The 51,551-nt window shown below is 45.1% G+C and carries 50 protein-coding genes, 1 tRNA gene and 2 pseudogenes; 30 read left to right on the top strand and 23 right to left on the bottom strand.

What is annotated here, in order from left to right; genetic code table 11:
* Positions 1-74: 74 nt before the first annotated feature.
* Positions 75-206 (top strand): annotated as a pseudogene (locus tag QT994_RS19520) (transposase); the annotation flags it as partial.
* Between the two features lie 29 nt (positions 207-235).
* Here the strand turns inward: QT994_RS19520 and QT994_RS19515 are convergent.
* Positions 236-397: pseudogene (locus tag QT994_RS19515) on the bottom strand (IS1 family transposase); the annotation flags it as partial.
* 321 nt (positions 398-718) lie between these two features.
* Between QT994_RS19515 and QT994_RS19510 the strand changes: the two are divergent.
* On the top strand, positions 719-904 hold the full coding sequence (locus QT994_RS19510) for a hypothetical protein (RefSeq protein ID WP_333177267.1): 186 nt from the start codon (positions 719-721) through the stop codon (positions 902-904).
* Here QT994_RS19510 and QT994_RS19505 read toward each other — a convergent pair.
* The 3 genes from QT994_RS19505 to QT994_RS19495 all read right to left on the bottom strand — a co-directional run bounded on the left by QT994_RS19505 (position 897) and on the right by QT994_RS19495 (position 4,166).
* The gene (locus tag QT994_RS19505; RefSeq protein ID WP_333050624.1) at positions 897-2,063 is read right to left on the bottom strand and encodes a hypothetical protein; all 1,167 of its coding nucleotides are present in this window, start codon (positions 2,061-2,063) and stop codon (positions 897-899) included. The two genes, QT994_RS19510 and QT994_RS19505, sit on opposite strands and share 8 nt — an antisense overlap.
* Positions 2,029-3,684 (bottom strand): MBOAT family O-acyltransferase, encoded by a 1,656-nt coding sequence (locus QT994_RS19500; RefSeq protein ID WP_333177266.1) that lies wholly within the window; start codon positions 3,682-3,684, stop codon positions 2,029-2,031. Before QT994_RS19500 ends, QT994_RS19505 begins: the two co-directional genes overlap by 35 nt.
* A gap of 350 nt (positions 3,685-4,034) precedes the next feature.
* A complete protein-coding gene (locus QT994_RS19495; RefSeq protein ID WP_333177265.1) occupies positions 4,035-4,166 on the bottom strand; it encodes a MerR family transcriptional regulator in 132 nt (43 codons plus the stop codon).
* 848 nt (positions 4,167-5,014) lie between these two features.
* On the opposite strand from QT994_RS19495, the gene QT994_RS19490 reads away from it, so the two are divergent.
* From QT994_RS19490 to mutT, 3 genes are all read left to right on the top strand, one after another.
* Positions 5,015-5,974, top strand: a complete 960-nt coding sequence (locus QT994_RS19490; RefSeq protein ID WP_190661889.1) for an RNA polymerase sigma factor, RpoD/SigA family — start codon at positions 5,015-5,017, stop codon at positions 5,972-5,974.
* A 223-nt stretch (positions 5,975-6,197) separates the two neighbouring features.
* Positions 6,198-6,539, top strand: coding sequence for a DUF760 domain-containing protein (locus tag QT994_RS19485; RefSeq protein WP_172187001.1), 342 nt, complete (start codon positions 6,198-6,200; stop codon positions 6,537-6,539).
* 186 nt (positions 6,540-6,725) lie between these two features.
* A complete protein-coding gene (gene mutT / locus QT994_RS19480; RefSeq protein WP_333177262.1) occupies positions 6,726-7,130 on the top strand; it encodes an 8-oxo-dGTP diphosphatase MutT in 405 nt (134 codons plus the stop codon).
* Positions 7,131-7,190: 60 nt separating this feature from the next.
* Here mutT and QT994_RS19475 read toward each other — a convergent pair whose 3' ends face one another.
* Positions 7,191-8,429 carry a histidine kinase gene (locus tag QT994_RS19475; RefSeq protein WP_333177260.1) on the bottom strand — a complete coding sequence of 413 codons (1,239 nt, stop codon included), beginning with the start codon at positions 8,427-8,429 and terminating at the stop codon, positions 7,191-7,193.
* A gap of 88 nt (positions 8,430-8,517) precedes the next feature.
* Between QT994_RS19475 and QT994_RS19470 the strand changes: the two genes are divergently transcribed.
* From QT994_RS19470 to QT994_RS19460, 3 genes are all read left to right on the top strand, one after another.
* Entirely contained in the window at positions 8,518-10,206 is a 1,689-nt protein-coding gene (locus QT994_RS19470; protein ID WP_333177258.1) for a DUF2079 domain-containing protein, read from the top strand.
* Positions 10,207-10,456: 250 nt separating this feature from the next.
* The gene (locus QT994_RS19465; protein WP_333048710.1) at positions 10,457-11,644 is read left to right on the top strand and encodes a glycosyltransferase family 4 protein; all 1,188 of its coding nucleotides are present in this window, start codon (positions 10,457-10,459) and stop codon (positions 11,642-11,644) included.
* Between the two features lie 158 nt (positions 11,645-11,802).
* Positions 11,803-13,047 carry an MFS transporter gene (locus QT994_RS19460; RefSeq protein WP_333177257.1) on the top strand — a complete coding sequence of 415 codons (1,245 nt, stop codon included), beginning with the start codon at positions 11,803-11,805 and terminating at the stop codon, positions 13,045-13,047.
* A 149-nt stretch (positions 13,048-13,196) separates the two neighbouring features.
* Here QT994_RS19460 and QT994_RS19455 read toward each other — a convergent pair.
* Positions 13,197-13,270, bottom strand: a tRNA-Arg gene (locus QT994_RS19455).
* A 78-nt stretch (positions 13,271-13,348) separates the two neighbouring features.
* On the opposite strand from QT994_RS19455, the gene moaC reads away from it, so the two are divergent.
* The 3 genes from moaC to QT994_RS19440 all read left to right on the top strand — a co-directional run bounded on the left by moaC (position 13,349) and on the right by QT994_RS19440 (position 14,583).
* On the top strand, positions 13,349-13,870 hold the full coding sequence (moaC, locus tag QT994_RS19450; protein ID WP_333048708.1) for a cyclic pyranopterin monophosphate synthase MoaC: 522 nt from the start codon (positions 13,349-13,351) through the stop codon (positions 13,868-13,870).
* Positions 13,871-13,958: 88 nt separating this feature from the next.
* Entirely contained in the window at positions 13,959-14,216 is a 258-nt protein-coding gene (locus QT994_RS19445; protein WP_006633890.1) for a 2TM domain-containing protein, read from the top strand.
* A 64-nt stretch (positions 14,217-14,280) separates the two neighbouring features.
* Positions 14,281-14,583 (top strand): DUF3181 family protein, encoded by a 303-nt coding sequence (locus QT994_RS19440; protein ID WP_333177254.1) that lies wholly within the window; start codon positions 14,281-14,283, stop codon positions 14,581-14,583.
* A gap of 74 nt (positions 14,584-14,657) precedes the next feature.
* Here the strand turns inward: QT994_RS19440 and murJ are convergent, their stop codons facing one another.
* A complete protein-coding gene (gene murJ, locus QT994_RS19435; RefSeq protein WP_333177251.1) occupies positions 14,658-16,271 on the bottom strand; it encodes a murein biosynthesis integral membrane protein MurJ in 1,614 nt (537 codons plus the stop codon).
* Positions 16,272-16,338: 67 nt separating this feature from the next.
* Between murJ and QT994_RS19430 the strand changes: the two genes are divergently transcribed.
* Positions 16,339-17,511, top strand: a complete 1,173-nt coding sequence (locus QT994_RS19430; RefSeq protein WP_333177249.1) for a DUF3095 domain-containing protein — start codon at positions 16,339-16,341, stop codon at positions 17,509-17,511.
* A gap of 81 nt (positions 17,512-17,592) precedes the next feature.
* Positions 17,593-18,315 (top strand): DNA/RNA nuclease SfsA, encoded by a 723-nt coding sequence (sfsA, locus tag QT994_RS19425; RefSeq protein WP_333177244.1) that lies wholly within the window; start codon positions 17,593-17,595, stop codon positions 18,313-18,315.
* Positions 18,316-18,438: 123 nt separating this feature from the next.
* Here sfsA and QT994_RS19420 read toward each other — a convergent pair whose 3' ends face one another.
* The 4 genes from QT994_RS19420 to QT994_RS19405 all read right to left on the bottom strand — a co-directional run bounded on the left by QT994_RS19420 (position 18,439) and on the right by QT994_RS19405 (position 21,452).
* The gene (locus QT994_RS19420) at positions 18,439-18,765 is read right to left on the bottom strand and encodes a protease inhibitor I42 family protein (RefSeq protein WP_333177242.1); all 327 of its coding nucleotides are present in this window, start codon (positions 18,763-18,765) and stop codon (positions 18,439-18,441) included.
* Positions 18,766-19,105: 340 nt separating this feature from the next.
* Positions 19,106-19,543, bottom strand: coding sequence for a hypothetical protein (locus QT994_RS19415; RefSeq protein ID WP_333066353.1), 438 nt, complete (start codon positions 19,541-19,543; stop codon positions 19,106-19,108).
* A gap of 80 nt (positions 19,544-19,623) precedes the next feature.
* Complete coding sequence (locus tag QT994_RS19410) at positions 19,624-20,712, bottom strand: C1 family peptidase (protein ID WP_333177239.1); 1,089 nt, start codon at positions 20,710-20,712, stop codon at positions 19,624-19,626.
* 167 nt (positions 20,713-20,879) lie between these two features.
* Positions 20,880-21,452, bottom strand: a complete 573-nt coding sequence (locus QT994_RS19405) for a helix-turn-helix transcriptional regulator (RefSeq protein ID WP_333177236.1) — start codon at positions 21,450-21,452, stop codon at positions 20,880-20,882.
* Positions 21,453-21,821: 369 nt separating this feature from the next.
* Here QT994_RS19405 and QT994_RS19400 point away from each other — a divergent pair, with 369 nt between their 5' ends.
* Positions 21,822-23,144 carry a 3-isopropylmalate dehydratase large subunit gene (locus QT994_RS19400; RefSeq protein WP_333177233.1) on the top strand — a complete coding sequence of 441 codons (1,323 nt, stop codon included), beginning with the start codon at positions 21,822-21,824 and terminating at the stop codon, positions 23,142-23,144.
* 72 nt (positions 23,145-23,216) lie between these two features.
* On the opposite strand, the gene QT994_RS19395 is transcribed toward QT994_RS19400, so the two are convergent.
* Both QT994_RS19395 and aqpZ read right to left on the bottom strand, forming a co-directional pair.
* Entirely contained in the window at positions 23,217-23,381 is a 165-nt protein-coding gene (locus QT994_RS19395) for a hypothetical protein (RefSeq protein ID WP_333177230.1), read from the bottom strand.
* A gap of 227 nt (positions 23,382-23,608) precedes the next feature.
* Positions 23,609-24,361, bottom strand: a complete 753-nt coding sequence (aqpZ, locus tag QT994_RS19390) for an aquaporin Z (RefSeq protein ID WP_333177229.1) — start codon at positions 24,359-24,361, stop codon at positions 23,609-23,611.
* A gap of 173 nt (positions 24,362-24,534) precedes the next feature.
* Here aqpZ and QT994_RS19385 point away from each other — a divergent pair.
* Together QT994_RS19385 and QT994_RS19380 are read left to right on the top strand one after the other, a co-directional pair.
* A protein-coding gene (locus QT994_RS19385) for an IS5 family transposase (RefSeq protein ID WP_333177226.1) occupies positions 24,535-25,295 on the top strand; the annotation gives its coding sequence in 2 pieces (ribosomal slippage) (positions 24,535-24,952 and positions 24,952-25,295; 762 coding nt in all).
* A 91-nt stretch (positions 25,296-25,386) separates the two neighbouring features.
* The gene (locus QT994_RS19380; protein WP_333177224.1) at positions 25,387-25,899 is read left to right on the top strand and encodes a gluconokinase; all 513 of its coding nucleotides are present in this window, start codon (positions 25,387-25,389) and stop codon (positions 25,897-25,899) included.
* A gap of 323 nt (positions 25,900-26,222) precedes the next feature.
* Here the strand turns inward: QT994_RS19380 and QT994_RS19375 are convergent, their stop codons facing one another.
* The gene (locus QT994_RS19375) at positions 26,223-27,200 is read right to left on the bottom strand and encodes a carbohydrate kinase (protein WP_333177221.1); all 978 of its coding nucleotides are present in this window, start codon (positions 27,198-27,200) and stop codon (positions 26,223-26,225) included.
* Between the two features lie 444 nt (positions 27,201-27,644).
* Here QT994_RS19375 and QT994_RS19370 point away from each other — a divergent pair, with 444 nt between their 5' ends.
* The 4 genes from QT994_RS19370 (at position 27,645) to QT994_RS19355 (ending at position 30,754) form a co-directional block, all read left to right on the top strand.
* Entirely contained in the window at positions 27,645-27,920 is a 276-nt protein-coding gene (locus tag QT994_RS19370) for a photosynthetic electron transport-dependent transcriptional regulator PedR (RefSeq protein WP_006633901.1), read from the top strand.
* 34 nt (positions 27,921-27,954) lie between these two features.
* Positions 27,955-28,236: a hypothetical protein gene (locus tag QT994_RS19365; protein WP_333048714.1), complete on the top strand. Its 282-nt coding sequence runs from the start codon at positions 27,955-27,957 to the stop codon at positions 28,234-28,236.
* Between the two features lie 137 nt (positions 28,237-28,373).
* Positions 28,374-29,648 (top strand): histidine--tRNA ligase, encoded by a 1,275-nt coding sequence (gene hisS / locus QT994_RS19360; RefSeq protein ID WP_333048697.1) that lies wholly within the window; start codon positions 28,374-28,376, stop codon positions 29,646-29,648.
* Between the two features lie 956 nt (positions 29,649-30,604).
* A complete protein-coding gene (locus QT994_RS19355; RefSeq protein WP_333048696.1) occupies positions 30,605-30,754 on the top strand; it encodes a hypothetical protein in 150 nt (49 codons plus the stop codon).
* 23 nt (positions 30,755-30,777) lie between these two features.
* Here QT994_RS19355 and ald read toward each other — a convergent pair whose 3' ends face one another.
* Together ald and QT994_RS19345 are read right to left on the bottom strand one after the other, a co-directional pair.
* A complete protein-coding gene (gene ald / locus QT994_RS19350) occupies positions 30,778-31,866 on the bottom strand; it encodes an alanine dehydrogenase (protein ID WP_333048695.1) in 1,089 nt (362 codons plus the stop codon).
* 103 nt (positions 31,867-31,969) lie between these two features.
* Positions 31,970-32,815 carry a class I SAM-dependent methyltransferase gene (locus tag QT994_RS19345; RefSeq protein ID WP_333048694.1) on the bottom strand — a complete coding sequence of 282 codons (846 nt, stop codon included), beginning with the start codon at positions 32,813-32,815 and terminating at the stop codon, positions 31,970-31,972.
* A 437-nt stretch (positions 32,816-33,252) separates the two neighbouring features.
* On the opposite strand from QT994_RS19345, the gene QT994_RS19340 reads away from it, so the two are divergent.
* The 3 genes from QT994_RS19340 to QT994_RS19330 all read left to right on the top strand — a co-directional run bounded on the left by QT994_RS19340 (position 33,253) and on the right by QT994_RS19330 (position 36,991).
* Positions 33,253-34,791, top strand: a complete 1,539-nt coding sequence (locus QT994_RS19340) for a DEAD/DEAH box helicase family protein (RefSeq protein WP_333177218.1) — start codon at positions 33,253-33,255, stop codon at positions 34,789-34,791.
* A gap of 89 nt (positions 34,792-34,880) precedes the next feature.
* Positions 34,881-36,098: a DUF790 family protein gene (locus QT994_RS19335; protein WP_333177216.1), complete on the top strand. Its 1,218-nt coding sequence runs from the start codon at positions 34,881-34,883 to the stop codon at positions 36,096-36,098.
* Positions 36,099-36,271: 173 nt separating this feature from the next.
* Positions 36,272-36,991 carry a DUF2786 domain-containing protein gene (locus QT994_RS19330; RefSeq protein ID WP_333177213.1) on the top strand — a complete coding sequence of 240 codons (720 nt, stop codon included), beginning with the start codon at positions 36,272-36,274 and terminating at the stop codon, positions 36,989-36,991.
* A gap of 91 nt (positions 36,992-37,082) precedes the next feature.
* On the opposite strand, the gene QT994_RS19325 is transcribed toward QT994_RS19330, so the two are convergent.
* A complete protein-coding gene (locus QT994_RS19325; protein WP_333177210.1) occupies positions 37,083-38,963 on the bottom strand; it encodes a tetratricopeptide repeat protein in 1,881 nt (626 codons plus the stop codon).
* Positions 38,964-38,971: 8 nt separating this feature from the next.
* The gene (locus tag QT994_RS19320) at positions 38,972-40,366 is read right to left on the bottom strand and encodes an ATP-binding protein (protein WP_333177208.1); all 1,395 of its coding nucleotides are present in this window, start codon (positions 40,364-40,366) and stop codon (positions 38,972-38,974) included.
* A 216-nt stretch (positions 40,367-40,582) separates the two neighbouring features.
* Here QT994_RS19320 and QT994_RS19315 point away from each other — a divergent pair, with 216 nt between their 5' ends.
* Entirely contained in the window at positions 40,583-40,900 is a 318-nt protein-coding gene (locus tag QT994_RS19315) for a hypothetical protein (RefSeq protein WP_333177205.1), read from the top strand.
* Between the two features lie 149 nt (positions 40,901-41,049).
* On the opposite strand, the gene QT994_RS19310 is transcribed toward QT994_RS19315, so the two are convergent.
* The 5 genes from QT994_RS19310 to QT994_RS19290 all read right to left on the bottom strand — a co-directional run bounded on the left by QT994_RS19310 (position 41,050) and on the right by QT994_RS19290 (position 43,846).
* Positions 41,050-41,610, bottom strand: a complete 561-nt coding sequence (locus tag QT994_RS19310) for a Uma2 family endonuclease (RefSeq protein ID WP_333177202.1) — start codon at positions 41,608-41,610, stop codon at positions 41,050-41,052.
* Between the two features lie 229 nt (positions 41,611-41,839).
* Entirely contained in the window at positions 41,840-42,556 is a 717-nt protein-coding gene (locus QT994_RS19305; RefSeq protein ID WP_333177200.1) for a GUN4 N-terminal ARM-like repeat domain-containing protein, read from the bottom strand.
* A gap of 23 nt (positions 42,557-42,579) precedes the next feature.
* A complete protein-coding gene (locus QT994_RS19300) occupies positions 42,580-42,744 on the bottom strand; it encodes a hypothetical protein (protein WP_333177198.1) in 165 nt (54 codons plus the stop codon).
* A 44-nt stretch (positions 42,745-42,788) separates the two neighbouring features.
* Entirely contained in the window at positions 42,789-43,361 is a 573-nt protein-coding gene (locus tag QT994_RS19295; RefSeq protein WP_190733211.1) for a hypothetical protein, read from the bottom strand.
* A gap of 275 nt (positions 43,362-43,636) precedes the next feature.
* Entirely contained in the window at positions 43,637-43,846 is a 210-nt protein-coding gene (locus tag QT994_RS19290; protein WP_333037644.1) for a hypothetical protein, read from the bottom strand.
* 1,076 nt (positions 43,847-44,922) lie between these two features.
* Here QT994_RS19290 and QT994_RS19285 point away from each other — a divergent pair.
* From QT994_RS19285 to aroF, 6 genes are all read left to right on the top strand, one after another.
* Positions 44,923-47,559 (top strand): AAA-like domain-containing protein, encoded by a 2,637-nt coding sequence (locus QT994_RS19285; protein ID WP_333177196.1) that lies wholly within the window; start codon positions 44,923-44,925, stop codon positions 47,557-47,559.
* 66 nt (positions 47,560-47,625) lie between these two features.
* Positions 47,626-47,883: a type II toxin-antitoxin system RelN family antitoxin gene (locus QT994_RS19280; RefSeq protein ID WP_333177192.1), complete on the top strand. Its 258-nt coding sequence runs from the start codon at positions 47,626-47,628 to the stop codon at positions 47,881-47,883.
* A gap of 189 nt (positions 47,884-48,072) precedes the next feature.
* Positions 48,073-48,696, top strand: coding sequence for a Holliday junction branch migration protein RuvA (gene ruvA, locus QT994_RS19275; protein WP_333048677.1), 624 nt, complete (start codon positions 48,073-48,075; stop codon positions 48,694-48,696).
* A gap of 149 nt (positions 48,697-48,845) precedes the next feature.
* Complete coding sequence (gene rpsO, locus QT994_RS19270) at positions 48,846-49,115, top strand: 30S ribosomal protein S15 (RefSeq protein WP_190742031.1); 270 nt, start codon at positions 48,846-48,848, stop codon at positions 49,113-49,115.
* Between the two features lie 95 nt (positions 49,116-49,210).
* Positions 49,211-49,684, top strand: a complete 474-nt coding sequence (locus QT994_RS19265; RefSeq protein WP_333048676.1) for a PAM68 family protein — start codon at positions 49,211-49,213, stop codon at positions 49,682-49,684.
* Between the two features lie 205 nt (positions 49,685-49,889).
* On the top strand, positions 49,890-50,951 hold the full coding sequence (gene aroF, locus QT994_RS19260) for a 3-deoxy-7-phosphoheptulonate synthase (protein WP_333177190.1): 1,062 nt from the start codon (positions 49,890-49,892) through the stop codon (positions 50,949-50,951).
* The last annotated feature ends 600 nt before the right edge of the window (positions 50,952-51,551 follow it).

The raw sequence follows: 51,551 nt of genomic DNA, 5'->3' as shown, positions 1-51,551 counted from the left end.
CGGTTGCAAGGGTTTGTCAACCATTTTGGTAAGTGTTTGGGAGTAAGGTGTACTCTATTTCCCTGGAATCTGCTGTATTTTTACCAAAATACTCTCCTGACTTAAATGATATTGAGCATGATTTTAGTGCATTAAAGAGAGCTAAAATGTATGCGTCTCCTGGCACATCTCTTGATGAAATTATTCGTGCTTCTTGTGCAGTCTAGTGTCTCATACTTATTTGAAATGACTATATAGCTCTACCAGCCAAAGAAATTTTCTCCAACAGAAGGCGATCAATTAAATCTTTTGTTTGTGAACCCATTACTTTGTTTGTAGGATTCTCTACAAATTGGCGACCGCAACTAGGACAATTGTCTGAGGTTTTTTTATTATGAATTCTACCATTCTTAACTATGTGATTTGAACAGAATCAGGGCAATTTGGTCGTAAGGATAGCATATTATATGACTAAATTAATGTTGGTCAATATCAACGGTTCCAGCAAGAATTACTTATGATACCATAACTGTAACTCCATCTACATTCGAGCGAGTAAAAAAATATTAAAATCACAAAATTTGATAGTGTGAGTTATAAAATTAACCTAGGGATTCAATTACGGTAATTAAATTTCACTACATATTTATTACTACCCAATTTCCCAATGGATATCATGAATTGTGATCAATTCACTTCTTGTTATCTCGTGATTTTTTTCCTCTGCTGGAAGATACAATTGGCTCAGTTTGAAATGAAAATTGTCCTTGCTAAAATTATGACAACCGTTGATTTACCACTCGCAGATAATCGTCCCGTCAAACCTATACAGCGGGGATTAACTTCAGGAGTTTCTCCGGTAAGTATCGTTAAAAATGGTGAGCATTTTGTCAGTAATTCTAATGTTCAGTTAACTTCTAGTTAAGTTGAACTCGATTAAAATGCTCATTTAACAACTTTAGCACTTCTTGAGCGATTAATTTGTTGGCTTTTGGGGTAAAGTGTCCATCACCAATAAAGTTACTGAGATCAGTAGCAGGAACAATATTATGGGTACTGATATAGGGAATTGAAGCATTTTCTAAGGTTGGTTTGAGTGCTTGGAACAAATGATCTTCATATCCACGATCATTAAGAATAAGCACAATTGGCATTTTACCATCAGCTTTAGCTGTGGCTCCGAAATCGTTAACTATTGCCCTTAAAACAGGAATTTCTGATTCGGCATTAAACCCTGTTGTACTATGAATTTGATTTGTAAGTGTGAGCTGATGACGTTGTGCTAAAGCTCTGCGAATCAATCGGATAATTACCGAATTATCCAGCCATTTTTTCTGGAATATAAATCCATTAAAAAATTGATCGTGTTCTTTAAGTTGATTAACAAATGCGTTCCACTGTTGCTTATTTTGGAGGGCAGCCCGAAGTTGAGCTAAAGACATCACATTGGGCGAGATTGCCTTCAGCTTTCCATCTTCCAAAAAGTATCGTGGGTAGGTGTAAGGTGCTGGTCCTTCAAACTGCCAAGTCATGCCGTTAAGAGTTCTGAGTCCTTTAACGCTAGAAGCTAACAGTCCCAAAATTACTATATCGGCTTGATGCTTACCTCGATCTAAATTGTACGCAGCGAAGGAGTAATTAGGCGGAGCAGCAGGTCCGGCGATCGCTCTAATCATCAGCCTCGAATCCATTTCCTCCATGGCGGTGCCGACATTATTGGAAAATGACATACCGTAGATAGCAATTAGCAAATCTTTATCGGAAGTTCGGCTAACGGGTATATTTAACTTCTTCCATAGTTCTGGATCTAACCAGCCAGCAATTGCTATAGGTGAACTTAATTCATCCGTAGAACCGACCATCCGTGAAAGCTTGCCCTCAATAGATCGCCCATATTCAAAATATGTATTGAGTTGCCCTGGAGAACTTGCTAAAGGATCGGACGGATATGGAAACATAAAATTGATCGAAAAATCGAACATCAATAGGAAGAAAATGATCCACAGTCCGGTGACGAATTTTTTACGCATGGCATTGCTGATAGCTGGTTTAAAATTGAGAATAGATGAACTGTGCAGGGGCATTGCTTTCTCCCATCAATAAAATAATAATGAGTGCTGTATAAAAAGCTGCACGGGCTGGGGTTGGATAACGACGGTAAAAATCGGGATTATCAGTTTGGTAAGCCAAAAATTCATAGCTGATCAGTAGTGGAATGCCCAAGATAGCAGGTAATGGGGGTGTAGGCAGACTGAGCGCCAAGTTTCCGAAATCTCCAAACAGAATTTTTGTAAAGGAGATAATCTGAGTCAGGGAAGTGGCTTTAAACAACAGCCATCCATAGCAAGTCAGCATAAAAAAGAATAGAGTTGCGACTACTCCTTCTAGAAGTTTGAACTTATTTTTGCTCGGTAGTTGTTTGTTAGTAGTCTTAGGGGTAAAAGCTCGATACACAGACAAAAGCATCCCCTGATAAAATCCCCACAGGATAAAGTTCCATGCTGCCCCATGCCAAAGTCCGCCCAGTACCATTGTTGTCATCAGATTTTGATAAGTTTGGCGATCGCCTTGACGGTTTCCCCCAAGTGGTATATATAGGTAATCCCGTAGCCAAGTAGAGAGGCTAATGTGCCAGCGACGCCAAAACTCGCTGGGATCTTTAGAAAAATAAGGCAGATTGAAATTGAGTATTAGTTCTATACCCAACAATTTGGATACACCTCTACCGATGTCTGAATAACCACAAAAATCGCAATAGATTTGAATGGCGTAGAGGAAAGTTGCTAAAATGATATCAATCCAAGAAACATTTCCCTTAGTCCCATAAATTGCATTGACTGAACCAGCTAATCCATCGGCGATCGCTACTTTCTTCACCAATCCAAATAATATCAGAAACAAACCTTGAACAGATTGTTCAAAACTGATTTTTCGCGGATTTGACAATTGAGGAAGTAACTCTGAAGCTCTATCTATAGGGCCAGCAAACAATGGGGGAAAATAAGCCCAGAAGAGAGCAAAGTCTAAAAAGTGGTGTGATGCTTTCAGTTTGCCTCGATAAATGTCGCAAGCGTAGCTGATGGCTTTAAAAGTGTAAAACGAGATGCCTACAGGCAGAATGATGTTTAAATGCAATAAGTTGCTATGAATCCCCAGGGTATGAATTGCTCTCTCAGCACTGCTAATAAAGAAATTGAAGTATTTAAAGAAGCCTAAAAGTGCCAAGTTACTCCCTACACTGAGCCACAGGAACAAATGGCGGCGCTGTTTTTCCTCAAGAGCGGTGAATTGGGGATACAGCAGGTTAGCAATTGCTACAACTACCAGGGCCGCCATTAATATCAACCAGCCGGAAAAAGAAGCCGGTAATAGTTGTGTCCACTGTACTGACACCGCTATTGGTGCTATACTTACCTGAATGGCATTCCATTGAACTGTATCAAATAACAACGCCCCTACTACAACTGACAAAGAAACAATCCTGCGGTTAGAAAATTCTAATCGACCAGTATCAATCATTGCCCCGCAGTAGAAGTCAATTGCGGTGGAAAGAAGCACTAAAAACAGGAAATGAACATCCCACCAGCCGTAGAATACATAGCTACCAATCAGCAACACCAAGTTTTGACCACGGAAAGGAAGGATGCGGTACAAGATATAGGTAACTAGAAAAAAGACTAGGAATTCAATTGAGTTAAATGTCACTTATTCTCCACCTGAGTAGTTGCAAAAAGTAGCTACTTTTATCTATTATGTATGTTAGTCGAGATGAGCGATAAATTATCCTATAAACCGGGGCAATACGAGAAGGAAGAAATCACTCGCTAAACCTAAGAGGGTGTTTAAAAAGTCGGACAGGGTGTTTAAAAAAACTAACCGGGCTTGGGAAGAAGCGGCGATCGCCTATAACCTAGATAGTGGCTGATCGGGACGGGGCTAATCAGCGGGGAGGGCGATCGCTCCCGCATACAAACACAAAAAAAAACCGCAATAAATTCTAGTCCCGAATGTGAAATCTTTCTAGGGTATTAGGCTTGCGATTACAGGAATAGATGTCAAATGCGTTCTATTGTACCGATCGCCCGCAACCGATCTAAGCGTGCTGGTAATTTACCGGAGTTGTCCCACCGCTGAATTGTTTTGACCCAAACACCTACTTTTGCAGCAAACTCACTAATTTTGTACATGAACAATAAGTATTTTTATTCTTATTGTCTACAAATGTCTAGGCTTCTTGATACTCCCTAGCCTGAAAGGGGAGGGGATTCTTGAGGAATCCAGATTCGGATTTTCACTCGTGGCTATCTTGTCGCCGCTACTCACTGAGCTTGAATTTCTTCAAATATTGCGTATACTTTGGTTTTTTGCGCGATCGCGAGTCCATCACTAGGCAAAATATCTGGTAAGCTCTACCTCCTGCTATTATTTGCCCTTTAACTATTCCGAATCTTGCGTCGGATCAGTCAGTTGCCGGAATTACTGGGCAACGCCGGACGTTTCAACACGTAGATGGTTATTCTTACTTGATCTTTTGGATCATAACATCAGCTTTTGACTAACTATGTAAAGTATCTGTAAAGAAATATTCAAGGTGGTTGAAACGCTACCGACTTTTCCCCTAGTCGATCGCCCCGGGCGCAGGTCTCGTTCTTCAGTCAACCTCCCTATCTCCCCATCTCCCCATCTCCCCCTCTGAGATTTACCCGATTTTGTTTAACCCGATGCAACTGCAAAGCCAGGAAAGCGGTTACTCTCGTACCAACAGTCCAGGCTGGCATGAAATAAATATGAAGAAGTGTAGGCAAGTGCTCTCACAAATGTTAAGATTCTTAACATAACGTAGTATTGTGCACGCCCCAACCAAAACCTAACCTGAGATGGTGCTGACTGGGAGTAGTAGCTAGCTACCATAAAATTAAGCCTCTTTAAATGGAAGGAAAGCGCAAGTCCCCGCCCGCTTTCCTTCCCAGCTAAAGCTAGGGGTTTGCGACTACCGCAAACCTTTAGAGGCACAGATCCTCAGCGGGAAAAGCTCATGAAAACTCTTAAGTCCTCAGATACAGATTCTGTTCGCGCTTACTTGCGGGAAATCGGCCGCGTTCCCTTGTTGACCCATGAGCAAGAAATACTCTACGGGAAACAGGTACAGCGCTCAACCGCACTGCATCAGGAGAAAAATATTTTAGCCGAAGAGTTAGGCCGCGACCCGACGGCGGCTGAATGGGCACAGGCAGTTGGGCTGTCTGAGGCACAGTTGCAGCGGACGATCGAACACGGGGAAAGGGCAAAGCGCCAAATGGTGGAAGCGAATCTCCGCCTGGTAGTGTCTGTTGCCAAGAAATATATCAAGCGAAACGTAGATTTACTGGATCTAATTCAGGAAGGCACGATCGGGATGCAGCGGGGAGTAGAAAAATTTGACCCGACTAAGGGCTACAGATTTTCTACTTATGCTTATTGGTGGATTCGTCAGGCAATTACCCGAGCGATCGCCGAAAAAGGCCGCACCATCCGCTTACCGATCCACATTACCGAAAAGCTCAACAAAATTAAAAAGGCTCAGCGCCAACTTGCTCAACAGCTTGGTCGCGCGGCCACGGCTGCGGAATTGGCATCAGAGCTAGAATTGACTCCCAAACAGATTCGCGAATATCTCGATCGCGCGCGCCTGCCACTTTCCCTGGACTTGCGCGTGGGAGACAATCAAGATACAGAGTTGGGCGATTTGTTGGAAGATACGGGTACTACCCCAGAAGATTTTGCCCTGCAATCTTCCCTGCGGACTGACTTAGATCACCTGATGGCGGAACTGACTCAGCAACAGCGAGAAGTGCTCGCCTTGCGGTTTGGTTTAGAAGACGGGCAAACCTTAACTTTGGCCAAAATAGGCGATCGTCTCAACATCAGTCGGGAACGAGTGCGGCAAATAGAACGGGAAGCTTTGACCAAACTCCGCAAGCGCAAGCAAGATATCAACGATTATCTAGCCAGCTAGCTAGATTGGGGATTGGCGATCGGACATTTCGCCCACTCGCAATCCCCAATCTAAAATCGTAAAAACCGCCGCTTTTAATTCGGTTGTGCCCACTTGGTTGTTACGACTGTCCTGCTACATTAGTAATTACTTAGTAATAAAGATCAGCAGCCATCAGATAAGGGTTATTTAATTTAACCGCCCGCGTCTAACATAACAAGCTGTCTCTGAAACGGAGGTACTCGTGAGCAACTCATCTAATAAATCCCCAGAATTCTTTGAAGAAGACGGAGAAAATGCCAACTTATTATGGCAATACGTGCAGTCAATGGCTCCCGACACAGTTTCTCAGTTGTCTAAGCCGACTTCTCACGAAGTGTTTCAGGTAATGGAGCGAAATATTGTTGGACTTTTAGGGAATTTGCCTTCGGAACACTTCGGGGTGACAGTGACTACCAGTCGCGAACATTTGGGTAGATTGCTCGCCTCGGCTATGATTAGCGGTTATTTTCTGAAAAATGCCGAACAGCGAATGACTTTTGAAAAGTCCATACAAGCTAGTGAGAGACACGGCTCGGACGATTAGTAGGTTCTTAACATTTAAGTGGTACAAATGTCAATCCCCCCTCGCAAGATGGGGGCTTAATATTTTAGATTTTAGATTTTAGATTTTAGATTTTAGATTTTAGATTTTAGATTTTAGATTTTAGATTAAATAATTATTGATATTATTCTTAAATTCCCAATTCCCAATACCCAATTCCCAATTAATATGTCTTTTTCTCCTTTGGCCCACAAAGTTATCGGCGTTGCTGCAATCTGGAACGATCGCCAACAAATTTTGATTGACAAGCGCCGACAACATGGACTGCACGGGGGTTTCTGGGAGTTTCCGGGCGGAAAAATAGAGCCTGGGGAAACAATCGAAGCTTGCATAAAACGGGAAATTATGGAGGAGTTGGGGATTGTCGTAGAAGTTGGCGATCGCTTGATTACAATTGACCACGATTACACTAAATTTACAGTTAGACTATACGTGCACCACTGCCGCTACGTCAGTGGGGAACCGCAAACGATCGAATGCGATGAAATTCGCTGGGTGACACTCGACGAAATTGACCAATTTACTTTTCCCAAGGCAAACGCACAGATTATTGCTGCACTGCGGCAAAGTTGAACTGTAATGTCAAATTCGGTTGCAACTGTCAACTATCAACTGTCAACTGTCAACTGTCAACTATTTTTGGACGGGCAGAGTAAAGTGAAAACAACTGCCTCTATCGGGTACAGAGTCTACCCAAATTTGACCGTAGTGGGCGCGGATGATGCCTTGACACAGAGACAATCCAATGCCGTAACCGTCTGTTGATTTATCTCGCTGCAACCGAAAGCTGTCTTCAAAAATGCTCGCGCAATCTTCTTCAGGAATTCCCGGGCCGCTGTTGCAAATGCTGACTTGAACTTTGTAAGCGGTGCGGTGGAGAATTGAAAGATTAACAGTTCCTCGGTCTGGGGTGTACTTGCTGGCGTTGTCAAGCAGGTTGACTATGACTTGTTTGATGCGATCGGGATCGGCATAAACCAAGGGCAAATCTGCGGGAATGTCTGTTTCTAAGTTCAGACTTTTCGCCTGAAATTTGTCTTGAAACTGGAGGATTACATCTTGACAAATCGCCCCCAGTTCGATTCTTTTTGGTTCAATGTGGAGTTGAGCGTTTGTACCCCGGGCTGCTTGCAGGATATCTGTAATCATACGATCGACAATTCGTATTTGGCGGCGGGCTTGTTTCATCAAATGAGCCGCCAGACTCGGTGTCAAACGCGACTTTTCCCCCTCTTTCACCTTCTGACTTGACTCCAAAGTCTCCAAAGCCAAAGATGCTGCCGTCAAGGGATTACGCAAGTCGTGAGCTAGCATCGCAATAATCCGGTCTTTCAACTGCAACTGCTCTTGCAGGTGTTCTTTTTCCTGTTTGAGGCGAAAAACTTCATCGGAAAGCTGCACAAGTTCGGCGGCGCAAGCAACGGAATAGATTGGTTTTGGGTTAGTCAGGGTTTCCGCAAGTGCTGGGGCTGACTGCTGCTGAGCTGCGTATTCTTCTACAGAACGCTTCCAGCGGGGCCACCAGTGTTCTAGTTGGGCGATTAAATTGCTGCCGGCGAGAGTTTGTCGCGGCTCAGGATGAATTTTGAGCAGCGAGGGAGTGGCTACAAGTTTAAAGTGTTCGGCTAAATCGGGCTGTTCTCCTACGTCGATGATTTGAAGCTCAAAGTCGCACTCTGCCTTCAAATCCTTTAGGGACTTGCGGATGTGTCTGGTCTGTTCCCGGGAAGAGGAACGCTTGTCTACAAACAGCAAAAGCTGTAAAAGCGGTGCGGAATTGACCTGCTGTTCGGGAGAACAGTCAGTGCCGCTGGTGCCGAGTGTGGGATGGACGCTGTTGAGCTTTTCGATCGGGTGAAAATAATTGAGCATTGCCGAGCCGAGTTATTTCACTTCTACTTTAATTTAATACTTACTTTAGATTTATGCTATTGTCCGATAATTTCATTACGGCGGGCCGATGATATTTTTGAGATGGAAGAAAAATGAGTCGCTGCGGGTGGTGGTTCAAGTGGCGGCCGCCTTTTTTGTGCTGTGCCTGTTGCTGACGCTGCACCGCTACTACAGCTTTTATGCTACTTACGACCAAGGCATTTTCAATCAACTTTTTTGGAATGGCACTCGGGGTCACTTGTTTGAGAGTTCCCTCTCTTCGGCTTTGTCCACTAATGTGGTTCACCAAAATCAGCTTCCGTCCGTATCTTACTATCGGTTGGGGCAGCATTTCACCCCGGCGCTGATGCTGTGGCTGCCAATTTATTCGCTGTTTCCCTCGCCCGTCACTTTGACTGTGTTGCAGGTGACTTTAATTACGGCGGCTGGAGGAGTGCTCTATGCTCTCGCCAGACACTATCTGGAACCGAGGCTGTCGGCGACAATTGTTGTGAGCTATTACTGCGCTAACGCGGTTATCGGCCCGACTTTGGGCAATTTTCACGATATTTGTCAAATGCCGCTGTATGTCTTCGGCTTGCTGCTGGCGATGGAGAAGCGCTGGTGGTGGCTGTTTGGGATTCTGGCAACTTTAATTTTGGCCGTGCGAGAAGATGGGGGAGTTGTTTTATTTGGCGTTGGAGTTTACCTGATTTTGAGCCGGCGCTACCCTTGGACTGGTTTAGCTGTCTGCATACTCAGTTTTGGTTATATGATCGTCCTGACTAATCTGATTATGCCTTTGTTTTCTGCTGACATATCGCAGCGGTTTATGATGGAGCGCTTCGGTCAATATGCCGATGGAGATGAAGCTTCGACTCTTGAAATTATTTGGGGAATGGTGAGCAATCCCGGACGGTTGGTGGCTCAGTTATTTACGCCGTTTTTTGCTAAGATTAGATACCTGGTTGGCCAGTGGTTGCCATTAGCTTTGGTTCCTGCTTTCGCGCCTGCGTCTTGGATGATAGCTGGATTTCCGCTGCTGAAGCTATTTTTAGCGAAAGGAGAGTCGGTGCTGGCGATTAATATTCGCTATGCGATGACTGTGGTTCCAGGGCTTTTTTATGGGGCTATTCTGTGGTGGGCCGATCGCCAAAAGGAAGAAGATCAAATTAGAAGCGGACAAAAAACAATCTTGCGCTTTCCTTCTGCAATGTTTCCTTTCCCTTCTTCTTCAAAGTTTCGCCGCTTTTGGGCGTTTTGCATCTGTTTGTCGCTATTTTTTACCTTCACTTCTAACCCAAATCGGACTTTTTCTTTGATTTTGCCCGATGCGATCGATCCTTGGGTGCAGGTTCCTCTCGTCAGACAATGGCAGCACGTTTTGCAAGTGCGGCCGCTGTTGGCTCAAATTCCTGCTGATGCTAGCGTGGCAGCGACGAATACTATTGTGCCGATTTTGTCAAGCAGGCGGGAAATTCTCAGGTTTCCGATGTTTGAACTCCGCAATGATGCGGGGAAGGCAGTGAAGATGCAATATGTAATTGCCGATCTCTGGCAGTTACAGCAATATCAGGCTGCGTTTCGCGGGGAACGGGGACAGTTGCAGGAGATTGTACCGGCGATCGATCGAATGTCCAAATCTGGAGAGTACGGAATTGTTGGCTTTGAAGACGGTGCGATTTTGATGCGTCAGGGTGCTGTTTCTAATTCTGCATCTGCTGCTGCTTGGACCCGTTTTCGCGGCGAATTAGAGCCGATTTTGAAGAAACCGTAAGCGGGTAGGCGCGATCGCCATTGCTTCCCTCAGTGGCTCAAATCTTGAGGAAACCTGTTTTTTTCAGGTAATGGCGATCAAGCAATTTCCTGCAAAAACGAGGTTTAGGCATGATTTTCCGTCTTTGTTGCTGTCAACAGTCAGGCATTGGGCCTAAACTTGCGAACCACTCAAATTAGAGGCTGGTTATTATACAATAAATCTGTTAATCCTAAACATTAAGATATATAAATTATTTGGAGGGAGAAAGATGAAAATTTTGGTATTGGCATGGGAGTTTCCTCCCAGAATCGTAGGCGGTATCGCCCGCCACGTATCGGAACTGTATCCTGAATTGGTAAAGCTGCGCCACGAAATACACTTAATTACAGTAGAGTTCGGCCACGCGCCGATGTACGAAGTGGTGGAAGGAATACGGGTGCATCGGGTGGTAGTGGGGCACGCCAGGGACTTTTTTCACTGGGTGGCGAACCTCAACCAAAGCATGGGCCACCAAGGCGGCAAACTGATGCTTGAGGAAGGCCCATTTGATATCATCCACGCTCATGATTGGTTGGTGGGAGATGCGGCGATCGCCCTCAAGCATACCTTTAAAATACCGCTAATTGCCACCATCCACGCCACCGAATACGGGCGCTTCAACGGCATCCACAATGAAGGGCAGCGCTATATTAACGCCAAGGAAAACGACCTCGCTTACAACGCTTGGCGAGTAATTGTTTGCAGTGATTATATGCGGCGGGAAGCCGAACGGGTACTATCGACTCCGTGGAACAAAATAGATGTAATTTACAACGGAATTAGACCAGATAAAAAGCCCCGGTGGCACGAATTTGACGCGATGGATTTCCGCCGCAGGTTTGCTGCTGATGATGAGAAAATAGTCTATTATGTAGGAAGAATTAGCTATGAAAAAGGCATTGGTGTATTTCTAAATGCTGCACCTAAAGTAATTTGGGAAATGGGGGGTAAAGCGAAAATTGTAATTGTTGGCGGCGGCAATACAGACCATCTAAAACATTTAGCTTGGCATTTAGGAATTTGGAATAAGTGTTATTTTACTGGGTTCATGTTTGAGGAACATCTTGACAAATTCCAGACGGTGGCGGACTGCGCGGTTTTTCCCAGTCTTTACGAACCTTTTGGGATTGTAGCGTTAGAAAGCTTTGCTGCAAGAGTGCCTGTGGTCGTTTCGGATGCGGGCGGACTTCCAGAAGTGGTGCTGCACACTAAAACTGGCGTTGTTACTGAGGCAAACAATCGAGATTCTTTGGCCTGGGGAATTTTGGAGGTTTTGAAAAATCCAGGTTACGCGCAGTGGTTGCTTGACAATGCTTATCAGGATTTGGAACGCCGATTTAGTTGGCCGAAGTTGGCGATAGAAACCGAGTGGGTTTATGAACGGGTACTGAAGGAAAGGGCTGAGGTTGATTGGTAAGAATGTTGACGGTTGACGGTTGACAGTTGACGGTTGACAGTTGACAGTGAGTCGAATATCAACTTTTTTGGTCCAAAGCTTAAGAATTTGTAACACAATGATAGAGACACTCGAACTTACTTTGAGTGCACTCGGAAGATTTAAAGGGAATTGGCATCTTGAATATTTTTAGGGACATCGATCCCCAACCCAGACGCAGCTTGCTGACTTTATTCACCGCAGGTCTGCTATTCTGGTCGAGTTTGGCTTCGCTGCTGCCAACTTTGCCGTTGTACGTTCAATCTGTGGGCGGCACAAAACAGCAAATTGGCTTTGTGATGGGTGCATTTGCGATCGGACTTTTGCTATCGAGGCCGCAGTTGGGTAAAATAGCCGACAGCAGGGGGCGAAAACAAGTTTTGCTTCTAGGCGCGTCAGTCGCTGCGATCGCCCCTTTGGGCTACCTGTTAGCTCAATCTATCCCCTTACTGTTACTTATCCGGGCTTTTCACGGCATTAGCATAGCCGCTTTTACCACAGCTTATAGCGCTTTGGTAACAGATTTTTCGCCACCAGGAAAGCGGGGCGAATTAATCGGTTACATGAGCTTGGTGAGCCCTATTGGTCTAGCAGTTGGGCCGGCTATGGGCGGATTTGTGCAAGCTTGGGTAGGTTACACTCCTTTGTTTGCGATGTCGGCGGCTTTCGCTGTAAGTGCTGTATTTTTCACCTCCAAAATTGCGGAACCTAATTTTGCAGATTTAACAAAATCGGACTCGCTATCGGAGGACAAAAATAGCCAAAAATACTGGAAAATGCTGTGGAATCCTAGAGTGAGGATTCCGGCTTTAGTGTTATTGGTTGTTGGTTTAGTATTTGGAACTTTGAGCACTTTTATGCCTTTGTTTATCCAAGAAACCAAGGCTAATTTGAATCCTGGATTATTTTATTCTACGGCGGCTATCGCCAGTTTCGGTATGCGGTTAGTTACGGGACGGGCTTCGGACAAATACGGCCGTGGCTTGTTTATTTCTGGCGGCTTAATCTGTTATGCCGTATCTATGTTATTGTTGTATTTTGCTAACAACAGCAATGCTTTTTTAATAGCAGCTTTGTTTGAAGGTTGCGCCGGCGGTACTGTTTTGCCGATGATGGTAACGCTGATGTCGGACAGGTGCGAACCTCATGAAAGGGGTCGCTTGTTTTCCCTTTGTATTGGCGGATTTGATTTGGGGATTGCGATTGCTGGGCCGACTTTAGGCTTTGTTGCTGAACAAGTTGGCTATAGAAATATGTTTGGTTTTGCGGCTGGCCTCGCTGGCTTGGCTTTGCTGATTTTTATTACTCAGTCTAGCAAGGGCTTATCTAATTCGATGAAATTTGCGATCGGTCGAGGCAAAGATATTTATGCTTTGAATCGATGAGTTAGCAGAAAAACAGGCTTTCGGGCCTGTTGCACACACAGTGAGGTTGGTTGTAAAATACAAATTAAAAAAGTTATGAGTCTTGAATCGCGAGTTGAATTAATTTCTTAATTCAAAACTCCTAACTCAAAATTCATAACTTTTAGTAGTGGGCTTGGAGGGATTCGAACCCCCGACCTCATGGTTCGTAGCCATGCACTCTATCCAACTAAGCTACAAGCCCCTGTTGAGTTCAGATTTAATCTAAAATTGATTAAGTTCTTTTCTCACAGAATCTAACAGTAACACCATTACAAAAATAATGCAAGACCTTTCACAAACTTTTTCTAAATTGCCCGATGTGGCACAGCTAACTCACCTCGACAACAGCGGTGAAGCCCAAATGGTGGACGTTTCAGCGAAGGTGCCGACTGTGCGGCAAGCTGTAGCGGCTGGCAGGGTGCGGATGTTACCGGAGACGTTTGCGGCGATTGAAGCGGGGAATGCGCCGAAAGGTGATGTGTTGGGCACTGCAAGGCTGGCTGGAATTATGGCAGCGAAACAGACTGCACATTTGATTCCTCTGTGTCACCCTCTGCCGCTGAGTAGCGTGGAGGTGCAGGTGATAGCGGATGCTGGGTTGCCGGGGTATCAAATTCGGGCGACGGTGAAAATTAAGGCGGAAACAGGGGTGGAAATGGAGGCGCTGACGGCGGTTTCGGTGGCGGCGCTGACTTTGTATGATATGGCGAAAGGATTGGAAAAGTCGATCGCCATTGAGTCAATTCGGTTGGTGAGTAAAAGTGGTGGCAAGTCTGGAGACTATGAAAATGTAGAGGCATAAGTTTCATGCCGAAAGAGGGATGCAGCATTCAAAAAGCTGCACTTATGATTAAAATAGGCACAGAACTACTAATATCAAGTGAAAAACTATGCCTCCTCGTTGGCCCCGCAAACCCGATCGCAATGATCCAGAGTACCGCCGCTTAGATGACCGGATGAATTTTGCTATCCACGTCGGTCTTTTTTCTGCTACGAATTCAGGTTTGTGGTTTGTTCACAATTTGCAAAAGGCTGATTGGCCTTGGGCAATTTCGGTAACGGGTGGATGGGCTCTAGTAGTTTTGGCCCACGCGATTTACCATTTTGCGATCGCCGATTATTCGCCCCTCACCAAAGATTCTGGCTGAAGGCAGTTGGCGGCGATTTGTTAAGTCTTTTGATTCATAACAAATAACTTTCGGCTTTTTTGATATGGCTAATACTACACAGGCGATCGAATCCTTAGCAGCCGAAATCGGCGAAAATGTCTACATTGACATTGCCAAGTGGCATTTGTATCTGAGAGATGCCCACCTGCATACCGTTGTTGCCCAACAACTTTATTCCATGCTGGAAGATGGCAATTTAGATGCTGACAAAGTTGGACAAGTTTTGCAAGGAATTCCAGTCAAGTTGGGCGGCGGCAAGCGGGAAGTGCCACTGGCAGATTTGATTCCGATGCAGTGTCAAGTTCAATTGATGGATGTTCTTGAGGAATTTCAGAAGAAAATGTAAAGTAAAGGGCGGGTTTTGTACGCAGATTGTGGGCGTTGTGCCTGGTATTTCGCCTTTAACCCGCCCCGACAATTTTATTTACGAAAACGCCCTCGAATGCGATCGACAAACATATCAACTTCCGGCAACTTCATCTGGCTGACAAACACGGCAAAAACTCCTAACCCTACAAAACTTGCCACACTCAACTGCACTAATTGAATTACCAAACCTTCAGTACCCAAAACTCTTTGACAGGCTTGCAGAGTAGCCAAGGTAACGAAAGCAGTTAGACAACTGCCTGAAGTTAACCCCAGAAAAGGTAAACTCCACTCCCCCCAAGGCAGGCCACCCAGCTTTTTATCTAATAAGTACAAAAGCATAACCATCGAAAGACAATTCACTCCCACCGTCGCCAAGACTAATCCGGGCGCGCCAAAAGCTCCTACTAACAAATAATCCAGCAGTCCGTTCAAAAAGATATTGATAATACTGACACGAAAAGGAGTTTCTCCGTCTCCCAAAGCGTAAAATACCCGTACCACAACGTCGCGTCCCAAATACACAAACATTCCAATACTGTAAGCCATCAATATCGGCGTGACAAACTGCGATGCTGACCGATCAAAAGCATAGCGTTCGTAAACCACGCGGACAATCGGCCCAGCCAGCGTTACCATTAAAGCGCTCAGCGGCAGCATCGTAATCCCGGTCAAAACTAAAGATTGACGAATTTTATCTTTTAATTCCGGCCAGTCTTTGGGTTCGGTGAGGCGAGAAAATATCGGCAAAAATGGCACTAAAATTACATTAGAAATGATGCCTAAAGGCGTCATAACTAACAAGCCACTGTAACCCAATGCAGAGGCAGCTTGAGGGATGTAGGATGCGAAAAATAGGTCAGTATAAACATTAATTTGCAGCATTCCTGATGATAAGGTAGCAGGAACCATCACCTTAATTACTTCTTGCACTCCCGGCCGTTTAAAATTAAACCGCAAACGCAATGTTCCCAAGCCGGCGCGCCACTGCGCTACCAGTTGCACCAACCACTGCAAAACAGCACCCGCTAAAGTTCCCCAAGCTAAAACTAAGCCGCCAATTAGTGCGGATTCTGGCTGAATAATTTTGTCTCCGAGTTGCAGTGCGAGAATCCCCAAACCGCCGACAAGTGCAACGCTGGAAAATAAAGGACTAATTGATGGCAACCAGTACATATCGGCCGCGTTGAGAGTGCCGAAACCAATGCCGATTAAGCCTGAAAGTAATGCCATCGGTGCCATAATCCGGAATTGCTGGACGGCAATTGCTTTTATTTGTAAACCTTCTGCTGTTCTATTTAATCCCGGTGCTACCAAATCGATCAGGGGATCGGCAAAAATAATTAAAGCTACTGTTACCAACAGCAACAAGCCGCCGACTAAGGTGGTGATAGTCTCGACTAAGGGTGCTGCTTCTTTTTTATCCCGGCGGGCTAAAACGCTGACTATGGCGCTGTGAAATGGCCCGTTAATCCCTCCGAGCAAAATAAATAAGAAACCGGGGATGACGTAGGCGTAGTTGTAGGCATCGACGGCGATACCGACTCCAAAGGCTGCGGCGATCGCAATTTGGCGCACCAATCCAAAGACTTTGCTAATGAGAGTGGCAACTGCGACAATGCCGGCAATGCCTGCTAGGGAACGAGAGGGCTTCTGTAATTCTGCCACAAATGGTTACAAACGCTAATGCTAAAAGGATTCACTTATTTTAATAGCGAATCGGGAGAATCATATCATGAATTCAGAAAACTTCTATTCCGAATTGCGTTTAGTGAACAATTTTATCGATATTACTGACTTGGGGAATTTTGTTGATGTACCCGATGACTGGTACATTATTGTCACAGATATTCGCGGTTCTACCAAAGCGATTGAAGCTGGACGCTACAAAGAAGTTAACTTATTGGGAGCTAGTTCGATCGTTGCTGTTTTGAATGTAGCAGGCAAAACGGAGATTCCCTTTGTCTTTGGTGGCGACGGCGCTACTCTTTTAATGGGGCCATCGCTTCTACCCGCTGCTAAGATTGCTTTGCTCGCCACTCAACAAATGGCTAAAACTCAATTTGACATGGATTTGCGAGTTGGAGCTGTGTCGGTTAAGGTTGTGGTTGCAGCTAATTATCCGGTTAAAATAGCTAAGTTTAAAGTTTCCGAAAATTACAGTCAAGCTGTTTTTATTGGTGGCGGATTAACCCGTGCTACTGAACTTATTAAAGACCCTGCGGCGGGTAATATTTACAGTATTAAAAATAATGGCAGTTCTGAAACTGCCGATTTTTCGGGGTTGGAATGCCGATGGCAGGATATTCCCAGCAAGTATGGGGAAATAGTAACGCTGCTGGTAATGGTTAATTCAGATTGGACTCAGCAAAACCATCAACCTTATAGAAAAATTTTAGAAAAAATCGAATCAATTTACGGCAAAGAAGATTGTTTGAATCCTATTAATGGTAAAAATCTTAATTTGACATTGAATAGCAAAAAACTGATTAAAGAAATCCAAGTGAAAGCCTACAATGCTAGTTGGTTTGACCGCCAGATAGATTTATCAAAAATACAGTTAGAGACGGCACTTGGCTCGCTTCTAATGAATTTAAAAGTTAAGACAGAAGAGTTAGATTGGGGGGTTTATAAAGATATTGCGATCGCCGCTACGGATTACCGCAAATTTGATGATATGTTGAGAATGGTAATTTCGGGGAATGGGTGGCAGCGAAAAAAATTGACGGCGTACTTGGAAAATAATTACCGAGAAGGCAAGCTGGTGTACGGTTTGCACGTTGCTGACAGAGCGTTGATGACTTGTTTGGTGTTTGAACGCAACGGTCGCCAAGTACATTTTGTAGATGGCGCTGATGGAGGTTATACTTTAGCTGCAAAGGATATGAAACAAAGAATGAAGGAATAAGTAAGCCTAGCTAAACTACAAACCGTCCTTTCATGCTATGATGCCTCAATCTAAAATCTAAAATCTAAAATCTAAAATCTAATGACTGACTTAATTTACAAATATCCCCCTCTTTTACCCGGCCTTTTAATCAAGCGGTACAAGCGATTTTTTGCCGAAATAGAACTAGATTCGGGAGAAATAATCACCGCGCACTGTCCGAATACTGGCCCGATGACTGGTGTTTACATTCCCGGCAATCCAGTGCTGGTATCTCCCAGCGACAATCCTAAACGCAAGTTAGCTTATACTTGGGAATTAATTAAAGTTTGCGACACTGTGCCAACTTGGGTGGGAGTTAATACTGGGCTGCCAAATCGAGTAGTTAAATTAGCTTTGGAATTGAACTTGTTTCCAGAGTTGGGCAATTACAGTTTAATTCAACCGGAGGTTGTTTATGGCGCTGATAAAAAAAGTAGAGTGGATTTTTGGCTGACTGGTGAGGAAAAACCGATTTTTCTGGAAGTGAAAAATACAACTTGGGTAAAAGAGGAGTTGGCTTTATTTCCCGATACAGTGACGGAGAGAGGACAGAAACATTTGAGAGAATTGATAGAAGTGGTGCGGCAGGGATCGAGGGCTGTAATGCTGTATTTTATTAATCGCGGGGATTGTACTGATTTTGCTCCGGGGGATAGTGCCGATCGCCTTTATGGAGAATTGTTCAGACAGGCAATTAGTGAAGGTGTCGAAGTTTTGCCTTGCCGCTTTGACGTGACACCAGAAGGCATTCGCTATTTGGGGTTAGCAAAACTGGATATTTGAGAGTTGGTGCGGTTCATGGGGCAAACTCAGTCAAACTGCTCAAGCCGACTAAATGCTAGTCACCCCCCAATAAGCTGCAGCTTAGCCCCGGATGCGTAAGCCATGAAACTGTCGGAACTGTTGCTATTCGGAGACTTGAACACTGACTTCAAATTCCTCAATGGTTGATTCATCACCAACCCACTCACGCAAGTTTTTTAGTTGTAATTTTACATTACCGGGATTGTTTGCTTGAAAGGTGAACACGCGCTGCCTGCCACCACCTATCCCAAGATTACTAGGCACATTAATGTCGTCACTTTTTAATTGTAAAACTTCTGTATCTAACGCGGGCAGGAACCAGCGGTAGCCTGTTGTTGAATTTTCGTCTAAACGAAGTATGAGTGTCTGTCCGCGCTTGAGGGTTAAAACTGTACCACTATCGGCTTGAGATAAAGTTACTTCAGACATAGATTGTGAGGTATGGGGTGATGAAGGTGGCTGTATAGATTGCTGTTTTGGCTGTGCGGTCGGCACTGGAGGCGATGTTATGCAAGTATGTGAAGCAATGTTAGGAAACAGGGGCGTAAAGGATACTAGATAGGTCGAAAGGATTAAGGCTAAAAACATATTTATGTACACAAGAAACAGCGATCGCCAAGCTTAGTCGCACTAGAATCGGAATTGGCTGGGTGGCGGTTGACGGTTGCATGGTGAACCTTGAAGTTGAACCATCAACCGTCAACATACTAGATGCAAAATCTTTGATTCCAGCGCGGCATAAACTGGGAGAGTCGGCGACAATCAAGCTTTACCAAACGTAAAGGGTGGATACTTTGTTGTCGGCTTCTTCATAGTATTGGACGGGTTTAGCTAACACTTTAGCATGGGCTGCTATGACGTTGAAGGCAACGATCGCAGAGTCAGAATTATCGGCAAATTTCCGCCAACCAATCTGATCCACATACATATAAGCGTTACGAGTTGAGCTGTTTGTCCACAGTCCCAGTACCTTTTTATCAGTTTGCCAAGCTGTGTTGCCTTGACTAACAGCATTTTGAGCGGGGGGATCGAAGGTGGGACGCTCTTCTTGACTTGCGGTTTGCTTCGCAGCTTGAACGGGAGGTTCTTGGGTGGGGTAGGCTTCCATTTTTATCTCCTTAGTATTGGGGTTGAAGGGTTGTGCGATCGCCTGACAAGGCAGACAAACCTCATCAGGTGAACCGGCTGGATTGCTGGAATAAGTCATGGTCGTTCCTTAATCTCTAGAAGCGTATCGTTAATTGTTGGACTTGGGATTTTTAACGATCGTCTCAAGTCCGCTGTTTTTTACCAGGCGTAAATTTCTTTGATGATCCCGTTCTCTTGATAGAGGCTGACTGCACGATCGCCGGCTTTAGACGCAGCAAGCTGAATCAACATATCCAGGTTTGTTTGATCGCTAGCATCAGAGAGTTTTCTCCAGCCGATGCCTTCGCTGACATAGACATAAGCATTGCGATCGGCATTGTTTGTCCAGAGTCCGAGAATTTTCACATTTGACAACCAGCCGGTTTCAACGATGCCATCCACCGCGAACATACTGGAGTCAATTCCGCACTGCCCGTAAGCGATGCAGAAAAAGCCATTCTCACCAAAGTTCTGTCCCCAGCTATTTTTGGCAATCCAATAGCCTTCGGTGTCGTTGTAACCGACGATCGAGACACAGTGACCACCCTCAACCTTGCCGCTAACCTGGCGATAAATGCCGCTTTTGTAAGCAAAGAAATCTGTGTAGACAGTAAAGCAAGCTGCCAAGGCGCCGCGAGTGGCAAGCCATTCCTTCATATCTGCGATCGATTTAATCTCATGCCAGCCGCTAATTTTAACGGCGCTACTTTGCCAGTTACTCGCGAGGTTGCTGCAATTTTGATCGGCTGCGGTGTAAGGGTAAGAAGCTTCGATGGCGAGTCCTGTTTTCGCAGAATCCATTGAGGGTGGCACCCACCAACCGTTCCCGCAATTACGTCCTAAAGCGCGGGCATAGCAGTAGAACAAGTGAGCTTCGGATAAATCGATCGCCAGCGCCGGATTGTTGCGAAGGCGGCGAATGGTGGTTTCGATCGTTGCCACAGTGCCAAACGCAACACAAGAACCGCAAGAACCTTGGTCTTTGACTGGTGTAACAAATCCACCTGTCCGCATATCGAAGCTGGCGGGATAGCCTGCTGTCTCGCCTTTAATCTGTGCCGATTTAAAGACTTCCTGATTGATCTTGGCGATCTGCTCTTGTTCTTCAAAGGACGGTTCGTTAGGCCCAGGCGTATAACCGAGCCGCAGTTGCTTTTCGGCATCTGAAAGCTGAGTCATGCTCGTTTCGCCAGCTTGCCAGGAGGCACCCGCTAGCTCGATTGCTGCTTGCAATTTAATGGAATCCATGTCATCTCCTTAAAACGTAAAGTAGGTTTGAATCAAACTAAAATCGCTCGTGATTATCCGTATTTTTTGCTCTTTTTTCGAGCTGCGATCGAACACTGGATAACAGCGTTTGATCTAATAGTCTTCCAAATAAACTCGGGCAACAATACGACGATCCGCGTATAGGATTATGAAGATATTGCAACAAATTTTCCGTTGAACAACCCCAATTTTTCCAGAACAACCATCACAGCAGCCGTCCGGGTTTGTACGCTTAGTTTCCCGTAAAGATGCTCTAGATGTTTTCGCACTGTTCCTTCACTACAACCGAGCACTTTAGCGATTCCTGCATTGCTTTTATCTTTGGCAATCCAGAATAAAACCTCCGCCTCGCGTTTGGTGAGTCCTAGCGATTCCAGGGCCGAAATAGAGAATGATTGCAGTTCTTCTTCCTCCAACAGCAAGAGATATTGCTGGTTGATCGGATCTGGAATCAGACGGACGATCAACAGTCTTCCTGCTTGTTGAATGTGCAAGGGCAAACAGCGAGATGGAATATCGCCGTTGAACGTGAGTCGCGAAATTTGATCCTTGAACCAATGTTGTAAGGATTCTGGCAATGAGTAGGGAATGCAGTGTAAAAAATACTGGCTCAAAAGTTCTTCGGCCCGTTGAGTCATGAATTGCACTTCGCCTGCAATTTCCACAACTATCGCCCCTACCCGATCCAATATTTGATTGATTTGTGTCTGTGAATTCATGGGAATTATCTCCAGCGGCATACAAGGTGACAATGGCGAAAGTAGATACCATTGCGATGCGGGTATCTCGCTCATTTCACTCTGGTTGAGGTCTACAACTGTAGAAATGCACTCTGAGATTTTTGACAGTCCCTGATTTAAGTTGCTTTTCTTAAATAATCACTAACAATAACACTGACTAGCTGTTAGTTACCAGTCACATAATCGAGTGACTTGCATAATTTTTTTTTTGTGCTAATGGCAGTCAAGCGATTGGAGATTTGAGATTTGAGATTGAAGAAAATGTTTAGTTGATAAATTACCTGTCAACATCAGGCGATGTTTCGTACAATACACTTGTAGCATCTCACAAAAAAGAGCGATCGAACTATGGGAATGACTCTGACCGAAAAAATATTAGCCAAAGCATCAGGCCGCACTAAAGTCGAGCCCGGAGAAAATATCTGGGTAGAAACAGATGTGTTGATGACCCACGATGTCTGCGGACCCGGCACCATCGGCGTTTTCAAACGCGAATTCGGTGAGAATGCTAAAGTCTGGAATCCAGACAAAATCGTCCTAATTCCCGACCACTACATTTTCACCAACGACGAACGCGCTAACCGCAACGTCGATATTCTCCGCGATTTTGCCAAAGAACAAGGGATAAAATACTTTTACGACATCACGGATCGATCGGACTTCAAAGCAAATCCTGACTACAAAGGAGTTTGCCACATCGCGCTAGCACAAGAAGGCCACACCAGACCAGGCGAAGTGCTCTTCGGCACAGATTCCCACACCTGCAATGCCGGCGCTTTCGGACAATTTGCCACCGGTATCGGCAATACAGACGCGGCTTTTATCATGGGAACCGGCAAACTGTTAATCAAAGTTCCGGCAACCATGCGCTTTGTGTTCAACGGTGAATTGCCGGATTATTTGTTAGCAAAAGACCTGATTTTGCAAATTATTGGTGACATTAGCGTTGCTGGTGCTAACTACCGGACAATGGAATTTGCCGGCGATACAGTTGAGCGTTTGACGATGGAAGAACGGATGACGCTGTGCAATATGGTAATCGAAGCTGGCGGTAAAAATGGCACGGTTGCGCCCGACAAAACTACGTTTGATTACGTTACTTCTCGGACTGACAAACCCTTCGATTCATTTTACAGCGATGGGGATGCTAAATTTTATAGCGATCGCACCTACGATGTCAGCAAATTAGAACCAGTCGTCGCCAAACCGCACTCTCCCGACAACCGCGACTTAGCCCGCAACTGCCGCGATGTCAAGATCGATCGAGTTTACATCGGTTCCTGCACCGGCGGCAAAACCTCCGACTTTCTGAATGCCGCCCGCATTCTCAAAGGAAATCAAGTCAAAGTTCCGACTTATTTAGTACCAGCAACTCAGAAAGTTTACGAAGATTTGTTTGTCACAAAATACGAAGGTCAAACGCTTTCGGAAATCTTTTTAGCGGCCGGCTGCATCGAACCCGCAGCGCCTTCTTGCGCCGCTTGTTTGGGCGGGCCAAAAGATACTTTTGGGCGGATGAACGAACCGGAAATTTGCGTGTCTACAACTAACCGCAACTTCCCCGGCCGCATGGGGAACAAAGAAGCGCAAGTTTATCTAGCTTCGCCTTACACGGCGGCGGCTTCTGCGCTGACTGGGTACGTCACCGATCCGCGCGAATTCCTGCGTTAGATAGTAGTTGATGAAAGGTGTGCGCTGCATACCTTTCGATTAAATAAAGCCTTCTCCTCTGGAGTCAGGTGTTTATTTAGCAAATGTTAGCCTTTCTGCAACTGCCAGGAGGCGATCGTATTCTTCTGGGGTTTCGAGCGCCTTTGGAGATATTTCTGCCAGCAAATTGCTATAAATGAGTCGGTCAAAAGTAAGGATTATTTTTCCATTTGTCTTGGTCGCAAGCTGTTGCGGCATTTAAATTCTATGTCAAAAAAAATCAAACCATGAGTGCGGTGTCCCGCCCGTCCTGAATATACAATTCAAATGCCCTACAGCTTAGCGATTTTGTTCGAGTTAATATCAGCAAACCCAGTGTTGGGAAAGAGATAGTTAATGTAAAAACTCGACAAGAATTGCCAAAAATTATTCTTAACTCAAAGTAAATCTAAAGTACGCACTGAATACCTTACATTTACTTTGAGTTAATCGACTTTAGGTTCCTCGAAAAATGATGAATAGAGATATCCGGCTGCTACAGCGCCCAAAATTGGTGCTAGCCAGAACAGCCACAACTGTGCGATCGCCCAAACCTTACCACCAAAAATAGCTAGTATCAATGCTGGGGCAGTGCTGCGTGCGGGATTAACTGACAAATTGGTGACAGGAATACCAATTAAGTGAATTAGTGTCAATGCAAAACCGATCGGCACCGGCGCAAAACCTTTGGGAGCTCTCGCATCAGTAGCACCCAAAATCACAATCAAAAACATGAATGTGAGGACAAACTCAGCCAGGAAAGCAGACACCATTGAATAATTGCCCGGAGAGTTTTCGGCGTAACCGTTAGCTGCAAAGCCGCCGATATCAAATCCAGGCTTACCGCTGGCAATTAAATACAGGACAAAGGCTCCTAGTATACCGCCAATCACTTGGGAAATAATGTATGGGAGAAGTTCTCGCGATGAGAAGCGTTTGGCGACAAATAGACCAAAGGAGACGGCGGGATTGAGGTGGCATCCAGAAATGTGACCAATCGCGTAAGCCATTGTCATTACTGTCAAACCAAAGGCCAGAGAAACACCTACCAATCCGATCCCTACAGGAAATACAGCCTCTGCCGAGATTTTTGCCGCATCAATGGTAAACACTGCCGCTAGCACCGCACTGCCGCAGCCTCCGAAAACTAGCCAGAAAGTACCTAGGCACTCAGCTACATAACGTTTCATAGGTGACATTTTGTTAAATTTGTTGTTAGATGGCCCCTATCTTACCACAACGATCACCAGAAAAAATTAACTGCAACAGATAGTTTGTTAGGGCGTGTCATCAAATAGAGTGGTTGACTTTTTGAGCGTTGTGTGAAGATAGTACGGAACTACAATCATTTACTTTCAGGAGGAGCTTTTTGATGAGCCGACGCTATGCTTTGCGCGACGACCAATGGGAACGGATTAAAGAGTTATTACCAGGACGAGAAGGTATGGTCGGAGTAACCGCCAAAGATAACCGTTTGTTTGTCGAAGCGGTTCTCTACCGCTACCGCACAGGCATTCCTTGGCGAGATTTACCAGAGCGCTTTGGCGACTTTCGAGTGGTTCATACTCGCTTCAGCCGTTGGTCTCAAACAGGCGTGTGGCAACAAGTGTTTGAGGCACTGGCAGCGAATGCCGATAACGAATATGCCCTGATTGATGCCACGATTGTTCGGGCTCACCAGCATAGTGCTGGAGCCGAGCAGAGTACACCCAAACAAGAAGCGATTGGTCGCTCTAAAGGGGGTTTGAGCACTAAAATTCACGCCGTCACCGATGCCTTGGGCAATCCCACTCATTTTTTTTAACTCCAGGTCAAGCCTCCGACCTGGAAGGAGCCGATCAGCTATTGCCTCAAGTTCAAGCAGAGGCGGTTCTTGCCGACAAAGCGTATGATGCTGATGAACGGGTAGTAATTCCTTTGCAACAACGAGGAATCGAGGTAGTCATTCCACCCAAGAAAAACCGCAAAGACCCCCGTGATTATGATGCTGTGTTGTACCAAGCGCGTCATCTGATAGAGAATTTCTTTGCCAAACTAAAGCAATTTCGAGCCATTGCTACTCGCTACGACAAGCGTGGGCTAAACTTTTTGGGAGGGATTTATCTAGCTGCCTCAAGTATCTTGTTGGCTTAGGCTGTCAGCCGAATCTTGCTCCACACCTTGTTCATTTTGTCAACCTTGCTAATTGATGACACGCCCTAGAGCCAAAGCTTGATAGCATTGTATGTTGGGAATCAGCTTTAAAAAAATGATTGCGATCGTGATGGGAATCTCCGGTTCGGGAAAAACTACTGTTGGCAAGTTGCTAGCGCAATCTCTCAATTGGGATTTCAGCGATGCAGACGATTTTCACTCGCTAGCCAACATCGAAAAAATGAGTCTGGGCATTCCTTTAGAAGATGCCGATCGCATTCCGTGGCTTTTGCAACTGCAAAGTGAAATAGACACCTGGTTATTAAAAAATAAAAATGTCGTGTTAGCTTGTTCGGCCTTAAAAGCATCTTACCGCGAAATGCTCTGCCGAGACCAGCAGCAAATTAAAATAGTTTATCTCAAAGCTTCTTTTCAGCTATTAGCATCCCGGTTAAGAACTCGCGAAAATCATTACATGAAAGTAGACTTGCTGTCAAGTCAGTTCGCTACTCTCGAAGAACCAGAAACTGCAATTATTATAGATGCTTCGCAGCCACTAGAGGTAATGGTGCGCCAGATTAGAATTCATCTGATATGCGGTTAATTCCACAGAATAAAACCTCAAGCTAATCCGCATTTAAATTGCATAATAAAATAAATCTTTACTCTTATGGGGTGATCAGGAAAGCCCGTCCTCAACATACAATTTTAGTCCACAACAGTTTAATACCAAATCTGGCTTAAATAGGGCTTGATTTCTTAGTTTCTCTCAGCTATGAGGAGAGTTTTTATAGTAGCGATTTCAAACGCCGAGTCTTATCGAGGGTTTTTAACGCGGATTTGTATAAGAGTTATTTTTTTCAAAGCAACCGGGTTTCTAAACCAAATTTAGCCCCCTCTCCGTTTCCGGGGGAGAGGTTTCGCGCCCTAATTTTTGTACAAATACAAGAAAGCTTCTACTTCAGCGGCGGTTGGTTGAGCCGCAATTGCACCCGGTTTCATCGCTGTCATCGAACCTACCGCGCTCGCATAAGTTACAACTTTTTTTGTTATTTCTGGAGTGGCTAAACTCTTAATTCCCACCTTGCACAATTGGCTGACAAAACCAGCCAGGAAACTGTCGCCTGCACCTGTTGTATCCTCAACATCTACTTTAAATGCGGGGATTTTTCCTTCATTTTCCGAGATACAATAGGCGCAACCTTTCTCGCCTGCCGTCACCAAAACGCCTTCTACAGTATCGAGGCGGTAGGTAATAGCTCCTGCGTCGCTAGTGTCAAACAACCATTCGGCTTCATCGTCAGATAACTTGACAAAATCAACTTTTTTTAAGATTTTTCTAATGTGCGCTTTTGCTTCGTCTGGATTTGGCCAAAACACCGGACGCCAATTGATGTCAAGTATAATTTTAACGTCATACTGTTCTGCTAGTTCGATCGCTCTGGCGATCGCCTCTCGACTTTCAGGATAAGCTAATTCTAAAGTGCCTAGCACTAAATATTCGGCATTTTCAAACAACACCTCCGGTAGTTGTGCAGCGAGGAGGTGGGTGTCTGCAAAGTCCGCAGTATCAAATTTGCCAAAACCGGCAAAATTTCGATCGCCCGCTTCATTCCGCAAGACATAAACTTGCCGTGTTGGCGCACTTGGATGTCGCTGAACTCCAGCGATATCAACCCCTACTTCTTGCAATACCTGCACTAGGGAATTCCCCAATTCATCCCCACCTACAGCACCGATAAATCCCGCCGCCGTCCCCAATTTAACCAAAGCACAGGCAACATTAGCAGGAGCTCCGCCGGGATATGCCGTCCAAGATTCTACCTCTTCGAGAGATACTCCGGGTTTGTCTGCTAAACAATCAAATAAAACTTCACCCAGACACAGAACGCGAGGATAAGTCATAGAAATTTGAGATTTGAGATTTGAGATTTTAGACCAGCAGTAGACAGGTCAATAATGATTTTTAACCCATCCCAGAAAAATTGCAAGCTATTTTTTTATGGCTGCTCCTATAATATCAGACTTACTGAAACTGGCAGTTACTCCCTAAAGGTTGAAATATAGTGCGGGCTTATCATTTAATTGTTTTACGCGCAAACATCTGGAGGTTGGGCCCGGATGTCAGATGGGCGTAGGTAAAGGCAGCACACGGCAAGACGCACAGCCACTTACACTGCTTGTGCGTCTTGCCGTGTGCGCGCTGGGTTTGCACTCCTGGCGATGCTGCAAGCGAGTTGGTGCTTCGGGTCCGAAAGAGTAGCACAACAAATTTAATTTTCTCTTCATACTCGATCCCTCATCCTTTAGAATTGTAGATAGGTAAATATGCAGACATAGGAAAAATTTATGAGTGGGATTGTCTCTGGAACCCCTGTCACCCTGTCGGACAGAGAATTGCAAGTGGTAGAGTTAGTAGCGGCGGGATTGACTAATGAGAAAATTGCCGAAAAGTTAGAGATTAGCAAGCGTACAGTTGACAACCACATTAGCAATATCTTGAACAAGACGCGCGCTGACAATCGAGTTACGCTTGTACGCTGGGCGTTGCAGTGGGGAAAGGTATGTTTGGACAATATTAACTGCTGCCCTTTACCGCGGCCGATCGATAAAGAAGTATCTTAAGTAGGGATTCTGGTTGGGGACAGGCAAAGAAATGATGCAAACGGCACAAGAAAAACAACTCCGCTATCAAATTCAAAGCCCTGGATTGCCGCTGGCGGTGTATCGCGAAGTGGCGATCCATTTGCGTCAAGTTGAAGGGGTGCAAACCGGTTTAATTCCGCAGCAGTCGCAGCGGTTTGATTACTGCGACAGCCAAGTTGGGGGTTTGTGGATACAGTATCCTGAAGGGTTCGATTTGGCAGGTCGCGAGCGGGTCGATCGCATTTTGGCTTATTATGGCGATCGTTACGGAGCGTGGGAATTATTAAGTCATTAGTTATTGTTAAGTGTTGACTGTTGACTGTTGACTGTTGACTGTTGACTGTTGACTAACAACTAATAACCGTTAACTAATGACTAATGACTAATGACTAATGACTAATGACTAATGACTACTGACTACTGACTAACAAAATGAGTGCAATTAAAACTTTACCGGGAACGCGGGATATTTTGCCCGCAGAAATTCAATATTGGCAAAATATAGAAGAAGTCGCTAGAACCATTTTAAAAAAAGCGGTTTATCGAGAAATTCGGACGCCAATTTTTGAACAGACATCTTTATTTGAACGTGGCATCGGCGAAGCTACCGATGTTGTGGGCAAAGAAATGTACACTTTTAAGGATAAGGGCGATCGATCGACTACTTTGCGCCCAGAAGGCACCGCCGGAGTAGTTCGAGCTTTTATTCAAAACAGTTTGTACGCCGCAGGAGACGTACAGCGTCTGTGGTATGCGGGGCCGATGTTTCGCTACGAACGCGCGCAAGAAGGAAGACAACGGCAGTTTAATCAAATTGGCGTGGAAGTCTTGGGAAGTGCGAATCCTCGTGCGGATGTCGAGGTAATTGCGATCGCCTGCGACATCCTGCAAACCCTGGGTTTAAAAAATTTGCGCCTCGATATTAATTCTGTGGGAAATAAGCAAGACAGACAAAATTATCGGCAAGCATTGATAGATTATTTTACACCGCACAAAGACGAATTAGACGCCGATTCTCAAGACCGCTTAACTCGCAATCCGCTGCGGATATTGGACAGCAAAAATCAGCGCACTCAAGAAATTGTAAGTGGTGCGCCTAGCATTTTAGAATATTTGGGAGAGGAATCGCGATCGCACTTCGAGCAAGTGCAGCTTATGCTCACAAATTTAGGAATTAGCTATCACTTAAATCCCAGATTAGTGCGCGGTTTAGATTACTATACCTACACCGCATTTGAAATTATCTCCGACGATTTGGGAGCGCAAGCAACAGTTTGCGGAGGCGGCCGCTACGACGGTTTAGTTAAGGAATTGGGCGGCCCAGATACGGCAGCAGTTGGCTGGGCAATGGGTATCGAAAGGTTAATTATCCTGCTGCAAAAGTTGCAACCTTTGCCTGTACCCAAGTTGGATTTTTATTTGGTATCCAGGGGGGAAAAAGCAGAACAGCAATCGGTATTGTTAGCTCAAAAATTGCGAAGTGCCGGGTTTAGCGTCGAGATAGATTTGAGCGGCAGTGCGTTCGGGAAACAGTTTAAAAGAGCCGACAGAAGTGGTGCTGTTGCGTGTTTAGTTTTGGGAGATGCGGAAGCTGAAAACCAGACTGTACAATTGAAGTGGTTGGCGAGTGGTGAACAAAGTGCGATCGGGCAATCGGAACTACTAGCAATGACAAACGAGCTACAGCAGAGGATTAACAACCCTTAGAACGATCGCTTGTAGGCTAGTCTCGATCCCCCTTAATAAGCGGGATGGATTAATTGTCAAGAGAACAAACCAATATCAGAGGCTATTTGCTGACGCTCGCGTGAAGGATGTAACTGGTTCGTCTCGGTTAGAGAAACCCAAAAACAACTGACTAAGATTGTCAATTTGATTAGCCATCAATCTTAAAGCTTGTGGAAGAGTATTCGTACCACTCATCCTCGCCAAAGATACTAAAAATTGTCACCCCCCTTGCCCAATTAGCTGCTGCGTTGCCGCGACCATGAATACAGTTATCCTCCTTTAACGTCACATCTTTAACCCCATGCACTCGATTCTCAATTAGCCAGTGTCCTGGAATTGCCTCGGCTTGCTTGACTAGCTGACCAGTCCAGACTACTTAAATAATAGTGTGATTCATGAAAATTAACTAATCGACGCCGACTTTTTTTACCTTTCCATCTGCTGCCACTTCTGAGGATTGCAATTATGTGCTTAGCCCCCGCCCACAAAGGTAATAATTGAGAACTCATGGCATAAATTGTGGTTCTTCGAGCTGTACTGCGTCCATGTAGGTGTTCATCAGCTTGATGTGACTCGATCGCACCTACAAAATTTACTACTTTCTGAGCTGTTTTACAGCAATTTGAGCTCAAACCCGGCACAAAGAGGGTAAACTTTCAAGATGTAAAAAAGGAGATAATTTAGAAATGGCAACATATTCTCTAGCAAGTCTATTTGAGTCATGAATGTAGACCAACCTGAAACGCTTGTGATGATTGAATAGATTGTTTACAAATCAAATGGTTTTGCTATATTCGAGCTATTTCCTCAGAGCGACATCAACGCTTACTAAAAACTCTGAGTGATTATCTGGTGAATTAGGGAGAAGGGCGATCGCTCTTTTTACGAATCGCGTGAGCGATATGGAGTCAACTTTTCCATAGTACAATGGAATTATGTGGCCTAATATTTTACCTGATGACCTCGATCACATCGAGCAAGCCCTTCAACTCTCCTCACTCAAAGTCCTCGTTATTAATGGGGATTTAGGGGGAACGATACAGTTGTTTCTACCCGCACCAAAATACTATTTAGATGCGGGATAGCTTACTTTAAAAAAAGTGGGAATTTAATCGACCAAATCGGGGAAAACCTCGCGCACGGCCGGATGCACCAATCGGTGATTCTGCACGTTCAATCCCTTCGCCAAACTTGGATTCATTTCCAAAGCTTTAATCCCGCTATTTGCCAACTGCAAAACATAAGGCAAAGTGCTGTTATTCAAAGCTTGAGTCGCAGTCCAAGGCACGGCACCGGGCATATTCGGCACGCCGTAATGCACGACTCCTTCCTCAACATAAGTAGGATTTGTGTGAGAAGTTACCCGCAAAGTTTCCACGCAGCCGCCTTGGTCAACGGCTACGTCAACAATCACAGAACCGGGGTGCATCTTCGCAACAAATTCGCGAGAAACAAGCACGGGAGCTTTTTTACCTAAGACCAAAACCGCACCGATTAACAAATCAGCATCGGGAACAACTGCTTCAATTTGTAAAGGACTGCTGTAGAGGTATTCTACTCTGGAACCGAACAAAGTTTCTAAATAGGCTAGGCGATCGACATTTACGTCTAAAATCTGCACTCTCGCGCCCATTCCTACAGCAATTCGCGCTGCTTCTGTGCCAACGATTCCGCCGCCCAAAATCACAACTTTACCCGGTCTTACCCCTGGTACACCGCCCAAAAGTACGCCGCGGCCACCTTGCTGCCGTTCCAGAAACCGAGCTCCGAACTGCACAGCCAAACGCCCTGCAATAATACTCATCGGCGTCAGCAGCGGCAATTTTCTGTCCGGGAGTTCGACGGTTTCGTAGGCGATGGCCTGGACTCCGCTGTTGATTAAGTGCTCGGTTAATGTGCGATCGGCTGCCAAGTGCAAATATGTAAACAGCAACTGCTCTTTTTGAATCAGCGGATACTCAGCAGGCAGCGGTTCTTTAACTTTAACAATTAGTTCGCGATTCCAGACATCTGATGCTTTTAAGACAATCTTAGCCCCTGCTTCAACGTAGTCCTCGTCCGCAAAACCGGCCCCAGCGCCTGCATTCGTTTCGACGAAAACTGTGTGGCCTTTGTCCGAACAAGCCCGGACACTTGTGGGACTGAGCCCGACTCGAAACTCTAAATCCTTGATTTCCTTGGGGACGCCTATTTCCATCTATAACCTCTAATTTCAGGCATACGTAGATCGAATCTAACTTAAAAACCATCCCCAGCGGGACAATACCATTGTAGATTTTAGATTTGGCAATCCGGCTGGGCTAAGATAATTTTTGTTGGATTTTTCGCCAGATCGATCGCAATTTCCCAAATTGATCGTATTCCATCAAGTCGATCGTCTTTTTAGCTTGTTCCAACTGTAACTGTAGCTGTTGAATTTGATATTGGTAATTCTGCAATTCGGACTTGGCTTCCTGCAACGGAATTCGCACTGCCGTTTCCCCAGTATTTTTCCTTATTGCAACATCGTGATAGCCTAGGGACTGAAAGGCAAAAAATACGAGTTCCCAGTTATTCGCAATACAAAACTCATTGACTGCTTTCGCCACACCGTAAGGCATCACCTCGCCTACCGACCAATTCGTGTAATCGTTAAACACCATCATTCCTTCGGCTTTAACTTTTGTGTAACCTTGCTGAATATCTTTGCATACACCTTGATATTCGTGGTCGGCATCGATATATATCCAGTCAAAATACTCGTCAGGAAAGCTTTTTAAAATTGTCGAAGAATCCCCTTCGTGAAGCTCTACCGTTCCATTTTCTATCCCTTCTTTAACTAGACTTTTTTGTTTTGTGCTGATTTCTGCTTTGAATAAATCAAAATTATAATCGATCAAATGCAGCTTTTTGGGCTTGGCAATAGCAAGAATTTTTTCCGCAAAGCGCCCGTATTGAGTTCCTACCTCGGCCACCACACTATTTTTAGGCAGATATTCCAATATCTTTAATCGACTTTGAACAAATCGACAATTCTTAACGTGACAATCTTGAAGCATGGGGGCCGAAAGTAGGAATGGATTGTCATCCAAATTATTCCACTTCTCGTTATTCCAGTCCTTAGTCGCTTGTAAAAATCTTTTTTTGTATTCGATAAAATCAAACATATTATTCCGATGATAATTGAACTCGAAGCCGTGGGGGAAAGATCTAATCAATATCAAGCATTTTGTAGTCAGTGCCTACGTTTTTTTGCCAATTCAAAAACATTGACTCAAGTCCCTACTACATTTTTTTAACATTTTCGACATTAGTGCAATTTGGTCGGCTACAAAAAATGCTATGGTAATCCTATTGGATTTGTGTACGAGATTTTTTGTATAGGAAACCCTGATGCTGTATAGAAGAAAAAAATAAAGAAATATTGACTTTGACAAATCCTAAAAAGATTACTATTTAATTTTAATTTAACCCTATTTTAGATTAAAATACATTAGGGTCTAAGAGATGTGATTAAATAATAGCTGATAGAGACTCTGCTGTCAATATATTTGATCTGTCACTTATAATTTAACAGGCATAACTCGCCCCCCTATCTAAACAAATGCCACGGATACCTACCTTAACATTCGATCGCGGAACTCTCCTGTTGCACCCGCCGCCCAAAGGCAGAGACTGGGTGGACTTTGCGACATGGGACGATCGCGTGGAAAAATACCGCATTCGAGCCATTCACTACCGCCCGCTGGTAGAATGCCTCCAAGCCGAGTGCATTCACTTCACCGACGAAGCTAGGGGATACGAACTACTCGAACTCGTACCCAGCGTGGAAATGCAGCCTTACCCACATCAAGAACAGGCCCTCGCAGCTTGGCAGGAAGCAGGAAGCCAGGGAGTAGTCGTCCTCCCCACCGCTTCCGGCAAAACTTATCTGGCACAATTAGCCATGCAAGTCACTGGTCGCACTACATTAATTGTAGTACCAACTCTTGATTTAATGCACCAGTGGTATGCTAATTTAAAAGCAGCTTTTCCCGACCTCGAAATCGGATTGTTGGGCGGAGGTTCGCGGGACAAAACGCCAATTTTAGTCGCAACCTACGATAGTGCAAGTATTCATGCAGAAACCTTGGGCAATAAATACGGTTTGCTGGTTTTTGACGAATGCCACCATTTGCCAACGGACTTTTATCGAGTAATTTCCGAATATGCGATCGCGCCTTTTCGACTCGGACTGACAGCTACACCCGATCGCACAGATGGTCGCCACAGCGATTTACATTTTCTTATCGGCCCCACAGTATTTAGCAAAAGACCCGAAGATTTGGCAGGCGATGCTTTAGCCGACCATAAAATAGTTCAAATTATGGTAAAACTGTCAACAGAAGAAACCGATCGCTACGCCGAATTAATCAACATTCGCAACGACTTCTTAAAACAGTCAAACATCAAAATATCCAGCCTCGAAGGATGGAAACAATTTATCATGGCAAGCGCGCGATCGCCCCTGGGACGGCGCGCCATGCTAGCCCACCGCCAAGCCAAAGAAATCGCCCTTTGTACCGAAGGCAAACTGCGAATCTTAGCCCAAATACTAGCAGAACACTCTCCCCAGCGCACCCTAATTTTCACCGGAGACAACGCCACAGTTTACCGAATTTCCCAAGAATTTCTCATCCCCACAATTACCCACCAAACCCCTGTCAAAGAACGCCACGAAATCCTCGATCGCTTTCGCAGCGGCGAATACAAAACCCTCGTCGCCTCCCACGTCCTCAACGAAGGAGTGGACGTTCCCGACGCCAGAATTGCTATCATATTGTCAGGTACCGGCAGCGAACGCGAATACATTCAGCGATTGGGTCGAGTTCTCCGCAAAAGCAGCGATGTAAATAAGTTAGCAATTCTCTACGAAGTCGTCACCGAAGACACCAGCGAAGAAAGAACTTCTCAACGCCGCCGAGGAGGAATGCAGCCTCACAAACCCCAACCACAAACAGAAATAGAACCGCCAAAGCCAGAATATCAGAAATTAGAAACAGTCAAACCGACACCCATTTACGGAGTCAACCGGGAGGCGACTAAAAAAGCAGCAGAATCACCCGCCAAATGGGGAGAAGACAATGATGAAATTCCCTGGTAGCAAACTTAAACTATTTCTGAACACTCTCTATCTTCCCTTCGCGTTCTTCGCCTCTTCGCGGTTCGTTAAAAATAAAAAACTATCAACAAATGCTACCCACTGATTTATTAAGTCACCGCCAAAACGGAGAATCAATTATTCCTCTCCGCCTCAAGATAGATGCTAAAAACTTAGAAGCAGCTAAAGAAATGATCGACTGCTTCCAAGAGTCGATCGGCAAAACCCAAGGCGAGCTCGACGGACGCTTGCTAGAATTAGAAGGCGACAGCCCGGATTATCGGCTGAAACGGGGATTAGCGCACCTGCTGAAAGGCGGTTTCTCCACCTTGGAAGTCATCAGTCCCCTAGAACCCTCAGAGTTGAGACAGCGGGTTTTTGCCTTGTCTGCGCGATCGACTCCCAGCCCTCAATCCACCCAATTAACCCTGGAAAAAGTAGCAAGTGAACTCAGCCAAGACTTAAACAGAGAAGTTTTTCCTCACGAAATCACTACAGGTTTATACGCCGATTTAAACGAAAACAAAATCCTCACTGAGTTTAATCCACCAACACCCGAAAACTTGCTTCACAAATACAATCTTTCTCAAGTTCAAGGCATATTTTACCGATCAAGTCAAGTCCAATTAACCGCCCACCGTAACGATCCAGGAGAATACAAACTCTTATTTCGCTATCTGAAACTATTTCAATTAATGACTTACATTGAAGGCGATGCAGACCACGGTTTTACACTGACAATAGACGGCCCTACAAGCTTATTCAAACCCAGCACCCGCTACGGCTTAGCCCTGGCGAAAATGCTGCCCGCACTGCTGCACGTCACCAAATGGAGTATGCACTCGACACTGCACACAAAAGACCCTTTTAGCGGCGTTTTGAAAACAGGTAAATTCACCCTAAATTCCGACTGCGGTTTAGTCAGCCACTATCCCCCTGGCAAGCCTTATGATAGTATGTTAGAAGCCGCATTTGCTGAGCGATGGAATTCCACAAAAACCGAGTGGCAACTAGAACGAGAAGTTGATTTAATTCCGATTCCAGGTAGTGTGATGATTCCCGACTTTCGGTTGGTGCATCCCGATGGGCGAGTATTTTTATTAGAAATAGTTGGCTATTGGCGGCCGGAGTATTTGCAAAAGAAATTTGCACAAGTACAGAAGTCTGAATGCGATAACTTGATTTTAGCTATTTCCGAACGGCTGAATTTAGAAAAAGCCGGGGTAAATGTAAATGACGTGCCAGCAAAAGTAGTCTGGTTTAAAGATAAATTGCTGCCCAAATCAGTCCTGGAAGTCCTCGAAGAGTAACCAATCCGCGCATCAGTTGCAAACTCCTTTCTTTCTCTCTCTCTGCGCCCTCTGCGTCCTCTGCGGTTCAAAAAAATCCTCCTCAAAAAATATCGCACATTCCCAGCTATACTTAAATCAGAATTCACCCAAATCCTTGCCACCGCTTACTCTCACCTAAAACCGATTGAAAAATGGCAGACACAAGTATTGTCGAAAGAATCAAAAAGCTGTTAGCCCTAGCCACCTCATCCAATGAAAACGAATCGACTGCTGCGGCGGAAAAAGCTTCCCTTTTACTGGCACAGTACAATCTCAGCCTCGCCGATTTAGGACCAAATCACCAAGAAGAGATTGACGAAAACTCAGTTGAAACAACATCCAAATTTGTCACTTGGAAAATGATGCTGCTTTCGGGAATTGCCGACGCTAACGGTTGCAATGCCATGCGAAATACTTATAATGGCAGTATGTTTTTGGTGGGAACTTCTACAAACTTGATTGTTTGCAAACATCTGTACGAGTATTTGAGTTCTGCAATTGAAAAAAGGGCTAAATACCGCAAAGGAAACGGCAGGGGGTTGGCGTATCTGAATGCTTTTCGGGTTGGATGCGCGACAAGGTTGAGACAAAGATTGTTGGAACAAAAACAGGAGATGGAAAAGTCAGGGATTCCGGGTTCGGGGGATGCGGCGGCGACTCCAGGGATTGTAGTGCGATCGATGTTTGAGAAAAATCAACAGGCGATCGCGGATTATCTAGAGGGCCGAGGGGTTAAAATTAGAACGAGAACAGATTCTCAAGTCAGCAGCGCGGCGGGTTTTAATTCGGGGTATGAAGTGGGCGACAAAATTAGTTTGCACAAGCAAGTGCAGCCGCAAGGGGATATGAAACAACTTAATGAATGTCTTTGAGTTCTTGATAGTAATTAATGGATAATCAAAACAGGGATAAAATTCAAGCAAATTACAAATTAGGTCGGTTTGTGTACTGAAAAGTTGAGTATTATGCACCTTTATCCTGACTATCCTTAAGAGTTTTGAAAACTTGCCACAAGATAAATGTAACCATTACGCTGAGGAAAAGTGCAGCCAATCCCCAAATTATCACTGATAGAATAACAGAAAATATTCCTATTAAGGCTAAGGCAAATAATAATCCCATAAATATTGGTATAACCAACCAATGTTTAAAGGTCAGTCGAATTAAAGATTTAAAGAACTTGGAATATCTTTGCTGTTCTAAATACAGAAAAACCAATTTAATCAGTATTAGTATCTCTCGTTTATATTCCCCAAGTTCCTTGGCAATTGGTAATGTCTGCTCGTATAACTCAATAGCTTGTGGTTTGTATCCTAGTTTTAAATTGGTAGATCCTAAACGAGCCAATGCTACCATTTCCATGTCACGAGTCCCTGTTGTTTGTGCCAATAATATAATCTGCTCGTAACAACTTTTTGCTTTTATGTAATCTTCTTGCTGAGAGTAAATACCTGCCACACTAACCAGAGCAAAAATTTCGGCTTCACTGTTATTGACTTCACTTAGAAGAATTAATATTAGCTGATAATACTCTATAGCTTTAGGATAGCTTTTTAGTTCCTTATAAGCTTCTGCAATACCCAATAATACAGCTATTTCTCCCTGGTTGCCCATCTGTCGCACAATTGGTAAAGCCTGCTGATAGCACTCAAGTGCTTTGACATAATCTTTTGAAGCTACATAAGTTGTTCCCAGACCAAACAAGACCAAAAACTCTCCTTCAATGTCGCTTTTTATTTGTCGCACAATGCTCAAACTTGCCTGGTAAAAATTAATGGCTCGATCGTAATCCTCTTGTAGGTAATAAATCCATCCCAAATCTTCTAGTGCCCGTCTCTGACCCAAGGGATCTTGTATTTCTTTTGCTAGTGATAAATGCTGCTCGTGACACTCAACCGCATTGGTATAATCTTTAAGACGGCGGTAAATTGCACCCACATCTCTGAAAGATTTTTCCACACCTTTACTGTATTGAATCTCTTGCATAAGATTCAAGCTCTTCTGCTGGTATTGCATAGCTTTAACATAATCTTTACGACAGCGGTAAACCACACCTAAACTTCCTAATGCTGCTCCTTCAATTTGGCGGTCTGAAATTTCTTGTGCAATGAGTAAGCCTTCCTTTAAATACTGTATTGCTTGAGTATAGTTACCCTGGATATGGTAAAAACCGCCCAAATTTGTTAATGCCGTGCCTTCCATGCGACGGTCTGGGATTTGCCGTGCAATAGCTAAACTATCCTGATAGCACTTCATTGTTTTAGAAAACTTTCTTTGAGATAAATAAGTATTTCCTAGATTTCCCAAAACTATCCCTTCTAGACTGCGGTCTTGAGTTTCCTGTGCAATAATCAAGACTTTCTCATGGTATTCAATCGCTATTTCATACTTTCCTAAAGCTTGATTCGCATTCCCCAAACCATTTAAAAAACTAGAAGTGCGTGTCGTGACGTTATGTAAAATGCGGCTATAAATTTCAATTTGTTCTAAATAGTATCCCCAATGACCCAGTTGATTGTGTAAAGCTTGATTTGTTGGTGTTTTTAAATGAGTAAAAAGGATTTGACTTGCTCTTTCCCAGTCTTCCACTTCGCAGAGATGGTGAAATGCTTCCAAGTATCCCCGAACTTTCTCAAGATTGGAAGCCTCCGGCTTCGGTTTGTACTTCGTCAGCCAATTTTTAACCGCTCTGTACTGAGCGCGTTTACAAGGGGGCAGTTCCCTAAACTCCGGTGCTGCTAGATCGATTCCTAGATTAGCCAGCATCCACTCTCCCGGTGGCGTGATGTCAATATCCAAACCATTTGGACTTTTAAAATCAAATTCAGCAAAATCACTGTTCATATTGTCCACTACCTCGCTGTCAAATTTTTCAAATGCTCTAATGCTACACTGCGAATTAAATTATGTTGTCGCAAATGTATCTCATCGTCAATTAATTCTGCTTCTACCAAAAAGCGATCGCGCAACGCATCCAACGCTAACTCTTGCTTCTCCTCATCGCAATCCCAATCTTCCAAATGACTTAGCCAAAACTCCTCCCGTACTCTACAGCGATACACCGAAGCTTCGCAAAGCAATCGATAGGCATTCAAAACATCTTTTTTCAATCTCTCAAACGTCTTTTCCAGCCGGACTCGCACATTTTTTCGCAGTTCGCGAGTATATCGATCCAGCCGCCAGTCGTCATCTGCTGATGCCGTTATTCCTTTGGTCTTAGCTTCCTCAATTGCCTTCTCCACTTCTTCAATTTCCTGCCCGTATTTATTCCAATAACCCGCCACGTTGCCATAAAAAGGCTGACTGCCAATTTCCCCAGCAATCACCCGCAAAGCCAATGGATGCCCTTCATAAGCAGCGCCGATTCGTTCTAAATAGGGTTTGTTTGGTGAATCTATATCAACCTCTAGTCCAGTTTTATCGAACAAGGCTAACTGTTCTGATGGTGTCAGTCCCTTCAATTCTTGGCGATACCAGAAATTTTTATAACGGGACGGAATTTGCTCTGGCAAATCCTGCGATGTTACGATGATACGACTTTGGAAAGATTCTACTGCCAAAAAAGTTTCAAAAAATTTTGCCCACAACTCATCCTGAAAACCATTCCAGCCTGTTTCTTCATTTCCTTTTAAAATCAGTTCCAGAGAATCTATCACCACCAAATACCGATTTTCTCGCAATCGCTTGACCAATCTCTTCAACAACCGCTGTGTATCTTTGCGGTCATCTGGCGTAATCCGTTCTCCCCACTTTTCCAGCCATCGAATCGCCACACTAGCAAAATCAGAAGCTTGCTGCTGGTTTTCAAAATTCTCCTGATGAAACTTACGACCGTCGTCTTGCAACTCTACCGCCAATCTTTCAGCTAAAGCCGTTTTACCAATTCCCGCGATGCCCAGAAGAATTAACAGGCGACACGACCCTTGAACCTTCTGTGTGAGTTGAGTAATTAGGTCTTTTCGACCAACCCAAGCATTGTCACAAGCAAAAAGCTCTGCTCTCGAATCAGTCTGAGACAAGGGACTATCATCAACAATATCTTCCCAGTTCTCCAATTCTACAGCCTTGCAAATCTTGACAAAAACCTCCTGCCCAATAGGCTTCCGCCGCCAAAACCGCTTTAAAGTTGCGACTGAAGTTTGGGCATCTCCGCACCAGCTAGAAGCTTGTTTTTCCAAGCCTTTCTTTCGCCTTGCCCGATCGACTATTTCCAACCCAGATTCCGATGCTCTCAGAGTAGCTGCCATGCTGATTTTTTAACCTTCAGTAACCATATTTAACTTATAACATCTGCCAATTTGTGGCGCGGCTCAATTTTGGCTCACTTTTGGATATAGCGCCAGAGGTGCGTTGAAATTGAGCCGTCAAACCTTTGCTGTTCAAGGAATATAGAGATGGGAAGCAAGTTAGCCGATCGCTCATTTCCCAGTTAAAACAATCACTTTTTTATCAGGAGTAAGACTATGCAAGCACCGAATTTCGTTCAACTGGAACTACCAGGCGTTTTACCTAAAAAAAACGACACCCTCAAACAAATAGAAGAAGCAATGCAAGGAATACTAGACCTAACATGGAAAACTGTGATCCCTCACATATCAGCACGCAGCACTAAAGAACTGATGCGACAGCACGGAAAACTGATTGCTATCCATGATGGCGAAGCCCGGATTAAAGTTTCGTCAACACCACTTTTGCTAATGGCAATTCACAAACTTCCCGATGTTGAATCAGCCTTCAGAAAAGCTTTTGACACCACAGTCAAAATCCGTCTCGAAGTGTAAGTGAGCTCGTTTCCGGTGACAGCCTATTATTCAATGCTTTGCCCGCGTGCGGTGCGTGACAGTCAATAGTCCCATCGCCGCGAGTTAAAGTTTTCCCGTTGTCACGCACCCTACCACTGATATCTTGCACAGAGTACGATCGCCCTCAATCAATCAATCAATTCCGCCTCTTCAAAAATCTGTCTAGTCGTCAACTCCCAACCAGGCAGCAACTCATCCACCATCGGTATATTATCCGTATAAACTTGACTAGAACCATCGGGGAAAAAGATTCTTATTAAAATAGCTTCTGGATCAATCACCCAAACTCGCGGAACTCCCGCCGCCAAATAATCTTTCGCCTTCTCTTCAAATTCCTTCATACTTTGATCGGGCGATATAATCTCAATCACCAGTTCGGGAATTGCGGGACAAGCTTCATTTCGCCGCCAACTTTTCGGCAGACGTTCATAAGAAATGTACGTCAAATCGGGAACAGGTGCCCAATCTTTATCCTGACGTTTTAACAAAATTGCCCATTCTGGAAGCACTCGCCCGCGTCCTTTACACCATACACGAATCAGGTCACACAAAGCTCCCTGTAAACTGGAATGAAAAAATTTTGGAGACACTTTAGGCACTGCTTCACCATCTACAAACTCACAATATATATCTCCGTCGGGCAAAGCTAGAAATTCTGATAAAGTGAGTTTGGTTCCCCTGCCTACCATGACTCCCAGCCCTCTCGCTAATTAATTCAAATATCAATTATACAAAATTTCCAAACTTTCCTAGAAGTACGATCGCCCTTCTCCCTCTATGCCAAAAGTGGAACAGGCGTCCCGCCTGTGAATTTCTGTGAATCTCTGCGCCTCAAAAATCAAAATCCCAATTCCCCAAAAACAATAGCGGGGCAGACTATCCAGCCCGCCCCATCTTCTCCAAAAGCCCCAAAACCATTCACTTCAACCAGGCAGGATGAGCCATCAAAGCGGCAAACGGCTGCACTCCTCGCAACTGATTTGAGAGCGGCAAATGCCCTCTCCGCGCGCTCAAATCCCAGATAAACTCTTGCGGGTATCGCGTCCAATTATTCCCCTTTTTCCAGCCAATTAGCGGCCACAATTTATCCCAATTCTTGCCCGAACTCAGCCAAATTTCACGCTGCACTGAAAAGCCAAATTTACCTTCAGAATGAACTTTCCACAGCGTATTAATTGTTTGTAAATCCGCCACCGGCAAACTCTCAACTTGCGTAAAATACAGCCACTTTCTCTGCAAAGCTGTATCACCCGCCAATTCACAAAGCTTGTCTAAAGTCAAGCGATCGGCTTCTTGAAATTCCTGTAACGCCAATAATTGTTGCAGTGGAGTGTAATCAATGTTAGAGTCCGATCGCAGCGGCACAACCCCAGTCGGAAAATTCGCTTGCAAAAACTCCGCCACTCTCGGAGAACCAGCACTGTAAAGAATTTGGTAAGCTTTACCCATTACCGCAGTCGGTGCATCTGACTTGCGCTCTAATAAAAATTCCATCAATACATCCCAACCCGAATCTGCTATTTGTTGTTGCAGCAGTTGCAGTTGAGTTTTTTCCGAACCAGACCTCAACTGAGAGCGGAGTTCGGCTGTATCGGCCGCCGAGTCTAGAGGAGAAGTAGAAATCGAGTCAGTCATGAGAAACTATCAGCTATCAGCTATCAGCTATCAGCGATTAGCTGAAGCCCTGGTTTTCCCCCATTGTACAATGGTACTGACTCCGATTCACTTCTCTGTACTCGGATGCCTGCGCGCAACGCCGCCTGGTTTAGCCGATCGCCCCCACCCTCTTCGCCAATGGCAGCAATAGCAAATAAGTCTACCATCTGAAATTTACGATCGATGCCATGTCAAAGAGTTTTTCTTGAACCTAGTCGTCCACGATCGAAACCCATGCAGGGAAGGAAGGCGGAAAAAAGTTTATGTCATATTCCGAGTCTTCCCACTCTTTGACCCAAAGCGGCACGGCGCCGGGGCTAGGAGTTGCAGAAAAGGTGCGTTCTTTGACTTCGATCGAGTGAAATAGCTGTTTTAAAGTATCTCCCCGATCCAAAGCTTCGCTGAGGATGTCGTCCAACTCAGGATCGACCCGTTTGACGCGGTTTTTGTCCTCCTCCAGCCACAGAAGTTTCAAAGACTTCAGATCTCTCGGACTGAGGATGCTCTTGTAGTACACGCGCTTAAGGGTCGCTACGGGTTCCAATGAGCGTTCGATCCGGCGAATTTGCTGAACTCGCAGGTAGTGCCATTCCGCTAAACGCTTGCGTTCCGAAGGCGGGAGGGTTCCTTTCCCTGCTGCGTGTTTGTAGTCGTATTTAATCAAACTGCAAGCCATATTGGCTAGCAGGTGAATCAACTGTTTTTCTTTGGGTGTCGCCTGACGCCGTTCCTGGGTTCTTGTCAATACGCGCTGTCTGCGGGTAGTTTCGAGAGTATTTTCCATTGGGTTTTTACTAGATGAAATACGATTGTGCCAGATCCGAATCCCGAACATCAGAAGGTAAGGAAGTTGATAGGCGGGGAAACTCCACCGACAGACTCGCCTTACCTGTTATTTTCCCATTCACCCTTCTCGGAAACTGACCCCCCCCGGGATTAGGTAGACTGAATATTGGGAGCGAGTTTTAACCGCCTCGAGCGCAGGCGGTTGCGACAACAAACGCCACCACAACAACAACCACCACCACCGCACAAGAGCGAACCACACAAGAGCGCCAATTATTTCCTGCCTTTACCCGTTTTTACCTCTTCTTGGTCCCCATCCTCATTCGTTCCAGTGTAGTTAAAGTCGGGACGACTCTCCCAAGCCGTCAAACTGCTGGCTGATGAATGTTGTGGGGCGATCGCTGAAGCGCTGGCGCTGCCTGCCTGGAAAAAGCCGAAGCCAGCCGAGGCAATTACCCCTAATACTAAGATGCTGTTTTTCATGTTCGATGACCCTGATTTCCGTAGATTGACACTTTTTGGCTAACCCGATCTGTCAGAAATGGGTTGATGCAATAGCCCACTTGTCTTCTGATAAATCTGCCTGCCATAATCAATTCAGACAGGCACACCCGCTTGCGATCGGAAACGCCGGAAGTGACGTGTTACTAACGTCCACGATCATCCACCAACCCGATTTTTTTGGGTAGTGGAGCGAAAGCCATCAGGGCGTCGATCCATCAGGGAGTTAAGCCATCAGGGTGCTAATCCATCGGGTAGTTAAGCCATCAGGGCGCATCTTCTACAATTAGCCACCGCCTTAACTTTTATAGTTGAGCCAGTGGTCAGCCGGGCACTGACAACGCCTTTAAGAATTAAACTTTTTTTGGATTCATCCCCAAAAGTTTGTCCTTAAGAATCCCCGCGCTTGCGGAAGTCCGGGGAGTGTCAGCAGCATGGAATTCCATGCACTCTAAGTCAACTAAAAAAACGCAGATTAACGATATCTCCCACTCAAGCAGTCCTCAGCCAAACGCTGGGGTTTTTTATTGGCAGCTATTGCTGAGCCTTTTCCTCCGGCACAAGGCAGCCGGCTCTCAAGGCAGAAGGTTGACAGCACTGCGGTTAGGAGTTTCCCTGGCAACATCATACCACCGGGTGAATTTTAAAGTAAAATTGTAAATAAATGTGAATTAAATGGCATTTTTGCCTTTGCAATCCGAGCGAGTGAAAATTAACATACTTCTCTAAACGAGTGTGAAGAACAACGGGGGTGGGGTGCGATAGTTCGCAGGATTTGGCGCCAACGGTTGCAAAGATACGGTAAAGATTGAGAAGGAGAAAGGTGAGTTAGTAGACAATAGAGAAAGACAAACAAAAATTTTCAACCATAGTAAGGCCCGTTCAAAAAAAACAATGCAAATGCAAGGATAGGCAAGCTCCAAACCCTTATTGAATAAATCATTCCCTAATCTAAAATCTAAAATCTAAAATCTAAAATGGTATAAGCTGGCAATAATTCCAATTTGTAACCTTTCGATCGCACAACATAGGGGCGCAACATCTTGATGAATTCCCAGATGACAGCAGAAGTCAACTCCACGTACCAATATCAAGTCGGAGGATATTTGCCTGCCGGTGCGCCCACCTATGTCAGGCGATCGGCTGACAGCGAACTCTACGAAGGACTCAAAGCCGGAGACTTCTGCTACGTGTTGAGTTCGCCGCAAATGGGAAAGTCCAGCCTGCTAGTGCAAACAGCCAAAAGGTTGCAAGCAGAAGGTACAGTTTTTGCCGCCATCAACTTCAGAAGCATCAGCAGCCCAAATGTCTCCCCCCAAAAGTGGTATGCCGCAATCATGTACCGCATGGCAAGCAGTTTGCAACTCACAAACAGGTTTGATGCCATCAAGTGGTGGAACGATCGCGAACTGCTATCGCCGATGCAGCGATTGGAGATATTTATCGAAAAAGTTTTGCTCAAGTCACTTCAGCAAAATCTGGTAATTTTCATAGATGACATTGACAGCATCAGCAGCCTAAATTTCAGTACCAGCGATTTTTTTGCTTTGATCCGGGCTTGTTACTCCAAGCGGGCAGAGCAACCGGAATACGATCGCCTGACTTTTGCTGTTATGGGAGTAGCAGTCCCCTCAGAATTGATCCGAGATCCCAGATGCAACCCTTTTAATATTGGACGGCAGATTCATTTAAGTCGATTCCAACTGCACGAAAGTTTGCCGCTAGCAAAAGGATTGGCCCTCAAAGCTTTTCGCCCCCAAAAAGTGCTGCAAGAAATATTAGCTTGGACGGGTGGGCAACCGTTTCTGACTCACAAAGTTTGCCACTTGGTACTTGAATACGGGCCTTTCATTGGCAGAAATTCCGAAGCTCAGCAGGTTGAAAAACTGGTCAAACACAGAATTATTAAAAATTGGGAAGAAGAAGACGAACCCCAACATTTGATACCCATACGCGATCGCATTTTCCATAGCCACTGCGACCTCACGCGGCTGTTAACGCTGTACCAGCAAGCTTTGGAGCCGATCAAGGCAACAAAACCGGGGGAATCGCCGGGAGTACCAGCAGATTACTCTCTCGAAAAACTCGAATTGCAACTATCAGGACTGGTTGTTAAATCTCACGGTAGATTAATAGTTTCCAACCTAATTTATCAGTCAGTTTTTAATCGATTCTGGGTGGAAAAAGAGCTGGGCAAATTGGCTCCCTACCACTCCGCGCTAGCAGCATGGCTGGCTTCAGACCGCGAAGATGAATCGCTGTTATTGACAGGAGAAAGTTTACAGTTAGCATTGGATTGGGCTGCGGACAAACAATTAAGCCAAGAACACTATTGGTTCTTGAATCCCGATCGAACTTTTGGGGAACAACCGACAGTCGTTGTCGCAGAAGTTGCAGACAGCAGCGTAGACACCGATGCAGACAGCCGCATCCTCACCCCGCCCTCAGATAGTGTTCCAACAGGCAGCAACGAACAGAGATTGTACGATCACATCGTCTCCTGCGTGGAAACAGAATCCCCCGCACAGGTGATCGAGCGGTTCCGAAAGCTATTTATCGACGGCATGGGCTATCCCGAGCGAGAGATTGAAGCAACTTTGTACAGTATAGTCTCCGTCAAGCGATCGGATCAGCACTTTAAATATATCCTACACCGCTGCTGCTACATCCCGATCAACCGCTGGCAACTGCAATCGCACAACCAGTTCGCGATCGCCAAGTTGGTAGCTTTATTTAAGCAGGCTTATCCCCGATTTGGGACGGAATTTTACATAGTCAAGCGCTTGCAAGAACAAATAGCTTTCTTTTCTAAAAGTGAAGAATTTCAGACCCTAGAGCGCTTAGTAAAAGCCTTAGATAGAGAGTCGGAACCGCAGCAACAAGATACAGATTCTCCTTTGGGCGAATTGATCTGTCGGTATCCTTATTTGTACGGCTATTCTCTCCTGAGCAAGGGCAGCATTGAGGAAGACCAACAAACCATCAAAAAACTGGCATTTCAAAGACAGCGACAATTTGAAACACATTTGTCTCAATATTTAAATTATTTGGTTGAGCCGAGAAATACAGAAATAGGAATTGTGCAACGGGCGCCTAATCCCACACTTTTGAACGATGCAGAACTGCACTTAGCGGTCATGGAATTTGCCGGAAAAGTAGCAGGCGATCGCAGCTACAAAGAAGAGGCTCAATTTTTCCTAAGAGATGCCAGACAAACTCCATCTTACGCCTCATTTAAAGTGGATTTGTATGAATATTTAATATCCTCGGTTGAACCCGAATACGGGGGGCGTCAATTTAATGACCGTTTGTACAAACAAATCAAAAATACATTGCGAGAAAATGACTCGGTGAAATTCAATAATATATTGTTAGTTGGGACTTGCCACCAGTTGTTCAACTTCTTAGTAGTGGAAAATGCCCAACATCCCAGCCACTACGTTTTTTACGATTTGGTGTACAACCTCGGTGCCAGCAGGACAATGGGTTTATTGCTGAAACTTGTACTGCTTTCGGGCAAAGTTAAACCTGAGTTGGAAAAGCGATTTTCTATTCTGTTTAATCACTATGAAGGTAAAGCTTCTAATGAAATTATGTGGTTTGTCAAATCCTTGGAAAATTTTAATGTGGCTTTGGTTGTGAATTTTGGTAAGACGGATTTGTCTTTGGTTAAACAGCAGCTTATTTTGACTTGAAAATAACAAAATCGCTCGGGCGGCTTTATATAATACTATTAACTCAAAAAAATTAAGTAAACACAAATGAAAGCCTTAGTAGTCACAGGAACGACGGACGAAAAAGGTCTATTAATTCTCGATAAACCTTTAACACTAGACACTCCCGACCCCGTGCGAATCATTCGGGTTCTTCCGGAACCTAAAGATGAAGCTGAAGACGACCCCGACGATACTCTGGTTGCAGAAATAACAGCCAGTGTCAGAAAAGCATGGCCGCCAGGCCAAGCCGGACAAACCCTATTAATCTTGGAAGTGTGGGAGAGAATCGATTTTAGATTTTAGACGATCGATCAAGTGGAATAGCCGTCGATCGTACTTTTGTTAACCATTTACTCAAAATCCGTGAAGCGAAGCTATCTTCCCGCAGGGGTTCGGTGAAGGGTAGGGAATCGCGCAGATATCAGCCTCAACTCCATCCGCAGCATCATCGCCGATTTTGATGAAAGCCAATAGCGGTGTATTATTAATTTTATGATTAGCTATCTCAAAGGCACAGTCGCCGATATCGCCAAAGGCAGCAACCGCGTCATATTGACTCTGGAAGTCAATCAAATCGGCTATGAAATCCAAATTTTGCCCCGTGTGACCGGTCAATTGCCAGCATCCGGCGAAGTCGCCCAAATTTTTACCCACCAGCAAGTTAAGGAAGACCAAATCGTATTGTACGGTTTTGGCAGCGCGGCCGAACGCGATTTGTTTCGGCAGTTGACGAGTGTTAGCGGTGTGGGAGCTCAACTGGCGATCGCACTTCTGGATACTTTAGGATTGCAAGATTTAGTCCAGGCGATCGTCGGCGGTAACACCCGCATCCTCGCCAAAACCCCGGGCGTGGGTACAAAAACCGCAGAACGTCTCGCCCTGGAACTCAAAAGCAAACTCTCGGAATGGCGACAGCAAGCAGGTTTGACAACTTCAGTCGCCGCCGGAGTTCCCCCAGCTATTCAAGAAGAAGTCGAGATGATCCTGCTGGCGATGGGATACACTGGGGCTGAAGTCTTGCAGGCGCTGCAAACCCTCAGTCAAGACAGCACTTTGTCCGCCAAAGGTAATGCCGATGATTGGATACGTGAGGCGATCGCCTATTTGAGCCGATAATTCCCTACCCAAGCCCGAAACCGGGAATAAAAACCAAATTCGGCCGGGCCAAAAAACCCATTCCTGGCAAAAATTTTATCGTTGTTATGCTTCCCCTGTGATAACATAGGAGATTGTGACAATCGTACAAAAAAAACTAAAATCAATTCATGGCTCTTACACAACAGCGCAAACAAGAAATCATGGGCGACTTCCAAACCCATGAAACCGATACCGGTTCAGCAGATGTCCAAGTCGCCATGCTGACCGATCGCATCACAAAACTCAGCGCCCACCTGAAAATCAACCAAAAAGACTTCGCCTCCCGGCGCGGTTTGATGATGATGATCAGCCGCCGCAAGCGCCTGCTAGCATACATCCAAAAGGAAAATGTCGATCGCTACAAAGCATTGATTGCCCGTCTAGGCATTCGCGGCTAAACACCAAAGCCAAAATTTGCGACAATATTCTTTAATCTTGGACAAACACCAAGACTTATTGAAAAATGTTCGAGATTTCAGGTTAGAGATAAAATATGTCCTCCGAACCACCCCGCAAGCGCTTGCCCTTTGAACCGGCAACAAATCGTAAAAAAACGCCTAAAAAGCCCCCAGAACCCCAAGCAAGCGTAGCCTTAGAGTCGGATTCTGCCGACAAGCAGCCGAAAGCTAACAAAACCGGAAAACAGTCGCAATCCATCCCAGAAGTAGTCAGCCAACGTATGATATCTCGCATAGCGGTATTCTGCGGCATACCTACCCTATTGGGAATTTGCACATTTTTTGTAAGCTATTTGGTAGTCAGCAAAGGCTTGTTTGATCTGCCCAACACAGCAGTATTGCTGGTAAGCATGGGCTGTTTTGGTCTAGGCGTTCTGGGATTAAGCTACGGAGTCCTCTCGGCTTCCTGGGATGAAGAAATTTCAGGAAGCACTCTGGGGTGGGAAGAATTTAATACCAATTTTGGACGGATGCGAGAAGCGTGGCGCGCCGCCAAGCCAAAAAGTTAGTCATTAGTTATTAGTTATTAGTCATTAGCTAAAAACTAAGCTGTTAACCATCTAGAATTTGTTTTTGGGGAGGGAACAAGAACCCGCCCCACAACAATGCTAATAATACTGATATAAATAGATTCTCGATCGCCATTGCATCTATTTTTCTCAGTGCATCAGAGTCATCATCCGTTTCTAGCCCAACTAAAAAGGCAAAAAAAATATGATTATTGTAATGAAAGCCGGCACTCCAGAAGCCGAGATCGATCGAGTAGACGAAGAGCTCCGCACTAACTGGGGTTTGATACCAGAAAAAATCGTCGGCCGTTACAAAGTTGTTATGGGTTTGGTAGGCGAAACCGCCGAGCTCGAACCGATGCAACTGCGCGAAATGAGCACCTGGATTGAGGAAGTGCTGCGCGTGGAAAAACCCTACAAACGCGCTTCTCTGGAGTACCGCCAAGGAGAAGCCAGCGAAGTAGCGGTTGCTACTCCTTTAGGAACTGTAATGATCGGCTTGCATCACCCGATCGCGATCGTAGCAGGCCCTTGCTCGGTCGAAAACGAAGAAATGATTGTCGAAACGGCAATGCGCGTCAAAGCTGCTGGCGCTCACTTTCTCCGTGGTGGCGCATACAAACCGAGAACTTCCCCCTACGCTTTCCAAGGCCACGGCGAGAGTGCTTTGGGATTGCTAGCTGCGGCCCGGGAAGCTAGCGGTTTGGGAATTATCACGGAAGTTATGGATGCGGCGGACTTAAGTGCGATCGTAGAAGTAGCCGATGTCATCCAAGTTGGGGCGAGAAATATGCAGAATTTCTCACTGTTGAAGAAAGTCGGAGCTCAAGACAAACCGATTTTGCTGAAGCGCGGCATCTCGGCCACCATTGAAGAATGGTTGATGGCTGCTGAGTATATCATGGCTTCTGGCAATCCGAACGTGATTTTGTGCGAGCGAGGAATTCGTGGGTATGACAGGCAATATACACGCAATACGCTAGATTTGTCGGCAGTACCAGTATTGCGGACTCTGACTCACTTACCGATTATGGTTGACCCGAGTCACGGTACCGGTTGGGCGCAGTTTGTACCGTCAATGGCGTTTGCTTCGATCGCCTCTGGTACTGATTCGCTGATGATTGAAGTGCACCCGAATCCGAAAAAAGCTTTGTCTGACGGGCCGCAATCTTTAACACCGGATCAGTTCGACAAATTGATGGAAGAATTGGCGGTGATTGGTAAAGTCATGAACCGTTGGCCGCAACCCGTGCCAGTTTTGGCATAAAAACAGGCGAAACGCCTAACCAAAAATGCGATCGGGGTTAAATCCCCGACTTCTTAAAGAAGTCGGGGATTTTGTTATTCTGTTTTTGGAATAGAGGCTGATACCAAATCCGGGTCGTGCATCAAAGAACTGTGGGGTAGAGAGCCAAGTCGTTCCAAGTCCATCTGCGCTCTGTTAATCCAGCTCTCTGCGCCGCCGTTGTTCCTAAACGATGATTAACCCAAATCCAGTTGACAAACCTGAGCACCACCCTGTTGATCACCTTTGTCTGTTCCCAAATTTTGGCAAATTTATTCTGTCGCCGATGCCATCGCCCTGTTTGTTGTGGCACAATCCCGTTGGTTCGTTCTAGCCTCTGGGTGTTCTCTTTGCCGATTTGATGGTGAATTTCTGAAGTTAGTACTCGCTCATAACCGCCCTAACCATGGCTTTTCCAATTGAGACAGTCGGTTTTCCGCCAGGGTGCTGTTGACCAATTCTTCGATGAAGGCATCCGTGTGTTTTCCCACTCTAGCTGCCAGAATTACAGCAATTTGCGAGCAACCCCGCCACAACAAGTAGCTCTCTAAATAGGCTCAAAAAACAAACCACAATGATTAA

This window comes from Microcoleus sp. S13_B4, assembly GCF_036700885.1.
Lineage (GTDB): Bacteria > Cyanobacteriota > Cyanobacteriia > Cyanobacteriales > Microcoleaceae > Microcoleus.
Note: the sequence above shows the minus strand (reverse complement) of the source record. Positions and strands in the feature narration are given on the sequence as shown.

Excerpts from the sequence above, each read along its gene's own strand:
- QT994_RS19505 (WP_333050624.1), bottom strand. The coding sequence starts at position 2,063 with ATGCCCCTGCACAGTTCATCTATTCTCAATTTTAAACCAGCTATCAGC.
- QT994_RS19495 (WP_333177265.1), bottom strand. The coding sequence starts at position 4,166 with ATGTACAAAATTAGTGAGTTTGCTGCAAAAGTAGGTGTTTGGGTCAAA.
- QT994_RS19490 (WP_190661889.1), top strand. The coding sequence starts at position 5,015 with ATGAAAACTCTTAAGTCCTCAGATACAGATTCTGTTCGCGCTTACTTG.
- mutT (WP_333177262.1), top strand. The coding sequence starts at position 6,726 with ATGTCTTTTTCTCCTTTGGCCCACAAAGTTATCGGCGTTGCTGCAATC.
- QT994_RS19475 (WP_333177260.1), bottom strand. The coding sequence starts at position 8,429 with ATGCTCAATTATTTTCACCCGATCGAAAAGCTCAACAGCGTCCATCCC.
- QT994_RS19470 (WP_333177258.1), top strand. The coding sequence starts at position 8,518 with ATGATATTTTTGAGATGGAAGAAAAATGAGTCGCTGCGGGTGGTGGTT.
- QT994_RS19465 (WP_333048710.1), top strand. The coding sequence starts at position 10,457 with ATGAAAATTTTGGTATTGGCATGGGAGTTTCCTCCCAGAATCGTAGGC.
- moaC (WP_333048708.1), top strand. The coding sequence starts at position 13,349 with ATGCAAGACCTTTCACAAACTTTTTCTAAATTGCCCGATGTGGCACAG.
- QT994_RS19445 (WP_006633890.1), top strand. The coding sequence starts at position 13,959 with ATGCCTCCTCGTTGGCCCCGCAAACCCGATCGCAATGATCCAGAGTAC.
- QT994_RS19440 (WP_333177254.1), top strand. The coding sequence starts at position 14,281 with ATGGCTAATACTACACAGGCGATCGAATCCTTAGCAGCCGAAATCGGC.
- QT994_RS19430 (WP_333177249.1), top strand. The coding sequence starts at position 16,339 with ATGAATTCAGAAAACTTCTATTCCGAATTGCGTTTAGTGAACAATTTT.
- sfsA (WP_333177244.1), top strand. The coding sequence starts at position 17,593 with ATGACTGACTTAATTTACAAATATCCCCCTCTTTTACCCGGCCTTTTA.
- QT994_RS19420 (WP_333177242.1), bottom strand. The coding sequence starts at position 18,765 with ATGTCTGAAGTAACTTTATCTCAAGCCGATAGTGGTACAGTTTTAACC.
- QT994_RS19415 (WP_333066353.1), bottom strand. The coding sequence starts at position 19,543 with ATGACTTATTCCAGCAATCCAGCCGGTTCACCTGATGAGGTTTGTCTG.
- QT994_RS19410 (WP_333177239.1), bottom strand. The coding sequence starts at position 20,712 with ATGGATTCCATTAAATTGCAAGCAGCAATCGAGCTAGCGGGTGCCTCC.
- QT994_RS19405 (WP_333177236.1), bottom strand. The coding sequence starts at position 21,452 with ATGAATTCACAGACACAAATCAATCAAATATTGGATCGGGTAGGGGCG.
- QT994_RS19400 (WP_333177233.1), top strand. The coding sequence starts at position 21,822 with ATGGGAATGACTCTGACCGAAAAAATATTAGCCAAAGCATCAGGCCGC.
- QT994_RS19395 (WP_333177230.1), bottom strand. The coding sequence starts at position 23,381 with ATGCCGCAACAGCTTGCGACCAAGACAAATGGAAAAATAATCCTTACT.
- aqpZ (WP_333177229.1), bottom strand. The coding sequence starts at position 24,361 with ATGTCACCTATGAAACGTTATGTAGCTGAGTGCCTAGGTACTTTCTGG.
- QT994_RS19380 (WP_333177224.1), top strand. The coding sequence starts at position 25,387 with ATGTTGGGAATCAGCTTTAAAAAAATGATTGCGATCGTGATGGGAATC.
- QT994_RS19375 (WP_333177221.1), bottom strand. The coding sequence starts at position 27,200 with ATGACTTATCCTCGCGTTCTGTGTCTGGGTGAAGTTTTATTTGATTGT.
- QT994_RS19370 (WP_006633901.1), top strand. The coding sequence starts at position 27,645 with ATGAGTGGGATTGTCTCTGGAACCCCTGTCACCCTGTCGGACAGAGAA.
- QT994_RS19365 (WP_333048714.1), top strand. The coding sequence starts at position 27,955 with ATGCAAACGGCACAAGAAAAACAACTCCGCTATCAAATTCAAAGCCCT.
- hisS (WP_333048697.1), top strand. The coding sequence starts at position 28,374 with ATGAGTGCAATTAAAACTTTACCGGGAACGCGGGATATTTTGCCCGCA.
- QT994_RS19355 (WP_333048696.1), top strand. The coding sequence starts at position 30,605 with ATGTGGCCTAATATTTTACCTGATGACCTCGATCACATCGAGCAAGCC.
- ald (WP_333048695.1), bottom strand. The coding sequence starts at position 31,866 with ATGGAAATAGGCGTCCCCAAGGAAATCAAGGATTTAGAGTTTCGAGTC.
- QT994_RS19345 (WP_333048694.1), bottom strand. The coding sequence starts at position 32,815 with ATGTTTGATTTTATCGAATACAAAAAAAGATTTTTACAAGCGACTAAG.
- QT994_RS19340 (WP_333177218.1), top strand. The coding sequence starts at position 33,253 with ATGCCACGGATACCTACCTTAACATTCGATCGCGGAACTCTCCTGTTG.
- QT994_RS19335 (WP_333177216.1), top strand. The coding sequence starts at position 34,881 with ATGCTACCCACTGATTTATTAAGTCACCGCCAAAACGGAGAATCAATT.
- QT994_RS19330 (WP_333177213.1), top strand. The coding sequence starts at position 36,272 with ATGGCAGACACAAGTATTGTCGAAAGAATCAAAAAGCTGTTAGCCCTA.
- QT994_RS19325 (WP_333177210.1), bottom strand. The coding sequence starts at position 38,963 with ATGAACAGTGATTTTGCTGAATTTGATTTTAAAAGTCCAAATGGTTTG.
- QT994_RS19320 (WP_333177208.1), bottom strand. The coding sequence starts at position 40,366 with ATGGCAGCTACTCTGAGAGCATCGGAATCTGGGTTGGAAATAGTCGAT.
- QT994_RS19315 (WP_333177205.1), top strand. The coding sequence starts at position 40,583 with ATGCAAGCACCGAATTTCGTTCAACTGGAACTACCAGGCGTTTTACCT.
- QT994_RS19310 (WP_333177202.1), bottom strand. The coding sequence starts at position 41,610 with ATGGTAGGCAGGGGAACCAAACTCACTTTATCAGAATTTCTAGCTTTG.
- QT994_RS19305 (WP_333177200.1), bottom strand. The coding sequence starts at position 42,556 with ATGACTGACTCGATTTCTACTTCTCCTCTAGACTCGGCGGCCGATACA.
- QT994_RS19300 (WP_333177198.1), bottom strand. The coding sequence starts at position 42,744 with ATGGTAGACTTATTTGCTATTGCTGCCATTGGCGAAGAGGGTGGGGGC.
- QT994_RS19295 (WP_190733211.1), bottom strand. The coding sequence starts at position 43,361 with ATGGAAAATACTCTCGAAACTACCCGCAGACAGCGCGTATTGACAAGA.
- QT994_RS19290 (WP_333037644.1), bottom strand. The coding sequence starts at position 43,846 with ATGAAAAACAGCATCTTAGTATTAGGGGTAATTGCCTCGGCTGGCTTC.
- QT994_RS19285 (WP_333177196.1), top strand. The coding sequence starts at position 44,923 with ATGACAGCAGAAGTCAACTCCACGTACCAATATCAAGTCGGAGGATAT.
- QT994_RS19280 (WP_333177192.1), top strand. The coding sequence starts at position 47,626 with ATGAAAGCCTTAGTAGTCACAGGAACGACGGACGAAAAAGGTCTATTA.
- ruvA (WP_333048677.1), top strand. The coding sequence starts at position 48,073 with ATGATTAGCTATCTCAAAGGCACAGTCGCCGATATCGCCAAAGGCAGC.
- rpsO (WP_190742031.1), top strand. The coding sequence starts at position 48,846 with ATGGCTCTTACACAACAGCGCAAACAAGAAATCATGGGCGACTTCCAA.
- QT994_RS19265 (WP_333048676.1), top strand. The coding sequence starts at position 49,211 with ATGTCCTCCGAACCACCCCGCAAGCGCTTGCCCTTTGAACCGGCAACA.
- aroF (WP_333177190.1), top strand. The coding sequence starts at position 49,890 with ATGATTATTGTAATGAAAGCCGGCACTCCAGAAGCCGAGATCGATCGA.